The following is a 48,773-nucleotide window of genomic DNA, read 5'->3' on the forward strand; positions in this document are numbered from 1 at the left end:
CCTGCTTGGCGATTTCGTCCATCCATAATTGACGCGTCGAGTTCATGGCTTCCTTCATAAGTATATACCGCACCACGACCAGCATTAAAATAAGGCGACTGTTCCAGCACTTCAATAGCCGCTGTAACCGCATCTAAACTTTCACCACCAAGTTCAAGTACTTTGTAACCAGTTTCAACGGCTTCACTTAGTTTATCTCGGTAAAGTTGCTCTTGCTCTGGTGTAAACCGTGCTTTTTCGATTGTGCCAGCCCCACCATGAATCGCAATAGCAAAAGGAGCCTCCACGCTTAACGCATCATTACTTAACGTTAAACAGCTGCTGGCAGTAATTGCTAATAATAATTTTTTCATAGTGGACTCTCAGGGTTTATAGGCTATTTATACAATTTGAATTGTTCCGGCTAAAATTTCAACTAAAGTGAGTTTAATGACATAAAAAAAGCGCCCTAAGGCGCTTTTTAAATTTAACGTGTTTTTAATTAAGCTTGTTTAGCTTTTAAACGCGCTAAACGTGCTACTTGGTGTGTAGACGTTAGGAAAGAATAAATTGGTGCTAAATAACCGCGTTTACGAAGTTCTAGGAAGTCTGCATCGCTTAAGCTATTTAATTTTTTCTCATCGATAAGGTAAATACCGTTGATGTCTTTTTTCTCGCCTTTAATATCTACTGTTAGCGTTTGTGCTACTAGTAACTCTTTATCAGCAAGGAATTTAGTGAACGCGTCAGTCACTTGAGAAAACTCAATGAACGATACTAGCGCTTCTTTGCGACGTTTAAGGTAATCAGTTTCTTCGCCGTTTTCAAACAACGCGTTACCTTCTTCTTTACCTACAAGTGAACTGCCTTCATCAAGCACGATACCAAATTGATCTTGGTCAGGGTGTTTAACAAGACCTAATGGGTAACGAGTAGACGCCATTGGTGCAAATGCAGCTGTCCATTTACCATCTTCAACAAAAAGGTTTTCGCCTGGCTCAAGACCAAACATAGCAACGGCTTGATAAGTATCATTTTCGTTATTTTTAACGAATGACATTGGAAACTCGTTTGCTACACGTGCAAACTCATGTGCAACTACTGGCACTAAATGTTGAGTTTTCATAAATTCTACGTTGATGCCATTTTTAATTTTAATGTCGGCATGTTTTTCGTTGTGTAAAGGCTGTACTTGTTGCTCCGCCATGATACTGCTCCGTTTATTTTTAAATTATATAATTCATTGTTAATACCTTTAGGCTAATGCTTTTGAAACCAAAAAGGAAGGGAAACTTTTATGACAACCGTCATGAAAAAATAAAATTTAAATAAATCTGTACGTTGCCAAAAAACATACAAGTAATAAAATTAAAATGTGCTTAAAAATAATACGTTACATGGCTAATACCTATACAGACCCAGCGTTTTAATTAACAAAAGTTAACACTTAAAATCTTATTTCTTTATTTTTAGCGAGTGATATTTAAGCAAACAAAAAGGCAGCTAAAATTAGCTGCCTTTTCTAAATGTACATTAAACGTCTAACTTTTAAATTAAGGCGCCCAATACACCTCAATATTTATACTTGGGTGATTAAGTACAGCGCGTAATGGCATGTCGTTTACATTACCATCCGCTCTAGCTTGTTTGTAAACAGCGAGCTTTTCTTCACCGCTAATTAAAAGCTTAACGACTTTTGATTGTGCAATCGCATTTAAGGTCAGGCTCATTCGCTCTGTAATACTTCCTGTAACATCACTTTGTATTGCATTAATAGCGCATACAAGGTTCTCGGTCGTTAAACCGTTCTCTAAACCTTCAGCATTAGGAAAAAGCGACGCAGTGTGTCCATCAGGACCCATACCTAAAATAGTTACATCGAACGGGCGTTTTAATGCACCAAACGCATTTTCACATACATTGGTACCTTGCTCTGCTGTTTGTGCTTCATTTTTCATAGTAATGAAATTTGCAGCAGCACCATGGTTTTGAAGTAATGTGCTTTTTATAAAAGCTTCGTTACTTTTTTCGTGAGTTGGCTCTACCCAGCGCTCATCAACCATTGCAACATCAACATTTTGCCAATCTAAATCAAGCGTCGATAAATGCTTATATGCAGGTGCTGGCGACGAGCCGCCAGAGACCATTAATACAGCACGTCCATCATTTGCTATACCATCACGTAAAGATTGCTCAAGCGTGGCAGAAAGCTCTGCTGTTAGTTCGTCTTTACTGTTAAAAAACTTTTCAACTAGTGTCGCCATTACTTATGCCTTATCGCCAGTGTTAAACCAAACATGGTTATTTTCTGCCAATAGTTCATCAGCATCATCCGGTCCCCAACTACCAGCACGGTAAAGCGCAGGTTTACCCTTTTCTTGCCAACGGTCGATAATTGGATCAATCCATTTCCATGCTTGACGAACCTCGTCGCGATGAATAAATAGCGAAGGATTATTTGCAGCTGCATCTAGCATTAAGCGCTTGTATGCATCTGAATGAAAACCATTGCTATAAGCTTGTGAAAGCTCAATGTTCATTGTTACTGGCTCTAGCTGCATTTGAAGGTTATCAAGGCGCTTAGACATAAGCGTTAATTGAATTGTTTCCTCTGGTTGCAAGCGAATAACAAGACGGTTTGGTTCGATATTACCTACATCATCTTCGTATATATTGTGTGATACTTTTTTGTATTCAACCACAATTTCAGCACAGCGTTTAGCCATACGTTTACCTGTACGAAGGTAAAATGGAACACCTGCCCAACGCCAGTTATCAATGTGTGCACGAATAGCTACAAACGTTTCCGTTTTACTAGAACCTTCTTTTAGCTCTTCTAAGTAACCTGGTACAATTTTACCGTTTAAGTCACCCGGTACATATTGACCACGTACAATGTTTTCATCAACATCGCTGCCATCAATTGGGCGAAGTGCTTCTAATACTTTTAATTTTTCGTTGCGGATACTATTCGCATTAAGTTTATTAGGCGCTTCCATTGCCACTAAACATAATAACTGAAGTAAATGGTTTTGAACCATGTCGCGTAGTGCACCCGCTTTATCGTAAAAACCTGCACGGCTTTCTAGCCCTACTGTTTCTGACAAACTAATTTGGATGTTATCAATAGATTTAGCGTCCCACATGTTTTCAAATAATGAATTTGAAAATCGTAGTGCCATTAAGTTTTGTACTGTTTCTTTACCTAAGTAATGGTCAATACGGAATATTTGTTCTTCTTCAAAAAACTCCGCAATTTTAGAGTTAATTGCCTCAGCAGATTGGCCGCAATAGCCAATTGGCTTTTCAACAACAACACGAGATGTTGGTGTTACTAAGCCTTTTGTAGATAATATTTCACAGCAAGTGCCATATACAGCAGGTGGAAGTGATAAATAGAACACACGTGATTTAGTGCTTTCGTGTTCATCTAAAATACCTTTTAACACATCCCAATTGTCGTCAGCTTCCGTAACGTTGCTTACTACAGGTACTAAAAAGGTAGAGAATGCTTTCCAATCTTTAGCGTTAAATTCGCCTTTACTTAAAAATTCTTGTAATGCTTGGTGCGCTGTTTCTATGTACTCAGCTCGCTTATCTTCTTCGCGAACAGTTGGTAGTATACGTGAGCCTTCAGGTAAATTACCTTCTTGATATGCTCGATACATTGCTGGTAGTAATTTGCGTAACGCAAGATCACCACCGCCCCCAAAAATTATAATATCAAAAGGATTAAGCATAGTTACTCTCTACGTTTAGGATACCTATTACGACTGCACCGGCAGTATGGTATGCCTGTTTACTTATTGGATGATGTTAGCTTTTATAAGTATGTTTAAACAAAAGCCTACTGAATTGTTCTTTATTGATGATGTTTTTATTATTTGATCATCTGCGCTTGTTAAATGAGCCTTAGGGGCCCTGTATTTCCTCTCACAAAAATACAGACCCTAAGCACTCCAGCGCTACCCGTTCAAAGGTACTCGGTTTGCTTACTTTAGTTGCGTAAGCTAATTTATTACTGCGTACGGTGTTGTTTATAGTACGCCATTAAGCCGTTTGTAGAACTGTCGTGATTGTGTTTAACACTTTCATCTGTCAGTTCACTTTCAATTTTAGATGCCAACCCTTTACCTAGTTCAACACCCCATTGATCAAACGAACATATTTCTAAAATAATGCCTTGGCAAAATATTTTGTGCTCGTACAGTGCAATTAAGCGACCTACTGTTTTAGCATCTACAGTATCCAATAACATAGATGTTGTAGGACGATTGCCCTGATGAATTTTATGATTTAGCAGTTCATCAATTTGCGCTTGTGATTTACCTTTAGCGGTTAAATCAGCAGTTATTTGCGCTGCATCTACACCGGTCATCATCGCTTCTGTTTGTGCAAAGAAGTTAGATAATAAAATATCATGGTGCTTATCAACACTTACTTGTGGTTTAACCGATGCTATAAAATCAGCTGGCACAACTACATTACCTTGATGTAAACACTGGTAAAATGCATGTTGACCATTAATACCAGTCATACCCCAAATAATTGGAACTGTTGTGTACGGCACTGTTTCACCAGCAAAGTTTACGTGTTTACCGTTACTTTCCATTTCGCCTTGCTGTAAATAAGCAGGCAACATATGAAGTGCTTGGTCATACGGTAAAATAGCTTGTGCTGTGTAACCTAAAAAGCTGGTATTCCATACACTTAAAAGCGCCATAATTAACGGTACGTTTTGCTCCAAAGGCGCAGCTTTAAAGTGTTCATCAACTTCAAATGCCCCTTCTAAAATAGCTTCAAATGCTTCAAAACCTAAATACAAAGCAATCGGTAAGCCTATCGCACTCCAAAGAGAAAAGCGACCGCCAACCCAATCCCACATAGTAAATACGTTTTCGTCGCTAATGCCAAAAGCGGCTGTTTTTTCTAAATTAGTACTTACCGCAACAAAGTGCTTTGCAACAGCACTGTTATCATTTGCGGTTTCTAAAAACCAGTCAACGGCTGTTTTAGCGTTAGTCATGGTTTCAGATGTAGTGAATGTTTTAGAAGAAATAACAAACAATGTTGTTTCAGGGTCAATTGCTTTTAAAACAGACGCAATCTGCACGCCATCGGCGTTAGATACATAATGAATATTTAAGGTGTCGTCAGCTAATGCTTTTAATGCTTCAGTTGCCATTTGCGGACCAAGGTTTGATCCACCAACACCAATGCTAACCACATTTTTTACAGCTTTACCTGTGTAGCCTACCCATTTACCACTGCGTACTTTTTCAACAAATACTTTAATTTTTGCTAGTTCGTTATCTACCGCTTGCGTTACGTTTTCACCATCAACAACAAGTGGTGTATGTGCACGGTTACGAAGGGCTGTATGTAATACTGAACGCTCTTCGGTGATATTAATTTTTTCACCGCTAAACATTTTTTCACGCCACGTGGCAATGTCACACTCTTTGGCAAGTGAAATTAACTGAGCAAAAACATTTTTATCAATAAGCTGTTTTGAGTAGTCGAATAATACACCCGGAATTTGGGTCGAAAATTCAGAAAAACGCGAATCGTCTTGTGCAAATAATGTTTTAAGATGTGTTTTTTTCATCTTTGCTGCACTTTGCTCAAGCGCTTGCCAACTTGCTAATTGCGATCGGTTAGACATTTAATTATCCCCTAAGTTTTTCAACTAATTGATTTAATATTTCTTTTTTATAAAAGCAACACATTTGTAAGTGCTCATTTATACGTAAATAAAGCGTTCTTAGTATAACGAATAATGAAAAAAAAATGCTGTTTTTATAATTTCAGGTGCAGATGATAACGCACTTTTTTGCTTTTGACACCGGTATCATAAAATTTTTATAAATTAATTGACCCGCAATTTTAAAGGCACTGGCATAGTTTAATTGTTTAAAATGAAATATTAATGAATTTTAATATACCGTTAAATTCAAGTAATCGCTATTTGCTAATATAGAACAAATAAAAAGGTCAGCTATAAAGCTGACCTTCAATATTTTTTATAATTAATTAGTAGCTAAGCGCTAAACCACCATTGAGGTTATAAACAGTTTTGTAGCCAAGCTGCGATAAATTTGTAGCAGCAAGCTTTGAACGGTTGCCACTTCGACACAGTAATATATAACTATTATTTTTATTGAGCTGACCTTCTACAATAGCATTTGCCATTCGACTTAACGGAATATTTAGCGTTTTATCACTATTACTATTAAACAACTGAGCTACATTATTAGCACCGTGCTCGTAAGGTTCTCGTGTATCTATTAAAAATGCATTATAGTTATTTAACATCGTTTTTGCAGCATCAAAAGTGAGTTGCAACGTTGTCACACTCGGTATTGCATCAACATAGCCACATAACTGCGTACTACTAACTTGCTTTTGTGTATCGTAATGCTCTTTTTTTGCAGCAAACTCATCAACCGTTATATCACCCGAAAGTAGTTCATTGAGTAAGGGGGTTTGTTGCTGCTGCACATACCAGTTCATAGCAAAGCATTGTTGATAGTCGTGCCCGGAGCAAATTACGCTATTATTTGAAAGTTGTTCGTTTAGTAAAACTAAAGACTGCCCCATGCTATAAGCGCTTCCCCCTTCTAGTTTGGTATTGCCCAAACCGGCTGGTAAAACTAAGTCTCCGCAAAAGCAATAACGTGCCTGCCCACTTTTACTTTTTAATATGTAGGTTACGCTATCTTTGCTGTGACCTGGCGTTGCTATTTTTTCAAGTATATCGTTATCTAATTCAATGGATTTACTGTGCGTTGACCAACCTAATTCGTCAACGTCAGTCTCAATTAAACGCGATGCTAAAACACTTCTTAATATAGCGGCTGCTGGGTTACGGTCTTGGTGTGCGTGCGTATCTAAAATTGCAGCTATTGTTAAGTTTTGCGTATTTGCGATTTTTTCAAAGCGAGGGATCAGCTCACTTATTGGATCAATTATTACCGCTTGTTTATTATCGCTTACGTATAACCAACTACATGCCCCTAAATGTCTAAATTGTGTTAAGCCAAGTGCACACACTTCTTGTGTTGGTGTTGTGCTGTCTGACACTATTAAACAATTTGCTTGTAAAATAGGTTTTAGCACTCTAATACACCTGCATGCGTGTGCAATCTCTTGCTCAGTAGTTGCAGGTCCAAACGATAACCGAATCGCATTTTCGCTTTGCCACGTTGTTGCCCCCATTGCATCTAACACAAAACTTGTTGATGCACCTGTACTGCAAGCAGACCCACCACTAACACGAATTCCTGCTGCATCAAATAAATCAATCACCTCTTTGCTTGTTAAGTCATTAACTGCAAAGTTAAGTGTTGTAGGCACCGAATAAGCAAAATCATGATTAAATGTAATATCACCAAATGTATCGCTTAGCGCGTAATGTAATTGATCTCTGTAGATATTTAATACATCAGTTGATTTGAATGTTGAGTCGGTTTTATCAAGCAATAAACTGAATAACTTATTAAGCCCTGCAATACCTGGTAGGTTTTCGGTACCTGAGCGCATACCGTTTTCTTGCCCGCCACCCGCAATAAAAGCAGTATAAGCACTACCACTGCGAATATATAAAAGCCCTATTCCCTTTGGAGCATAGAGTTTGTGCCCTGAAAACGGTGCATAATCTATTGTTGTTTCGCTAAGTGCTAGCTGTTGCTTACCCAGCGCTTGAACGCAATCAACCATCCACGACACATCGCTATTGCGGCTTCTTATTGTGTGCTCTATTGCTTTTAAGTCTTGATATACACCGGTTTCGTTATTAACTGCCATAGTGCATATCATTAATGCATCATCAATATGTTGAGCAATAAACTCTAAATCTAAAATACCGTTACCATCAACAGGAATGGCAAGTACTTTGGCGTTAATTTCAAGCACACTATTCCAATGCTTTAACGTATTTGGTACCGCTTTGTGCTCTGTAGCACCATATAACAACACTGGATTTTTTTTATTATGTTTTTTAGCGTTAATCAGTGTAGAAACAACAGCGGTTTGAATACCTTCGGTCGCGCCAGATAAAAACAAAATATCGCCATCGGTCGCACCAATAACTGTACGTGCTTTTTGGCGGGTTTGTTCTAATAAATGTTTGGCTTGAATACCTGTAATGTGCGGGCTTGAGGGGTTACCAAAACATATTTGCATGGTATGAGAAACTACATCAGCGATACAAGGCAACACGGGAGTTGTTGCGTTTGCGTCAAGATAAACTTGTTTCGCTGGTTCATCTTGCAATAAAAACTCAGACATTAAAAAACGCACCTTATTACTAAAAAATATATCTTATTACCAATAGTACATAAATTTAAAGGTAATGAGTAATAATCAATTAGCACTAGAGGTGCGTTTACTATGCTTTTTTATACTAAAAGTCTGTTTACTTAATTATTCACTGAGCTCTTTAGCAATTTCTTCGTGGGTAGATGACCACGCTGTTATTAATGCTTTTACTAATGAAGCCAGCGGTATCGCAAAAAACACCCCCCAAAAACCCCATAAGCCACCAAAAAACAGCACCGCAACAATTATAAACACAGGGTTTAAATCGACTGCTTCTGAAAAGAGTAAAGGTACAAGCACGTTGCCATCAAGTGCTTGAATAATTCCGTAGATAATTAAAATAGTCCAAAATTGAGTTTCTAATCCAAATTGAAATAACGCCACTGCGGCTACCGGAATGGTTACAAGTGCAGCGCCAATAAACGGAATTAACACCGAAAACCCAACAAGTACGCCAAGTAATGCTGCATAGCGTAAATCTAAAACAGTAAACGCAATAAATGAAGTGCCACCTACAATCAAAATTTCAAACACTTTTCCGCGAATATAATTCATGATTTGCTGATTCATTTCGTTCCATACTTGTAAAATTAAACGTCGTTGCTGCGGAATAAGTGTAGCAACACTGCTTGTTAGCTCAAGTTTGTCTTTAAGCATAAAAAACACAAGTAGCGGCACTAATACTAGGTAAATTAGCCATGCAACTACATCTTTTAAAGACGTAAGCGAAAACGAAAGTACAGCTTGACCAAACTCAACTACTTTAGCTTCAACGTTTGCCACTATTACTTGTACTTGTTCGGCATTAATTAAACTCGGGTAATGCTCAGGAAGCGCAAGTAAAAATGACTTTCCTTGCTCAATCATATGCGGTGTTTCTTGCACCAAATTACTCGTTTGCTGCCAAAGCACCGGCCCTATTACTAAAATAAGCGTTAGCATAATGCCAATAAAAATTAGCATTACAATAATTGTGGATGTAAATCGTTTTAAACCAAAACGCTCTAAATGCAGCACAGGCCAATCAAGTAAGTAGGCTATTACCAATGCAACGAGTACAGGCACTATTAACGAGCCAAAAAAATACAGTAAGGCAACAGATGCCAGTAACAAAAATAATAGGGTAAACGAATGAGGATCTGAGAACTTCCTTTCGTACCACGTTTTTACATACTCAAACACGTAATAGCTCCACTAATAACAACCCCTGTTGTTTATTTAAATTATAATTATAATCATTTTTTTGCAAAAACCGCTCTATGTCGTCTGCGGCTTCACCCTTGTTCAAACTAAACGTAATGCTTTGCTGTAATGATAATGCTTTACGTAGTCCTAATTTAAACTGAATAAACTGTTGAGGACACTTATAAATTCGCAAATCTTGTTTCAACATACTCGCTTTACCAACGTGTTAAAATGAATAATAAGTCGTATCGCCACGGTCTAGTAATTTATAACACGTGAACAAAGGTAACTTTTTCTTAAAACAACCACTGCAATGGTTTATCCTTACACCATAGTTAGCAGTAAGGATAAGTTAATGCCCGGCACGCATAATAAAGCGCAACTGCCAAGTAATCCAACACTCAAAGAGATTAATTGGTTTAAAAAACAGATAAACTGGGGAGAGTTACCTCCTTTTTATCACCTTGTTGCCTCATCAATAAGCGAATCTGAAGGGATTTTAGAGCATGGGTTTGATAACGCTGTTAAAAATTTAATTGATAAGCGTAATTGGAATTTAGATTTACTAGAGGGTTATGAAGATAACCTTGGCGAAATTCATACTAAACATAAGCCACGTATAGCGCTGCACCAAGTGTTTACTGACAGAGGGTTTGAGCTTTGGGCCCAACCTTATGCTAAAGACGTAATTATTGATCAATACATTAAAGGTAACCGCTTTGTAGAGTTTAAAGTATGGGACCCACTTTCAATGAAAAATTTGATTAGAATAAACCAATTACATAAGTTTATTGGTTTTTACTTTGAAAGCGGCGACAAAGCAGATAAAGCCATTATTTTACACGCACATAAAGTAGTGCATAAAATTATCACTTTTTTGCAGCGTGAATTGAACGTTGTAAAGCTAGATGGAGTCACAATAAAAGAACTCTATCAATTGTGCGAAAAAGATAGCCGTGCAAGTAGCGACGAAATAGACATTGCCAAAATTGCTATTGGCGAAAAAATTAACAAGGAATAAAATGCAGCTAAAATCAGCCTTTATCACTTTATGCAGTGCCGCGCTTACGTTTAGTCTGTTAGTAAGCGAGCCTTTAAAGGCGCAAACTAACTTTACACTTCCTGATTTAGGAACTTCTGCATTACAAGCTCTTCCGCTCGAAAAAGAACAAGCGATTGGCGAAGTAATGATGATGCAAATACGTGGTTCATCACCGGTAATAAACGACCCTGTACTTGACGAATACTTAACGACTATTGGTCGTAAACTAGTCGCCAACGCGAACGATGTGCGTTTTCCATTTTCATTTTTTTGGATAAACAACTCTGAAATAAATGCATTTGCGTTTTACGGTGGTCATGTAGGTGTGCACACAGGGTTAATAGCTCAAGCAGATAACGAAAGTCAATTTGCCTCAGTACTTGGTCACGAAATTGCCCACGTTACTCAACGTCATTTAGCGCGCAGAATTCAACAACAACAAGATAACAGCGCCCTTACTATTGCAGGTATGATTGCCGGTATATTAGCCACTGTTGTTGCGCCAGATGCAGGTATTGCGATTATTTCAGCAAGCCAAACACAATCGGCTTTTAGTCAGCTAACGCATAGTCGCTCTGCTGAGCAAGAAGCTGACCGAATAGGTATGCAAACACTTAATAATGCAGGCTTTGATCCACGCGCTTCAAGCGAGTTTTTAACTAAACTAGCTGCACAAATACGTTATAAATATAAGCCACCTGCATTTTTGCTAACTCACCCATTACCAGAGAGTCGTGTATCAGACGTACGCTTACGTGCGCAACAATTTCCTGTTCGCCTTATGAATGCAAGCCTTGAGTTTAATTTAGCAAAAAGTAGAGTACTTGCGCGCTACGACAATAAACCGGAAGAAGCTGAAAACTTATTTAGAAAACTACTTCGCGAAAACACATATAATAACACCGCGTTAAAATACGGTTTAGCCATAAGCTTGCTTGATCAGAAAAAACTAGACGAAGCGGCTCCAATTTTAGATGAGCTTTTAAAAAGCGACCCTAAAAACCTATTTTATATAGATACACATACAGATTTACTTATAGCGCAAAAAAAACCTGATGAAGCCGTTAAGTATTTAGCTAATTTAAATCAATATCGTCCCAATAACCAAGTAATTACGCTTAATTATGCCAATGCTGCGCTTGAAGCTAAGCAGTATCAGCTTGCCGAAAATATTCTTAAGAGTTTCTTACTTGAAAAGCCCGATCACAACTTAGGTAAACAACTACTTGCTGATGCCTACAAAGAACAAGATAAATTAGCCGCCTACCACGAAGCTAACGCAGATGTATTATCGCAATATGGTGCATATTTAAAAGCGGCTGACGAAGTGCAAAAAGCACTTAATTTTGTAGATTCAACTGAGCTTGTTAAACAACAACGCTTAAAAGCACTGCTTACTCAGTACCGACGTTTACAAAAAGAGCTTGCAAGACTTTAAGTCTGCAAGCGCTTGCCCTAAAATAGAGGCAATTCACACTTTGGATACATTTTATGTCTGTTACTATTTACCACAACCCACGTTGCTCTAAGTCTCGCGAAACCCTAGCGTTACTTCAAAGTAATGATATAGAGCCAAGTATTGTAGAATATTTAAAAACACAGTTAACTAACGAGCAAATTTCAACGCTTATAAATCAGCTAGGCTTTACATCTGCACGAGAACTAATGCGTACAAAAGAAGACGACTACAAAGCACTTAGTTTAAAAGATGAAGCAAACGAAGACGCACTTATTAACGCTATGGTGCAAAACCCAAAACTGATTGAGCGCCCTATTGTGGTTAACAATGGTAAAGCAGCAATTGGTCGCCCGCCAGAAAACGTACTAAGCGTTTTATAATGAGTGTAACTATAGTAGTGCTTTATCACTCAAGCCATGGTTCAGTTGAAGCAATGGCGCACGAAATAGCTGAATCGATAGAACAGCAAGGTGCCACAGCACTGCTTCGCACTTTTGTAGCAAAAAATGCACACGACATTGTGATAAGTAAAGATGATTTAATAGATTGTGATGGACTTGCATTTGGCACCCCTACTCGCTTTGGTATGATGGCTTCTCAGGCAAAAATATTTTGGGAAACCACCAGCGATTTATGGTTAAAAGGTCAACTAATAGATAAACCTGCATGTGTATTTTCGTCATCAAGTAGTATGCATGGCGGCAATGAAGCAACCTTGCTCAACTTATCGCTACCGCTACTACATCACGGAATGATGTTACTTGGCGTGCCGTACGATGTCCCTGAACTACTTGGCACACAAACAGGCGGAACGCCCTACGGTGCGAGCCATGTTGCAGGCAGCAGTAATAGTTCGCAGTTAAGTAAAGACGAAATTAAAATATGTCAAAGTGTGGGCAAACGCCTCACTCAAATAGCGAGAAAACTTAAATGAATACAGCTGATATTCCAGCTAAAAAGCCGATAACAATTAAATTTCAACGCACAGCCCTCATTGGCTATATTGGGTTGTTTATTTTAATGCCACTGTGGATGTATATAGTGCCTCCTCAAGAAGGCCCGCTTGATGTGGTTTCTCTTTTTCTGCCAATTATACCGTTATTACTCCCGCTTAGAGGAATAATTAAAGACAACACATACACCTATGCATGGGCTAACTTTATTGTAATGCTGTATTTTATTCATGGGCTTACCATGCTTTGGGTAGCACCAGATGAGCTAATATGGGTATTGTTAGAACTAGTATTTGCATCGGCAATGTTTATTGGCTGTACATATTACGCAAGGCATCGCGGTCAAGAGCTTGGTTTAAAAATTCGTAAACTTAAAGAAGAACTTGCAGAAGAAAAAGCGGCAAATGAGCACAATAAATAACAATATATTTGTTTAATTTAAACATAAAAAAACGCGCTAAAATAAATTTCAGCGCGTTTTTTACTAATTTTTTAGCTTATTATCACATAAGTAACTTTAACTAAACCAAATCACTCAATGCCGCAAGCGTTACAATACTCGCCAAACCAAGCTGAGCAACTAAGCTTATTAAAGAAAATATTCTTAAAACAAACAGACCCCATGGATGTTTAATATGAGGATACAAAGCACAGCGCTTAAGGCTCATCGCAAAGAAAAAACATATAACGGTAAGCATCGTTAAACCAAGCGTTAATTCGCTTTTAACCGTGAGCGTATCATCAAAAAAGAAAAACAACTGCAAAGGGAAAAGTAACGTAACAATAGCATGTAACGCATGTACTTTTTTAATTCGAGCAAACTGCCCATCTGGCGACAATTCTTTAATTCCAAAATCGCGCTCTAAGCACTTCACTAAATTAGTAGCTTTAATACTAACCGCTAATCGGTAGCAACTTAAGCCTTCCTTGTTTCGAGTTCTAAAATCGTAACCGGCTTTAATTAACAACACCATTAACGATTCATTTTTAGAAAGCACCGCGTAATGTAGGGCTGTGTTACCTAAATTATCACTCACTTTTTTGTCTTGTTTTGTAAGAAGCGTTTCAACTACACTTACAAAACCTCGCTCGGCCGCCCACATAAATGCTGTTTTGTTGTTTTCATCAGCAAGAGTACCTGTAGCACCTTGCTCAATAAAACGCATTGCCATAGTTTGCTTAGCTGTTTTTTTACGTAAGTGCGTTAGTAGTGCTTTTTCAAGCAATACAACAGAGTCAACATCAGGGGAAACCTGCGTAAGTAACGTAAAGTAATCTTTTCCTGTCGCTACTTTTTCACTTGCAAGCTCAGATAGTTTTTCTAAGTCTGCAACTGATTCAGGAATAAAAGTACTTAGGCGATCTCTAAAATCGAGTTCTTTCCATAGCGCTAAAGTATCAACCGCAGAAAGCTTACTGCCATTATTTAAAGCATGTTCAATGAGCGTAAAATAACGTTTGCTAAAAAACAGGCTTAGTAAAGATTGAGGTGTAGCAATAGCATTTTGCGCAGCAACACTTGCATATTGCTCCAAGCGCTGGCAAAGCATTAATACTAAGCTTTCAGGGGTATATTCATTATCATAAAAATGGTTTTTAACCGCACTAATATACGCTTGCGCGTCTTCGTCATATTCAGAAATATGTTGAAAGAAACACTCTTCAAAAGGTTCTAACGGCGTTAACCACGCCAAATAATAAATAGGCGGTAAAACAGTGGTACATACACCATCATCTTCATCTGTAGAACGACAAGCAGGCCAGGCTTCCAAAGCATCTAAAATAAAGGCACCGTTTTGTTCTACAAGCCCTTTAATAAGTAATGGGTATTCCTTTGGCCAAATCAGTACATTTTCCATTAAAACAACACAACTCCAGTGTAGCTTGGGTAAGTGGTCAGTTATAGCAGTTTTTAGCTGACACCACGCTTAATCAAAGAGTGAATATTCTAGCACACCCTGATCCCCACGCTAGCCCTAAGTCGATGAATAAGCAAAAATATAAAAGCAGCCGAGTACATAAGTACTTGGCTGCTTTTTTGGTTGGAGCTGTGCTTAATCAGAGCCAGACAAATATGGGTTATTTATTCTTCAATTCTGTAATTACTTGCTCTAAACCAACATCCGAAATACGCTGAGTAATCTCTTTTTGTTTAGCACTTAGTAACGAAATACCTTCAGCAACAATATCGTATACTTTCCACTCATCATTTTTGCCTAAACGAAGCTTAAAACTTAAGTCGATTGTTGGTGCGTTTGGTTCAACAATTTGCGTATTAACTGTCGCGTATTCAGAGTCACTTTTTGCATTATTTTTTTCAAATACTACTTTTTGACCCGTGTACTTCATTAATGCACCAGCATAAGTGCCTGTTAAGTAATGATCTACTGCATCAATAAAGCGAACGGCTTGTTCACGCTCAATGCCTTTGATGTGCTTACCTAATAATTTAAACGACACAAACTTAACATCTATATGTGGCATTAAACGTTTTGATACGATTGCCGACATTGCCTCTTTGCTTGCATTACCTTTGGCATTTACTTGGGCAATGTCAGAAAATAATGTATTGGCTACTGATTCAAGCAATTGATCAGGAGATGTTTGTTCTTTAGCAAAAACCGAGCTGCTTAAAAATGCAGTAGCAAGTAGTAAAAGTTTAATGAGTTTCATAATATGTTTTGTCTGTGTGATTAATATGTCTGCAATTTACGCGATAAATACGTAACGAAAAAGACACAAATAAGCAATTTATTAATGCCAATTCAGCACCAATAAATTTATTAACGCAAATTCAAGTAGTTACTAGCCTCTATTAACACCCCATAAACAACCGGCATTTTGTCCTCATTGAATTTGCTAGTGGGTCGCCCTTACTATTTGTTTATCAACTTGAACAAAATAAAAGTAGTCACCTATGAAAACGTCACTCAAAACATTTTTTATATCTTTTATATTAATACTTTCGCTTTTTGGAAAATTTGCTTTTGCCCAATCAAACCATGGGTACGCGGTTGATATACTTAAGGGTGAAGGTAACGTAAACGGAATTAAATTAGCATATCAATATCATGCACCTAGTATGCAAAATCTGATTGGCGATGCCCGTTTTTATTTTGAAACCAGTGTAAATATGTGGGAGTACCGACACGGCGATCAAACACAGTCAAACCTAGTTTTAGCCATGTCGCCTGTATTACAATTTCCCGCGTTTAGCTTTAACAACACTCCGTTTTATGTTGAAGCAGGAATTGGCGTATCACTAATAGATGAAACCGAGTTTGCAGGTAAAAATATTAGTACACACTACCAATTTGAAGATCGAGTTGGTTTAGTTGCCGACTTTGGTGAAACAAACGTAGCCCTTAGAGTAATACACTATTCCAATGCGGGGTTTAAAGAACCAAATCCAGGTCTTAATTTTATGACATTGTCGGTAGCAAGGCGCTTTTAAAGCAACCTAAATCTTAGTTAAAATAATTACTAATATGCTGAATTACAATAATATTAAAATTTATCTTTCTCTGGTCAAAATTTATAGTAGTAGCAATGCAAATTTACGCGTTAATAGCTTACTTATTGCAAATAAATTAAACGCAGTTAGTATTCTATATAGCTGTTTTAAATAGATTTACTATCAAGGTTTTAAGCGGTATGAGTACTAACGTAATGTGGTTTTATTTATCAAATAGAATGATTTTGTATTTTATTGATATTTAAATACAAAGCCGTCAAACTTTAGCTTTGTTTAAACTTAAGAAAAACCCTTATGCAAACTTGGCATATAGTCACTATTGTAACCATTGTTTTTGCCATTATTATTGGCAACATTGCACTTATTAAATACTCTGCAAAAGTGGAATTTAAAAAGCACGAACCAAAACTCAAAAACACGGTACGCACAAAAAAGCCCTGATTAATCAGGGCTTTTTAATACCTGCTAAACCTAACCTACTAGCCAATGCGCCATAAGGGCAATAACCGGTAAAGTAATTAGCGTTCGCAGAATAAAAATAATAAATAACTCTAAAATATTTACTGGTATTTTACTGCCTAATAAAAGTGCGCCAACCTCAGACATATAAATAAGCTGAGTTACACTCATTGCTGCAATAATAAAGCGCGTTACATCACTTTCAATAGTAGTCGCCAATATTGACGGAATAAACATATCGGCAAAACCAACCATAATAGTTTGTGATGCTGCGGCTGCTTCTGGTACTTGCAATAACTCTAAAAATGGCACAAACGGCATACCCAAATACTGAAATATAGGCGTATGCTCAGCAATAATGAGTGCAAATGTACCTACAGCCATAACTACGGGTAATACACCAAATACCATATCAAGCGCGTTATGTACGCCCTCTTTTATAGTGCCTTTAACACCTGTTGAGTTATCTGCTTTAGCAAGCGCTACATCTAACGAATGACCAAATAAGCTTTTATGATCAGGAATTGACTCAGCATTTCTATCTGGCTCACTGCCATCTATTAGTAAATCTTTTTTAAAGCGCAGTGGCGGTAATCGCGGCACAATAATAGCGGCTACAATACCCGCTAAACATACCGTTGCATAAAATGGTGCAAATAGGTATTCAAGTTTAACTTGCCCTAACACCACTAAGCTAAACGTAATAGACACCGCTGAAAATGTAGTACCAATAATGGCTGCTTCGCGTTGTGTATAATGCTTTTGCTCATACTGCCTTGCAGTCATCAAAATACCTACGCTGCCATCACCTAACCACGATGCAGTACAATCAACCGCGCTTCTACCTGGTACACCAAATATAGGGCGCATCACTTTAGTCATTAACGTACCAGCAAGCTCTAACAGACCAAAATTAATTAATAGCGGTAATAATAAACCCGCTAAAATAAATACTGAAAACAACACAGGCAATAACTCATTTAATACGAGTGCACCAGTGCTGGTTGAGGTAATCATCTCGCTGCCCATGCTTAAGTACGTCATTAAAACAAATGCCATACCAAATAATCGCACCACTAACCATGCCCAGCTCACATCAAACAAATGCTTTAGCAAAGGCGACTGACTAATAGCAGCGGGCTTAAAGGCTTTAGTAACAATAGAAACAACACCAGTAATACAAATAATTACAGTAATAAAGGTTTGTATTGATTCAGCCATAACCCCTTGTACAATTTTTGCCATAACGGCAATAGGAATGGTCATTCCTGCAGAAATATCAATAACTATTTCTTTAAAGAAAATACTGCTGAGTGTTTCAGAGAGAGCTACTTTCATCTCTGCGGAGGTCGTTATGGGTGTCATAAATAAAAACACACCAATTAACGATGGAACTAAAAAAGTAAACCAAGTGCGCCACGTGTAGTGTGAGCGAGGAGGTAACTGTGACATATTGTTTAACCCATAAAAACCACAAAAAGAGCATAGCGCTCTTTTTGTAGTAAAATTTATTATTATTTAAATTTTAATGCCACGCTTAATGAGTGCAGCTTCTAATGCTTGTTGTAAACCATTCATAGTACCAGGCTCAAGCGTTTCGCCCTTTTCATCCATCCACGTTAAGCTTGTACCGCCTTCTTTAGTTTTACTAACTAAAATTTGGTACTGACCTTCATCAATAGGTAATTGTGCAACTTCATCGCCCCAAATAGAATCCCATACACTGGTTTCTGGTGCTTTGTAATCTGCCGTAATTAAGCCAGTTTCTTGGTTAATTTCAACTATAGTGAAAGATAAACGCTCTAAAAAGCCAGAAAAACGATCAAATACAGCATCGTAAGACTGCTCAGTAACCAATGCTGCATTGCCTTTATTATCAAAGCCCATTTCAAGTGAAATAATACCTTGGCGTTTACGCATATCAACTTCAAGTTGGCGATAACGATAATCAAACTCTGCAATTACTTCGTTAAGTGCACGCACTTCTAATTGCTGCTTTAATATATCAGTAAGAGTGTTGTCACCTTTAAAGTCAATCAACTCAACGCGTAAAGAAGCAGTACGTTGGTGTGATTTTTCTTCAATAGTAAATCTAAACTTTTCTAAATCGGCGTTTTCACTATCGCCCCAAAGCCAGCTTTCTTCTGTTTTAATAATTGAATACCAATCGGTTTCAATCACACCTAACAGCTTATCTTCTTTAATCGTTGTTGCGTTATTGTCGTTTAGAACCGATTGAATCGAATCCCATACAAAGTCATCTAAATCAACAATGCCATCGCTTTTATCAAAATAAACACGAGACAATGAATCTGTTTCTTCAACCCAACTGCCTTTAGCTACGGTAAGTACTTGAGCAGGCGGACGGTAATTAGTTGCGTCTGGTTTATTGTCGTACTGACCAACTTCCATTTTAAAAACGGGATCTTGAGCTGGTTGAGACAATGACGCTGGCGCTTTTACAGGCTCATGTGTGCGATAATTACGCTCATTATGTGCATCGTTAGTAAATACACTACACCCTGATAAACTTACCAATACACTTACTGCAAGTGCTTTTGGGATCCAATACTGCACAGATATTTCTCCTTAGCATACCCTTTAATTGTTTTAACAAGTATATGAGTGGGTTATGCCGATTTGGTTCAGTGTAAAATCGATATTAACTTTACATTTATTATTTGGCTGCCTAATTGCAATAAAGTTCAGCACTTCAACTTAGAAAAAAACTAAGCGCAAATAAACAAATTTTAGCTATGGTACTTTCCTGTGCCAGTAAAAACAAGAAACACCGCACTTTAAAAACGCTTAATTACCGTGTGCTGTAGTTTACAGACGGTTTTGTGTTAAACTTCGCCGCCAAACAGCCTCTCGCGTGTGTTTAGTGCTGTTGCCAATTTAGTTGTTAATAATCCAAGTAACTTAGGTATTTTAACCCATGACTGCATTTTCAAATCATCAAATTGTTTTAACTGCTATTGGCGAGGATAGGCCTGGTATTGTAAGCGAACTTACCCAATTAGTAAGTGACTGCCACTGCAATATAATAGATAGCCGCATTGCTATTTTAGGCTGCGAATTTACCTTTATAATGTTACTAAGCGGCGATATGTCGGCAATAAGCCGTATTGAACACGTTTTACCAACTAAAGCCATGGAACTTGGTCTGCTTACCATGATGAAGCGCACAGCAAGCCACACTCAAAGTGAGTTTTGTGCAGGATACACACTCGAATATACAGGCATAGACACCCCTGGTACACTTAGTAAAGTGACCCGTTACTTTGCCGACAACAGCATCAGCATTTGCTCGTTAAAATCAGACACATTCGATGAACAAGTCGATACTAAAATGCGCTGTGAAATAGAATTTAATATTCCGGTTGATGTAGATATAGATCAATTTAAAATTAGTTTTGAGAGCCTTTCTCACACGCTTAACGTAGATTATATTTTTAAACGAATTCGCTAAGGATGCTAAACATGAACATAATTAGTCCATTAAAAGCCGGTGATACCGCACCTGCTTTTAGTTTACAAAACCAAAACGACGAAACCGTTACATTAAGTGAGCTTTTAAAAGAGCAACAAGTGCTAGTGTACTTTTACCCTAAAGCGTCAACGCCTGGTTGTACTGTACAAGCCGAAAACCTACGCGACCAACAAGCCGAGCTTGCTAAATTTAACACCCGCGTTGTAGGTATTAGCCCAGATCCAATTAAGCGCCTTAAAAACTTTGAAACTAAAAAAGAGCTTAACTTTGACCTGTTATCTGATGAAGACCACGCCATTGCTGACGCATTTGGTATATGGGGTTACAAAAAATTTATGGGTAAAGAGTACGATGGTATTCACCGCCTCACGTTTTTAGTAGGTCAAGACGGCAAAATTAAACACCTATTTGATAAGTTTAAAACTAAAGATCACCATCAAGTAGTGTTGGACTATCTCGCAGCAGAGTAATCTCGCAGCAGAGTAAACTAGTGGCAGAATAAGTTAGCTACCCGCTATTAGACAAATACAGAAAAGCGTTGCTCAAGGGCAACGCTTTTTTTATGCTAGCGATTAAACCTTCGAGTAAGTAAGAGCATGATCGAGGGGTAAATAGGCAGTCAATAATTTTTGATGTATGAAGTCAAGATTTGACTCCTTTGGTTTTAGACCATATGACCCGCCTATGTATATCAAACAAGCAGAGTTATTTAGATTATTGTATTATATAAATGTAGGTAAAGATAAAAAGACCCCTGCTATGCGATTAGGCTTAGCAAAAAGTTCTGTTACTTATGAAAAAATTATATATTTTGATCGTTAATTGTTACCTTTTTGCTTTTCAAGTTGTAGGTTTCTCGATACTGTTGAATATCTTATGTTACCTATTTTACATAGCTTCTGTACGACTTTATCATTTACTTCAAACATATAAAGGTAATTAATTATCATCCCGCTAACTAAGGTTGAAGAAATAGAGTTTTGATCAATTTTATCTACAATTCTTTTAATTATTTCAGGACTAATAAACGTCCCCATATCTAGTTTGGTTGCTAAATGTATTAGGTGATATGAGTTGGTTGGATTGTCGTGAGTTAACTTTTCAATCACAGGCATTAACTTTACATTGCCAATAGAAGTTGCAATCTTATTTATAAAGCTAAATGAAATATTAGCCAACAGGCTAAACAATGCTTCTCTTGCTAATTTATCGAGGTCTTCTTTGCTAACGCTAACATTTTCAGAAAGGTTTTTTTCCATGTTATGCTTAATAAGCCCAATTGTTTCTTCTGGGTCTTCATTTATGATTTTAAATAAAGCGCCAACCCCTCTTAATGGCGAAGATATAGCCTCATCAATTAATCTAGTCTTATCTTCAACCTTTAGAGAACCATAATAATTTCTTGCTAATTGCCCTAGAAGCTCTAATGATTTGAATGTAAGATTTAACTCTTTTATTAAATGTTGAGCGCCTGAGTCTGAATGATTATAATCTTCAGAATCCTCATATTCACTTTCATCATCGCCATGAACAACATCCTTATTCTCTTCTACTTTAAGTCTGTATTCATGACTATCACTATCTTTAGGTTCATAAGTAAATTGAGGTAAGGTTTTCATTATATTATCTATAAACATTGAATCTAAGTCTAAATTTGCCTTCTCATAAGGTTCAAAGACGCTTTTAGCTTTATTGACAATTGCATCTAGAATTGTTCTATCTTTAGAGTGGTGAGTTAAAAACATAAGAATACTCATGTTTTTATTCTTTTCTAGCGACTCAATTAGTTCTTTAATAATTAATTGAGTCGGGCTTTCATTCAGTGAATCTGCAAGATACTTAGCAATAAAAAAATAATAAATATAAGGATATTTAAAAGAATAAAGTTCATTTTTAGGACAATAATCTAATATTTTTGCTTTAACTAGCTTATCTAATTTATTTTTGACATCAATTTTAAGACCATATGAATGGCAAAAAGAAGCATTAAAATCCCAAAGATTATCAAAATTATCTTGCTTGATATTTTTATCATAGTAATAAAATGACAACTCTTTCACATAGCTGAACATTTCATCTAACTCTTCTTTCTTTATACCCGAACTACCAAAGCTACTTGTTATTAAGTATTGGTAATAATAACCGTATGAACTTGTATTCATTTCAGATGCAGTTCCATTATCAATGGACTGCAACATGGTTAATAAGAAAAAGGGGCTGGAAGGTATGTAATTTTTTCCCAATATTTCATTTATAATCCTCCTTGATAGGTTATTCTTAGTAACCAACTCATCTTTTGAAGATTGGCATTCCTCATTAAGAGAATTCCATTTATTTATAAGTTCAAAGCGCAACTTAAATCCAAGTTTTAGAATTTCAACCTTTTCAAATCCAAGAAAAACATTGTCAGACTGAAGCCTGCTATCCCCTAGGTCATAAGAATCAGAAACGGCAACAATAATTCTGTCAAATTGATTAAAAACACTAATTGTATTTTTTGACAGTTCTTTTACAGGACCTTTAATTAAATCAAAATCATCTATAAATAAAACTTTTTCCTTATCCGAGTCACAAAAGTCTTGATAAGAAAAGTCAGAATATTGTTCAACAAGTGCCTTCTCAATAGCATTTGAATTTACTTTTTTTGATTTCTTTATCTCTATTCCATCAAATGAAATACATACTTTCCCTTCGTTAATAAAATCTAAATACATTTTTCTAATTAGCGTCGATTTACCACAACATTCATCACCCGTAATTATCACTTTTGAAAATCTATCTTCAATAAGTAAATCTTTAGATGATTTTCGTTTTAACTTTTTTTGGTCAGAATCAACATTGATATTTGGATAAATAAATACGTCATTTAATTGAATATTATCTTTGTTTATATGATTGAATCCAGTCCCAATGTCACTCAGATTATTATAGAACTCTACATTTAGATTAGCGCCATTTAAAGATTTAGTACTTGGTGAAATAACTTGCGATTTAGTTATTGTGTCTTTTGGGACGAAGTTATCGCACTCCCATAAGTGCCTTTGAATTAATACTTCATCATCTTCTATAATGAAGGATATAAATCCGTTATCAGGAACTTCAGGGTCATCAAACGATATAGACTCTATCATCAAAGATGTATTATTTTCACTAGTGACTTTAAATGAGTCAGCAATATGCTCATGCCCTGTAATGATGATATCGAAATTATCACGGGAATAATTCCTAATAACCTTTTGGTTGTTTGGTTCAAGCCAACTTAAAGGATGATGGAAAAATAATATGTTTGTTTTTGAATCACTAGGTTCAATTAAGCACCTTTCAGGAAAGACAAGTTGCCCTCCAACTTCCTTGATCTCGGAACACCAAGCAGTGTTTAAAGCTTGCAATTGAAATTCATCATAGTTATATGATTTTGATAGCTTTGATGAGCTTATAGGAGGAGAGAAAGTTAACTCTCCCTCAAAATCAAAGTATGAATTTTGACCGCTTGTCACAACATCTAGTAAATCATCTTCAATTTCATTCTTTGAAATTGAATTCAAAATAGTAGTTCGGGATGATGTTGTATAAGTAGAAAAATCGTGATCATGATTCCCTGCACACATGACTAATTTAGAGCTTTTAGCTAATTTAGTAAATACAGGCTTAATAATATTATATTCACTAGGTGATCCACTAAATGCAATATCTCCAGATATGATAATGAATGACTTACTACAATTATTTTTTCTTCTTAACGTTTCAATATAAGTGTCAAGAGACTGTAACTTATTTAAAATCACATCCGAATTTGCATCTTTAGTATGAATATCACTAAGATTAATGAAAAGAGTTTTATTCTTCATGGTTACTTCCTTAAGTCCATTTATTTATAATTATTATTTTGTTAGTGTAACAGGGTAGTTAAATTAGGTGTTAACTCACTTATTTATAGCTTATTACTTCCGCAAATTACAAAGACCAAAGGGTCAAATCTTGACTTCACACATCATAATTAACGCCTGCTTTTACTAATTTTCAGCTATTTGATCATGCAAAGTATCGAGATAAATTATAGAGCCTTTTATCGTTGGGTTTCCTGAGCGCTGTGCCCATTAACAACTAGTTCTCAATGAGTTTTCTGAAAGACCAAAGAAAGACCAAAGGGTCAAATCTTGACTTCACACATCATAATTAACGCCTGCTTTTACTAATTTTCAGCTATTTGATCATGCAAAGTATCGAGATAAAAGACCAAAGAAGACCAAAGGGTCAAATTTTGACCTCACACATCATGATTAATTAACGTCTGCTTTTACTAATTTCCAGCTATTTGATCATGCAAAGTATCGAGATAAATTATAGAGCCTTTTATCGTGGGGTTTCCTGAGCGCTGTGCCTATTAACAACTAGTTCTCAATGAGTTTTCTGTACAGCTGCGTACACCATGTGCTGTTGGACATGTTGTATATTTCACTTCCTTAGTGCAAGCATCGCCAACAAATATTGGAAAGTCAAAGCTACCACCAACTGTACCAGTGTCACCACCTCCACTACTGGGTGTTATTACAACTGTTGCACCATCAATATTTTCAATGTTTTCTAGTAAACAATTAGAAACTAATCCATCCGTCAGATCCACATTGGTTCCGCTCATAAACGTACCTATTGGTATACCATCCACCAATGAAGCTCCTCGAGATAAATCAAGGCTTAAGCGTAAATTGCGCTCCCCTCTAATTTCAACCGTTCCCTGATATGTAACTTCAAAAGTCAAAGCATTATCAGGATCTTCGCCGTATACTTTCGTAGAGAACGCCTTTATTTTGTCATGATTTAACGATAGAGATAAGCCTACACCGTCTCTCCCTACTTGAATACCGCCACCAGTAAAGTCCGTATCCACAAAGAAGTTATTCCAGCTCGCATCACCTATCTCTTTCGTAATTTGTTGTCTAATTTCACTCTCTATAGTTCTTTGAGCTAAAGAACTTGTAAGATAAACAGAAGGGTGATTTAAACATCCCCCACTTGCAACAGTAGCTTCAGGCGAGAAGGCATTACTATTCTGGTCTTTCAAGTTATAAGGTTGGGTGCTGGATGGTTCTGAACGAGGCGTTACGATATTTCCAGCATTTCTAGTAGCTCTTCGAAATTGGCTGTCAATTTCATAAAACTCTTCTAATGCTTCTCGTTCTATACTGTTCATAGATGTGTTTGTAGCAGTTACTCTGGCAGCAGAGCTGTATTGCGTTTGCTGAGTAGCAGAAACAATAAATTTATATGCCGTTTGAGTTAGTGCATTAGTAATGATGATTTCTTTAGATGTATCATTACATTGGTAGGTACCTACACCAAATTCTGTATTGTTATTATTAAGGTCGTTGATCTGGCAGTTTAGTTTTTTATCATACGCCTTTGCTAATCTTACCGCGTCGTCGTAATCGCATGTATCACAAGCTTTGGTTTCGGTATAAGCCGCAACGGCATTGCCGCTGAGCAAAAAAAGGCTAGCTGTTAACGCCAGCTTACACAATGTTTTTACATTCATTTTCTTAAATTTACATTTTTATTGATAATGAAACTTAAGATTAACAAACCCTGTGCAATATGCAAACATAACAGGGCAAGAGCATAAAGACCAAAAGAGTCAAATTTTGACCTCACACATCATGATTAATTAACGCCTGCTTTTACTAATTTTCAGCTATTTGATCATACAAAGTATCGAGATAAATTACAGATCATTTTATCGTTGGGTTTCGCTACGCTCTGCCCAACCTACGCGTTTGTCTTAAATTTTTACGCAGACGAAAATAGCGTTGCCTGAGCGCTCTGCCCATGGGGTTATTTTGTCGTAGTCATGTTCAAATATGTGGATTTCGAAGTACGGCTTTAGGGCTTCTTTAAGCTCAGTATAACTAAAAGCAACCATTGGGTGCTCATCGTGCCATACGAGTGTTTTGTCTGCGGTGGTTTTTTCTATGCTGAGTTTTAATAACTGTTTGCTGCCAGTGCCACTGTAATGCCAACCAGAGCGAAATGTGAATACGCTATTTTCGCTTGTTGCTGTGTGCTCTACAAATGAATCGCTGTCGATTTTGTTTTTATCAACTGTATTAATGCAAAATATTCCACCCGTTTTTAATGCACTGTGTACGCTGGCAAGGCATTCTTTTAACTTATTAATGCCGTCGCAGTAATGGATTGAATACAAAAAGCAGGTAATTAAATCCAAGTGCTCGGTTACCTTAAATTCACTCATGTTTTGCAATGAAAATTGCGCTTCTGGGCAACGCATTTTTGCTTTATCTAGCATTGGCTGGNCTTTGGTAACCATAATCAATAAAATGACGTACATGCGGGCCGGTGCCACACGCTAAATCGAGGTGGGTGTTTCCGCCATTACCAAAAATTTGGTGCAACCTATGAATAGAATTACTTTGGGCTTGATAATCTATATCTGCGCACATTAAGTCGTAGTAATCAGAGAGGTCGGTGTAAAGCGCATTTGCGGACATATAAGCCTAGTAGTTTGTAGTAGCGTATTTTGAGTCGCGCATAATAAACTAGTTATGGCTATTAACGAAGAAGATATGAACTTTAGGATAGATGTAATTTAGGGCTATAAAATTTAGGGTTGCTGAATGGCGCTTTGCTTAGCTTATACAATCCACCCATTTAAATATCATAGAACGTTGTTGTAAAACGGTGTGAAATTGAAGATTTGTTGGGTTTCGCTACGCTCTACCCAACCTACATAATATAACTTTAAGCTGCTCTTTAACTAATTCCTAAATACTTATGTACTTGTATTGATAGGCGCCAGTTTTTAGCAATACAGGTGTCGATTGCTAATTTAGTTGCTGATACTTTTTGGCTAATTGGCTGTAAGTAAACAAGCTTTGGATTAACGCCTGTTTTAGCAAATAACTCTTCAAGCTCTTCTACGTGCTTTTGCATAGCAACTGGGTGTTTAATCTCGTTTGCACGCTTCATTGCGCTGGTAAGTACTTCATAACCGCCGCGCATATTGATTTTTGGCGATACTGTTACCCATGTTTGCTCTGGGGCGAGTATTTCAAACGTGCCACTGGTTTCTATTTGCGTATTAAAACCGTTTTCGTGTAATAAATTACATACTGGGTTTAAATCGAACATACAAGGCTCGCCGCCAGTAATTACTACATGCTTTGCGGTATAACCGCGCGATTTAAACAATGCTAAAACTTGCTCTGCACTTGCATTAGCCCAATGATCTGAGTCAGCCTTTTTTTCTACGGTTTCGTCGAGCGATACTTTATATACGTTATCAACATTCCACGTTTGCTTGGTGTCGCACCAAGAACATCCTACAGGGCAGCCTTGTAGTCGTAAAAATATTGAGGGTGTGCCAGTAAAACTTGCTTCACCTTGAATGGTTTCAAACACTTCATTAATTTTGTACAAAAGAGATCTCACTTACTACCTAGCAGCAAAATTGCTACTATAAAAACCCAAAAAGCGCTGTGCAAAAATTGTTATTTAAGCTGCGGGCGTGTAGTATATCGCGCCCTGATATAAACCTCTATTAAAACTAAGAGCAAAACAGATATGACGCAAAAAGTAGTTGTTATTTATTCCGGCGGTATGGACTCATTTACTGTATTAAATAAAGCCCTGCAACAAGGCCATGATGTATATGCCCTATCATTTGACTATGGTCAGCGTCATGTAAAAGAGCTTAAAGTGGCAGCAAGTGTGTGCGAAAAACTAAACGTGCCGCACAAAATTGTAGATATTTCGGCAATTAATCAGCTTATTGGCGGCTCGTCACTTACCGATGATATTGACGTGCCTGAAGGCCATTACGAAGAAGAAAGTATGAAAAGTACGATTGTACCTAATCGTAATATGATTTTACTCTCGCTTGCGGTAGGTTACGCGGTATCACTTAAAGCAGGCCAAGTTTATTACGGTGCTCATTCTGGTGATCATGCTATATACCCTGATTGTCGCCCTGAATTTGTGCAAAAAATGGATGATGTTTGCCGTATTGCAAACTACGACGCAGTAGAAATTTTTAGCCCGTACTTAAACAATACTAAAATTGGTATTTTAACCGACGGTATGGAAATGGGTTTAGACTACAGCCAAACATGGACTTGCTACAATGGTCGTGAAAAAGCCTGTGGTAAATGTGGTGCTTGCCAAGAACGTCTTGAAGCATTTGCATTAAACAATATTACAGACCCGTTAGAATACGAATAGGCGCTATTTAGGTAATATTACCAACACTATTTGTATAAAATATAAAGGCTATCGTTGATAGCCTTTTTTATGCACGCTCTTCTGGCATCTAAATAAACATTTTTTATTTAATTTTTCCTGTCCTAACTTAATCAGCTTAATTGCATGTTTTCTATCATGCTCAAATTTACTGTTTTCAAAAACATATTGTGAATGCTCAAGAACGGCAAACCAATTTTCTTGTGCTTTATATAAATAAGTCAATTTTTCATGAATACTGTTTTTATTACATGTAATTCTATCTAGGCAATTTGTATATTGCTTGCACTTAAAAATCATCAATAGCAGATAACTTGCTAAAACTTGAATCATCACAGGTCCAATAGTCTTTTTTGCCATTTTTTTGTATGGTTACTGATCTTTCCTCTGTAACCATATCAAACTCTTCACTATAGTAATCGCTTACTACGACTCCACCATTAGCTTGTGTAAAAGTCATACTATGCTCTGTTACCAAAAAACGGTGATAACTCGACTTAGTTACATCATTAAGTCGGATAGAGTTGGTGAGGTTGGTTCCTTCAACATTAAACGTCTCCAACTTAAATGTTCCATTCATTTTACTAACAACAATTTCAATTGGCTTAGGTGCATCTGCTTGGCATTTAAATATAACCCCTAACTCACTTTGAGTTGCATTACACGGTGCAATAAAAAATAAGAGAAAGCTCAAAAAAACCAAAAAAAAGTTATTTTTTATCATATTTGAATCAGCTTAAATAAGAGGAGTTATAAATTAGTGACGTTTTTTATCGCACTTAAAATAGATAGTTTATTATTGTCGTTAAATTGCGCACGTATACATATTTTATTAATTATAAAAGTAAGCGTGTTATTTATTGCTGAATGTTCATCGTCAGCACTTAAAGGCTCTTCAACAACGTTATATTCTTTGTATTTATTTTTAACGTCATCAGGGGTCGAACTTTTATTTAAAGAAATAACATCAAGTGCACACGGTGTAATATCGGCATCATCATCGCCATCAAAATGAAAAAACAGGCACTCGGCCATTCTTTCTTCAAAAGTAACAGACATGCCTTTTTCTGGCATCACTACAGAGGCTTTATTAAACTTATGATTGTAACGATACTCAGGGTTTTCGTTAAACAAATCACGGCATAACCCCATCGCATTATTACTAAAATTAGAGCCAAGTACTTGCTCAATCACGTCAAAATCAATCATTATAAATATTCCTTTAAATTATTGGTTTTAATATAAGCATAATAAGTAAACATAAAGCACTCACGGTTTAAATGAATGCTTTATGCCGGTGTATATTTGCAATACTAAGTAATTAAAACTGCTTAATTAACGTATAAGGTGCATCGGCGGTTAGTCGTGTTAGCACATAGCCATAAGAAGAGGAGTAACTACCACGTTCAACTGCATTTGCCATATGCAGAACTATGTCCTCAATACCATCTTGGTTATAATCGCCCTTCGCCATTATTGTTAATCTTTGAATACCGCCACTGTTATCGTAATAAATAGCTTGGTCATCATTTACAGGTTCTACTTTTTTAATGTGGCTCATTTCTTCCCAGCTACTTGCTTTTGCTAAGCGGCGCTCGTCATCATTCGAAATAATTAAAGACAACTCAGGCGGCATTTTTTTTGGCAATACTGCACTGTGTTTAAATGAACCTAAAAAGCTTTCTTTTTAAGACTTTAACGTCCCCATATCAGCCCACGTGGTACATATTTTATTGGTAGCTATTAACGCGACCTGATCTTTATAATTTGCTGATTTATAGCCCTCTTGCAATGCCTTAGATAAAACCTTACAACTATCAACTTTAATAGCTGGCTTACTATCTAAAACAACTTCATAGGAATAAAACCAGTTTTTACTAAATAAAGCATTAACCTGCTTCGGCGTTTCTAAAACTTCCGGTTCCATAAAATATCCGTTAGTTTTATTCTCTAAACTGTATGTTGGAGCTATTTTATTTTCTTTTATATTTGCACATGCAGTGCTCGATACAACAGTTAAAGTGAGTAATACTGTATTTTTAATCATTTTTCGCTTAAAAGTAAATTGCGGACATAAGTATTACGCTCAGCCGATACATTTCTTTTAGTTAACCCAATAGTTGCTTTATAAAGTAACGTACCTTGCATGAAACTAAATCACACACCCAACTTAACTAAACAAAAAATTAAGATGGGGGTTGATGTTATGCTGTTATAGCTCAAACCTGTCTAAGGCTTAATAAATACGCCAGATAAACTAAAATCATAAAGTGTGACCGAGTTAGTCGGCTTTTCTTCAACTAACTCATTATTCTCAACGTTAATTAATCCATCAATTATATTGATACTGCTTACATTACTACTTAAAGTAAAATTAGGTAGTTCATACAGCTCCGAACCTATAAGTTGATACCCTTTCAATACTTGTAGTTTATTACCAGCGTAATACTTAATTAACGCATAGTCATTGTCATTTTTTTCTATCAAGGTTATGTCTGGTGTATGCCCCTTTAAACGTGCCGTAATAAAAGGAACACCTTCATTAAAAGCTAAAACATAGGTATCTTGAGTAGGCAAACAAATACCCGACTTATCTTTATGAAGCAGTTTAACTTTATCAAATTTGATTGACTGCATACGCTCAGTTTTATCATTAACTTTAATCGGTTCAATTACTTTTATGCTCAAACAATCAGAAGCTATAGATACATGGCTTGTGATTAATAAGAAAACACAAGTAAAAATTTTATTCATATTCATACGTCAACTCCATATGTTTGCCAATTATGTAAATACTCTTGGACTGTACCTGTTCCTAGAGGTGTATTGTAATATTTTTTCCAATATTTGACCTGGGCATTAACATCACTTGTTCTCGGTAAAGCTGCTGGGCTCTTAAATATACACGACGCTTTGTTGCGATTACCATGGTCTACACTAACTGGAATTTAGTTTTTAACTTCAGAAAGTACAAAAATTAGGATGGGTGTTACTGCAATTTCCCCCTATAATTAAAGAAAAGATAAATAAGACTTTATTGCTTTACTTTCGATTCCTTTGGCGAACCTTCGCCATTTCTTTTTCAACCGCTGCTCGGGCATCTTTTATATCCTTAAGAAAATCATATTGATATTTAATAAGACCTTGGTACTTTTCTCCTTTAATTAAATAAAACGAGAGCAACATAAAAGCTATATTGATAACTGTAGCAATGTGATAACCATTACCTTCTAAAATTATAAAAGACGGCAAGCAAATCACAGCTAAAAATAAAGCATAATATTTTAATATTTTTGCGCAAAAATAAGAGCCTTGGCTTACTTTGAAGTTTATAAGACAAAATGCTATACCAACAGAAAACAAAATGCCTAGCAGCCACTCAGGATTTGTATCAAAATACTGTGTTAACAATGTCATTCCTGAATAAACCGTACCCAAAAGTAAAAGAACTGTTACTAATAGAAATCTACGTAAAAGCTTCCATGGAGGAAATAATAAAAATACCTCATCATTCTTAGACACTACTTACTTAACTCCTCATATATGCCAATTGCAAGTGAGTTCACAGTTCCTGATAGCGCACTACCACCTAAGCTAAAAAATGTTCAAATAGTATCTTTTTAGTTTCAGTCTCAATGCTTGAATGAAAGTTAAGATAGAAATCACTGTGATTTTTTTAAGTACAACATGTTAGTAGTAAATCATCACCCACTATTTAAAGTGGGTAATGATTTGGACGCTCCCCAAAACGGCGTCAATGCGCCAAACTGGTATTAACTCACACTCAGTTAAAGGGAACGTCCACCATGAAAATTAGCACATTATCAATTGATTTGGCAAAAATGTATTCCAAGTCGCTGGCTTTAATCCTAATCATAAAAGAGAGTGCAATAAACGCTTAAACAGACCTAAACTCAACACCTTCTTAGCTAATACCCCACCGTGCCGCGTCGTTATGGAAGCCTGTTATTCTTCCCACTACTGGGGGAGAGTATTTACCTCTTACGGTCATACCGTTGACCTTATTCCTGCACAACACGTTACCCCCTTTGTACGCGGTAATAAAAACGACAGTAACGATGCGCTTGCTATTTATGAAGCCAGCTTACACCCTAATATTAAATTCGTTCCTATTAAAACCGAAGCCCAGTAAGGAATACTCATGCTCCATAAAATACGCGAACGGCTGCTACAAAATCGCATTGCTGCAACCAATCAATTACGCGAGAAAAAACATTTTAATTGTGTCGTGGTCGCCACCGCACACAGACTGGCTCGATTGATGTGGACATTGCTGACCAAGCAAACCCTCTACTCACCTCTGTTTGTGCAAAATACACAGGAGAATACTTAATTATGCGTATTTTACACACCAATCACACCCGAGTTTACGACTTAAGACAGCCCGTCGAAGACATAGGTTTTAAAACCCGAGTGGGTGTTTGGGCACTTAAGTCGTAACATACGCTTATCCTGTATGTACTTCACTTATAATGAAACAAAAAGCGCACGCTAGCCAAAGTTAACCAAATAAAGACTCGATATTTAATCTCGTTTGGGTGAATATTTTTTAGGTCCTCTGGTACGAAGCTCATTAGGAGCATGCCGCATTATAACCATGACGACATAGCTCGAATATATGTCAGTACCTTTGTTTTTAAGCAAGCTTGTGACGCATCATTACTGTGAAATGGGATGCATTTTAATAGAATAAAAGCATCAACTTAGATGTTTATACATCGGCTCGTCTTGACTTCAAGGGAGCGTCCATATATGTCTTTGTTATTTGTTCTGTATAAATATAAAAGTAGGTCTCTTTGTTGGTTGTTTTTCTTATTCACCTGCTAATATACGATTCACCCAGCCAGATTCATCATCTCCAAGCCTATTAAATATATCCCTTGTTATTATATTCCCCTGATAAGAGTTGGCTTTTTCCAATAATAATAATTGGAATTTAATCTCTTCATCTTCAGCTTCTTTCTGATTATTGCGGTCGACACAATTGGCTGTTTCAATTACAGCTGTCAAAGATTCAATTACACACTTTTCTTGCATCGTTGGTGTTAAGATAAGTTCGAACACCGAAATAATTGAAAGTAATATATGGTATTCTGAATCTGGATTTTCTCTGTACTCTTGAATTAAATCAAGTAGCTTATCGTAAGCCTGTTGATATTCAGATTTTAACGTTCCAGTACACGCGAATAACCATGCTAACTCCAGTGCATGGTATAAATCATCTGATGGCTCTTCAATGTACTCCCAAGCGATATATGCTCTCATTGCACATTCAGTAGACAGAGCAACAGCTAATTTATGGGATAATTTAGGTGCTATCTGATGTAACGTATCCAAATATGTATTTCTCATTAGCTATTCTCCTTTAAATATTTATCTTGATCTTTCTTATTCATGAATTGATATTTTCTTAGTACTTTTTCTATATCACCACTTTTGATTAAAACCTCTCTGCATTTATCACAACAATCCTTTGTCGGACTCAAACCTGCAAACTCTTCATCTGGTTTTAAGCTGTTTACTGCACGTTGCTCTGCATGATGTCGTGTTTCACCAAGTTCATATTTTGGACCGCCTTTAGCTTTAATATATTTTTTGTATTCTTTATCTAAACTAGACAGCTATCTAAACTAGACAGCCACTCTGATTATACTGCTGCACTCGCGAGTTTTTCGTTGATTTTTCTATGGGTGCGTCCATTTGGATCTATTTTCCCGTCTGGGCGTACCATATTTACCACTTTGCTTTGAAATAACTTAATAGCCGCTACTGTTTTAGAGTTTTCAGGGCGTGAGCCTAAACGACCGTCTACGGTAAGTTTTCTGGTGGGTACTATGAGGGAAAGAAGTGAATTTAAAGCGGTTTGTACTGCTTTTACATCGTCTGGCTTATTTACGCCGCCAATACCTACTGATTGGATTAATTTCATTGCTGGCATCGAAGAGTCCCTTTCTTTAGTGTCAACCAAACTGGACAGCCACTTTAATTGAACAAACAAAACTGTGCCACTAAATTTGCTTTTCAGGTTCAGAATTAATCTTTTATTACTGGGTCGCTTTCATTTCATCTATTAAATAAGTCATTAGCCCTATTAAACCTGAATTATGCGCATGAGAATATCTGCATAATTGCAGTTTTAATTTTACTGAATGGTTTTTAATTTATGCGAGTAGCTTTTCGCAGTTGCTAATATTTGATCGCCGCTTTCTGTTTAAGTTTTCACAGTAACTTGCTTGTGAAGTTGGTCTACCTACTGCGCCATGAAATACGCGCGTAAATTGGGTTGTAAGCTTTAACCAGTTTTCGGGGGATATATTCACTCTTTCTAGCAAAGGCAAGTGTGTACTTTCAATATACCCTCGCTTGTCTTCTCGTATACAACGGCCTGTTAATTCAACAAGTTCAAGGTACGATTTAAGCTCAAACGGTAGCCCTTTGGGCATTATTTGGCGTGGCATGCCTGCAAAGCGAAGAAGTTTTTTTGGTTGTTTTCCATCCTTTGCGTGTGTTAAACGTTCTTGAACACTGGTATGGTCTGACTCTTCTGGGGTGTTAGCCATTTTCGCTCTAATTGGGTTTAAATCGACATACGCCATACAGGCGGCAAGTGCGGCTTCATCTAATAATGCTTGAGACGTAAAGCGCCCCTCCCAGAATCGTCCTGTGCAGTTATCTTCTTTGTTCGCTCTGCGCGCAATGTTTTCATTTAATAACCGCATAAACCAACTGATACTTGATAAGCGCTCTCGGTATTGTTTTACTGTTTGATTAAAAAAGATAAGTTCAGCTTTACTTAGCTTTTCACCCTGTATGTACTTTTGCGTCAGTACGGTGCCTTTACAGAGTTTATGCCAGCGAATAATAATCGCTTTATCATTTAGCCTACTTGCTTTTTTATCATCAATATACAGTACTAAATGGGTGTGGTTACTCATTACTGCGTAAGCGCATACATCAATACAAAATACCGTTGCTAATTCAAGTAGCTTATCTTTAACCCAGCCTCGTCGATGTTCGTAAGACTTACCTGTAAAGTGGTCTTCACCACACAGAAAGGCACGACGAACACATCGTGAAATACAGTGGTAGTATTTTGTATCAACCAAACTTATTTGACGCTTTCTTGCAATTGCCATAAGACAACCTGCTTGTTTTTTGCACTAAATAAAGCGTAGTAGTGCAAAAGTTTGAGTGGATGTCTAGTTTATTTCTTTTGCAAGTCTAAATAATAAGAACACTTGGTTTTTGAATAAAAAGATCAAGAAAACACAGCTGCCTGCTTGACCGGGATTTTCTAATGGGTGACCCCATTGGCTTTTATTCGGGACCCTCTAATTCTAATGCCATAATTAAATCATAAAAACTATCAGCTAATTTTGAGAAAATATTGGGAACTACCCCACTTTTAGGGTCAAAAGCTTCACAGGCATCTTCTTCGCATTCATAGTCATCAAATTCACCAGAATCCATGTAATGATCTCTTTCCATAAAGTATATTTCGCCAATAGAACCAGAAATCATACTCATAAATACATTACTACCATCCCCAGTAGCCTCTATTAATATCGATTTAGGTGGTAATAAACTACCCCATTCATCACACGACTCAATCATACCTTCTATAGTCAAAGAACAATCTAAAGCTATAGACTTTCTACCTCCTTTAGGTTTAGGCAATTTAATAACATAACACCTATCAAGTGAGTCAGGAGGAACCGTCTTATAACCACCGACTTTTAGTAAGAACTGTTTAAAATCATCAGGCAAGGGAGCTTCGACTAAATATTCTAGTTTAGGTATGTATTTAGTTTGTTCTGTACTCCCTGAGGAAGTTTCAGATATCTTACTTAATTTATTCCACATATCGTTTAATTTATCCATTATTCCTCCAATAACTATTATCTATTAGCATTACTTACCCCACCAACATGTGGGAACTTTCTATGTACTTTGTAGTCAAGCATTTGCATTTTTTTCATATCTTGATGATGTGGTGTATATATTGGTTTATCTGAGGCATCCTTAATTTGCGGATTATTTTTAGTGCGGCTATAAGAACCATCCTTTTTTAGCACTGGGACCACTAAACTAGACAGCCACTCTAATTAAAAAGTATAACTGTGCCATAAAATCTACTTTTTAGGTTAATAATTTACCTTTCCTGCTGGATTACTTTCATTTAACCCATTGAATAAGCCATTAGCACTCTTAAACCTAAATTACACACATGAGAATAACTGCATGATACAGTTGTGATTTATTACTAAATAGTTTTACTGAGTAGTTTAAGCTTTATGCGAGTAGCTTTTCGCAGTTACTGATATTTGCCCGCCGTTTGCGGTTTAAATTTTCACAGTAACGTGCTTGTGAGGATGGTCGGCCTACTGCACCATGAAATACACGTGTAAATTGCGTGGTGAGTTTTAACCAGTTTTCTGGGGAGATATTCACTCTGTCCAGTAAAGGTAAGTGTGTACTTTCGATATACCCTCGCTTGTCTTCTCGTATACAACGGCCTGTTAATTCAACAAGTTCTAGGTATGATTTAAGCTCAAACGGGAGTCCCTTTGACATTATTTGGCGTGGCATGCCTGCAAAGCGAAGTAGTTTTTTTGGTTGTTTTCCATCCTTTGCGTGTGTTAAACGTTCTTGGACACTGGTATGGTCTGACTCTTCTGGCGTTTTGGCCATCTTGGCTCTAATGGGGTTTAAATCGACATACGCCATGCAGGCCGAAAGGGCTGCTTCATCTAATAATGCTTGAGACGTAAATCGTCCCTCCCAGAATCGTCCTGTGCAGTTATCTTCTTTGTTCACTCTGCGCGCAATGTTTTCATTTAATAACCGCATAAACCAACTGATACTTGATAAGCGCTCGCGGTATTGGTTTACTGTTTGGTTAAAAAAGACAAGTTCAGCTTTACTTAGCTTTTCGCCCTGTATGTATTTTTGTGTAAGAGCGGTGCCTTTACAAAGCTTATGCCAACGAATAACAATCGCTTTATCATGTAGTCTGTTTGCTTTTTTATCATCAACATACAGTACTAAATGAGTGTGGTTGCTCATAACAGCATAAGCGCATACATCAATACAAAATATCTTAGCTAATTCAAGTAGTTTGTCTTCAACCCAGCCTCTGCGATGCTCGTAAGATTGACCAGTAAAATGGTCTTCGCCACATAAAAAAGCACGGCGAACGCAACGTGAAATACAGTGGTAGTATTTTGTATCAACCAAACTTATTTGACGCTTTCTTGCAATTGCCATAAGACACCCTGCTTGTTTTTTGCACTAAATAAAGCGTAGTACTTTGAGCGTAATAGTGCAAAAGTTTGAGTGGATGTCTAGTTTATTTTTTTTGTTATTTTTGATTTGTGTATTTCTAACTTGTTTGGTTATTTTATTGGTTTACGAGTTTTTAAGATAGTCTGGCTTACGCCTTGCTCTTCAAATTTTTTGAATAATGCCGCTGTCCCATATTGTTTTTCAAAATCGATTTCTTTTTGATAAAGCGGGAAAAGTCTGTAGATGTATACAAGGGTATCGTTACAGTTAATTTGCTCTTCAGTCAGTAAAGCAATACCTTGATATGGCGTGCATTCAACTTCTCGGGAAATAATTATGACCCGTTGCGTTAAGTCTATCTCTACTTGGCTTATTACGGCTAGCCAATCAAATAACCATGGGTATAATTGAGTAAGCACTTCTTCTGCCGTATCAAAGCCTTGTTTTGTTACTTCAAACATTATCTCAAACGGGGTTTCTGCATTTTTACTGATGTTGTCAGAATAAACCGTAAATTTACCTTTGGCTTGTTTGGAATACAAAACACACGGTGACGCTTTACATTGTACGTCAGTCAGCTCGCCATAATGAGTGCTTAACTTATCTTTAAACGTTTCTGTTATTGCTGATACATAATTAAGTTCGTTTAAATCTTCTTCTATATTTTTATAACCTTGACCACGACCATAACGAATAAGCTCTTCTTTACTTTCGTTATTTGCACCATTTTCTATCAGTAGCTTTAATAGCTCTTTGCTTTGACTATAAACAGCACATGATAAAGGCGAACTTGAACCATTGTGGTTAACATTTGCTCCTAACTCGATGAGCTTCTTTGCAGCTGAAAATTCATCTGTAATAATTGAAAGGCATAATGATGTCCGATTAGAATCATCTGTACTTTCAATATCAAAAAATTTTGTAAACATCTCCAAAACATTCAGATTATCTTCTTGAGAAGCCTCATGCAGCCAGTTCTCTCCACTTGGACTTTTACTTTCTAGTAGAAAAGTGTGCTTGATTAATAAATTTTCTAAAACTTCCGCTTCATCATTCAGCATTAGTTTAACGGCTTGCTCCATTAACTGTGAATTATTCAATATTTATTTCCTCTCGTGTGTTTAGCAGCTTTCTCACCTAACTTACGCAGTGCTTTAATAACTTTATTCTTGCTTTTATACTTTTTATGGGCATAAGCTAGCTCTTCATAAACCATCTTAGCCATTTCTTCTGTATGTAATCCTTCGATGTTTGGCGCCCAGACTAAATTTTCAGGACCTTTAAGCCAATCAATTTCATACTCCTCTAAAATAGCTTTGCTTTTAAGCACCCACTCTTTTTGCTTACCACTCCCTTCTTTGAAAACGATATGGTGAGCATGAGCATTTTCCATTTCTTCAGGGCTTGGTTTTGCAACCTCATGTTCTTTTTCTAAGATTTTCCCCCAATGGATGTTGGCTACTTTTTCATTGTTATCAATATGCTGCTGAGCAAAGTCTTCTATACTGACGGTTTGCGATATCCTTGTACCTGATGGCAACTCTCTTGTTATTATAATTTTATTTTCTTCAGGGAGAAGTTTTTCAAAACTATATTCATGGGTTTTTCGATTTACCCCCCCTTCTATTACATAATTAATCGTAGATATATCTTTATTATTAATAGGAGTGCATGCTATTGCAATTTTATAAATAGCCTCAACGGTTTCTTCATCAAAACCATTACCTACCAAGGTGCCCAACATGTTTTTTAATGTTTTTTCACCATTTTTACACAGCAACCCCATCGGATCTACCCAGTTAACCGGGTTCGGCGCATATTGATAGTGGTTTGTCCCACCCACTAACCCTATCGGATCTTGATTTATAAACCGTTGTTGCTTGGGGCTGTAGTAGCGGTAGCGGTTGTAATGTAAGCCGCTTTCCTCGTCTAAATACTGTCCTTGAAAACGAATTGGCTGAGTAAAGGTATTATTTACAGTTGATTCAGCTTCTAGTTTTGGCTCTTCATAACCATATGCATCAGCTTGGTTTTCCCACACCACTTGTGCGCTGCTGTTTGTTACAAAACGTGGGGTATTAAGTTGGTCTAGGTGATAGTAATACACCTCGCCTTTTTTAATCAGTGCTACTGGATGAAATTGATTTGGTAAGTTTATATACCACGTATATTCACCGTGTTGACATTCGCCGATTAACTGGTCGTTATCCCAAATGTAGTCAATTTTACCGTGCTCGGTGTGTTTTGCTATACGGCGGCCCAGTGGGTCGTAATCGTATTGGGTGAGCGTGCCATTATTGTTAAAACAGCTTAATTGGTTAAATGCGTTGTACTCACGAAGGGTTTTAATACCTTTGCCAGTTTCGCGTATTTGATTACCAAACTCATCGTAGTCAAAATCGCTGTCGCCAAACTAGGTTAAGCAGTCGGCGTCGGTCGTACTGCTTTTAATGGTGCCAAGTGCGTTAGAATTACTTGATGCAATGCCAGCTTTATTGCTATTTGCTCAAAAAGGCTATCGTTGATAGCCTTTTTTATTTATTTTATTTTTTGCTGTAAACTTATAACCAGCGCCTAACTTTTGCTTTATAGGTAATATACTCTTTGCCAAATAATTTAGTTAAAGCACGCTCTTCTGGCATTATTTGAAAAAACGTTAAGTACGCAATAAACCCTGCAACGCAAAGCAGTGCCCACAACGAGCTTAGCCAAATGCCCCACCCTACTAAAATAAAGGCAAGCCCAACATACATAGGATTACGAGAGAGCCGATAGATCCCGCTCGTAATTAGCTTTGATGCTTGCTCTGGTTTACTTGGGTTAACTGTTGTTTTAGCAAGTTTAAAACTCAATACACCCGCAATACATAACACGCTCCCTATTGCTAAAAAGCTCAAAGCTAAATAGGTAATAAACGCTGTAAAATCAATAATACTGTAGTGCGCGATAAGTGCCATTATGCCAGCAAAAAACAGCACAACAATAACGGGTGGAATTTTATTATTTAACATAGCAACTCACTGTATTAGTTATAAAATATTTATTTAATTTATTACATAATGTTTAGCCGAACATTAAACAATATTACAAGTGTATAAATGATGAACGCTGTAAACTATAAATCAATTTGAACGTTAAAAATAACAGCTTCTGCCAACCCACAATCAAGAGCTTAAACTGACCATACAAATTAAGTTACAATTGTCAGCTTTATCAAAAGTGCTTAAAGGTTATACTTTAAATATAAACGAATAAATAAAATGAGGAATGTGATTATGTCTGGAACTACGATGATTGTTTTAATAGTGCTAATTTCGGTTGGCTCAGGTGTGGTTTACGATATGTATAAAAAGCATCTTGAGTTTAAACATAAAATGCAAAACAATAACAGTGATGCTAATAAAGAGTTAGCTGAGACTAAAGCACAAGTACTTGCATTAAAAGAGCGTGTACAAACGCTTGAAGCTATAGTTACCGATTCAAGCTTTAACGTGAAACAAGAAATAAATAAGCTTTAGTTGTATGTTTTAATAAGTTTGCACTAGGTGCAAACTTATAAGTAACCTGGGTACAAATGTGCGTTTTCTGGTTGCTCTATACCATGAGCAGCTAAAAAACCGCCAATAGCTTGTCCGCACCCTTCTGGCGCTCGCCCACTGTCTATTTCAAAATTTAACTGGTTAGCGTGCTGCTTCCCTAATGAGCAAAGCCCTATTGCACTTGGAGAGCGCATGGCAACGCTTAAAGCACCTATTTGCTCAGCCGCTACGTGTTTACTAAACCGAGCAAAGCCTTGGTACTTAAACTGCTCATTAACGTATTCATTGCTTGCATTGACTAGTGCTGCAATTAAAGCATGTAAAAAGCTGTTAGCAGTTTGATCACTGGTTAAAAATGCAATCGTTTTTTGGTTAAACTCGCTTAACTGGCTGTCTTGGCATAAAAGCTCAACCGTATATAAATACTGCTCAGCCGTGATCATATTCTGGCTTTTTAAAACAATTTCTTTACCCGCAAAAACAATACGTTTAACAACATCTGCAATGGTTTGCATGTCATTACAGTCGCTGTTAATTAGCTCAGGGTTTTGAGCCATTAGCGGCAAATCGTGGTGATTATTAAATGGCGTGCTTACATGATTTGCGTGCTTATATTGAAAAAGCTCTCTCACTTCGTGCTCACGGGCCACTTTAAGTGCTAAAAATGCAGTTTGAATAAGTTCCGAGGTAGGCAAGTTTTCTTCAACAATCCAACGTCTGCCAAACAACAATTTTTTTGCTTTTATATCGCTCTGAGAAACACCTTTTTGATAGTTGTCAGGGCTTAGTACTGCAACTTGCAGATAAATTTCGTCACCCTTTTGTGCAGCAAGCACTCTAAAGTGTGTCGAAAATTCAATGCTATCGAGCACTTCGTTTACGCTATTTAAAGTGTGTTTATAACGTAAAAAATGTTGAGGCACCACCCAGCTATTATTTGCCAATTGCACAACAGGCGCATAAGAAATTGGCTGCTCGTAGCTATGTTGCCATTTTTGCTCATTACTGAGTAAAGACTGTAAGTAACTATTATTATCTGACATAAATTAACCAAATAAACTTGCTTAAGCAAGATATTAACTTTAATCATATTACGTCTTCACTGTCGTAATTAGATCACACCAACGCCTTTATTTTAGGCTTTTTTAACTATCGGCTAATCCTTGATAGTCTGTTATAACTTTTTGATAATAAACTTCATCTTTATTGAGCATTTTATTATAGTGATTTAGTAATTGCTGTTTGTAGGTTATGTGTTCTTTATTTGTGAAATCCCACATGTGTAAACCTGTGCAACTTACTTTTGTGTTGCTATTAAAGCTGACTTCTATAATTTCGTAAAAACGTTTATTTTCGCAAACCAGTTGCTCGCTTATCAAACCTAAACCCAGCATATTAAGCCCTACTCTTACGTCATAAGTATGGTGTACTGGGCACAAAATAAAGCGCGTGTTTTGTACGCTTTCAATGCTGTTATTTGCGATTATTTGTTGCACGAGTTTTAATAATAACTCACCGCCTACACCAGCAATAACAACGGTCTGCTTTATATTTTTGCCAAGTAAAATACGACCAACATCTTTGCACATTACTTGCCACTGCTCGCTGCTTGAATGAGAATTTTGCTGGGCGCTAACACGCATAAGTAAGGATTCTAAATCCGCCATTAGAGTGGGCACTATATCTACAAAAATAACTTTTTTAGCGGCATTTCGTTTTAACAACGCTAAACCTAAATAACCATGGTCACAGCAGCAATCCCATACAATATCGGTTGGTTGTGCTATTAACGAATCAATAGCTGATAAACGTTTACTGAGCTTCATTTAATCAGTTGTTTGTGACGTTTTATAGACCAGCGCTTTTAAGCTTCTATCGCTGTCTATTTCTATAAAGCGTGCTGTTGGTGCCAAGCGCTCAACAAACTCAATGGCACCTTGTGTATGCTCTGTAATAAGTGCTTTAAATGCATCTTCGCTAAGCTCTGGGCTATTTGCACAAAGCAGTAGCTTTGTTGTATCGCTTAATAGCTCTGGCAATCTGCGCAGCACTTTTTGATAGTCTTTAGTTAAAATAAAGCTCCCTTTTTGAAAGCTTGGCGGATCAACAATAATTAAGTCAAACGGAGCTGCTTTTTTTAATTTACCAAACGACTTTAAAATATCGTGTGGTAAAAAGCTTACGCCTCTTTCAAAACCATTAAGCTGATGGTTTTTTTTGCCTACTTTAAGTACACCTTTGCTCATATCCATGTTCATTACATGATCAGCACCACCTTGCATTGCTGCAAGCGAAAACCCACACGTATACGAAAATAAATTAAGTATTTTACCGTGCTTGCTGTTAGCCATAACAAACTCACGGCCGCTGCGCATATCCGGAAATATTCCAGTATTTTGGCGGTTCTGTAAATCAACCAAAAAGCGAATACCGTTTTCGTTTACAACATGCTGAACAGGTAACTGACCATACACTAATTGGTTTTGGCTCTGCACACCGGCGCGTTGCTGGTACACAAGCGATGTAATAAGTTCGGGATGATGTGCTTGCGCCCACTTCCATACAACACTTGTTAATTCGCTAAGTGTTAGCTCGTCAATTTCATCATAAGACACTAAAAATAAACTCGGCGGGTAAAAGTCTACGTTAATATGGCTTAATGCCTCAACCGTATGTCCACGCCCATGAAAAACACGGCAAAGTTCATTATTTAAAATCGGCGCATCAGCTAGCGCTGTAATAATTGGAGTAAAATCAGATGTCATTTTTAATTAATCAACTGTTGTTGTAGTTCATGTATTTCATCGCGAACAGAAGCCGCTTTTTCAAATTCTAAATCGCTCGCATACGCATGCATTTTGCTATCGAGTTGCTTAATTTGAACTGTGATTTCTTTTGCACTGAGTACTTTTTTAGACTCTTTACGAATAAGTCTCAGGTTATCTTTTGGTGCAGCCTCTTCGCCTACATCCATCACATCGAGGATTTTTTTGGCTAATGAATGCGGTTCAATACCATGTTTAATATTATATGCATGCTGAATTTCGCGTCTGCGTGCTGTTTCATCCATGGCTTTAGCCATCGATTTTGTGACTCTATCACCATATAAAATAGCACGACCATCTAAGTGACGAGCGGCGCGACCAATGGTTTGAATAATTGAGCGTGCAGAGCGTAAAAAGCCTTCTTTGTCTGCATCAAGTATTGCTACAAGCGCCACTTCTGGCATATCTAAGCCTTCTCGAAGTAAGTTAATGCCCACTAACACATCAAACACTCCAGCACGTAAATCACGAATAATCTCAACTCGTTCAACCGTATCAATGTCTGAATGTAAGTAACGTACCTTTACATTATGCTCACTTAAGTAGTCTGTTAAATCCTCAGACATACGTTTGGTTAATGTAGTTACAAGTACGCGTTCGCCTTTCTCTACACTTTTGTAAATTTCAGATAGTAGGTCATCAACTTGATCAGCCACTGGGCGCACTTCAATAAGGGGATCGAGTAGCCCTGTTGGTCGAATAACTTGCTCCGCTATTGCGCCTACGCAACGCTCTAACTCAAAATCACCTGGCGTTGCAGATACATAAATTGTTTGTGGTGCTATGGCTTCAAACTCTTCAAAGCGTAGCGGTCTATTATCCATAGCTGAGGGCATTCTAAAGCCATACTCAACAAGGTTTTCTTTACGGCTTCTGTCGCCTTTGTACATAGAACCGATTTGCGAAACGGTCACGTGCGATTCATCAATAATCATCAATGCATCATCTGGTAAATAATCAAGTAATGTTGGCGGCGGATCGCCAGGCGTACGTCCCGATAAATAACGACTATAGTTTTCTATACCTGAGCAGTAACCTAACTCTCGCATCATCTCAATGTCGTATTGTGTACGTTGCGTTACCCGTTGCTCTTCTACTAATTTATTTGCACTCAGTAATTGCGCTCTTCGATCTTTAAGCTCTTCTTTTATATTATCGATAGCACCCAGAATTTTTTCTCGTGGAGTTACATAATGCGTTTTTGGGTAGATAGTGGTGCGTATAATATGTCTTTCGACTGCACCTGTTAGCGGATCAAAAATACTCAAACGCTCTATTTCATCGTCAAACATTTCTACGCGTATAGCGAAAGTGCTTGATTCTGCGGGAAATATATCAACCACTTCGCCACGTACGCGGTATGTGCCACGGCTAAAATCTATATCGTTGCGGGTGTATTGAATTTCGGCTAAACGGCGCAGCATGTCGCGTTGATCTACTTTTTCGCCCACTTTTAAAAGCAGCATCATTTTCATGTATGATTTAGGGTCACCCAAACCATAAATAGCCGATACCGACGCCACAATAATGGTATCGCGACGCTCAAGCAGTGCTTTGGTTGCACTTAAACGCATTTGCTCTATGTGCTCGTTTATTGATGCATCTTTTTCTATAAACGTGTCGCTAGAAACAACATAGGCTTCTGGCTGGTAGTAATCATAATAAGATACAAAATATTCAACCGCATTTTTAGGGAAGAACTCTTTCATCTCGCCGTATAACTGCGCTGCTAAGGTTTTGTTGTGTGCCATTATTATTGTCGGACGATTTAAGTCGTTAATAATATTAGCCATGGTAAAGGTTTTACCTGTACCTGTTGCGCCTAACAATGTTTGGTGCGCTAAACCTGCTTCTAGACCTTCACATAACTGCTTAATAGCTGTTGGTTGATCTCCCGCAGGTTTAAAATGTGATTTTAGTTGAAAATGATCGCTCAATTATTGCACTCCTTTAATGATTGACTGCTCAAAGCCTCAAGCTCTTTTATAAACCACTTGTATGCCACCATTGCGGTAAATAAATTCCCGATTGCTGCACCAATAAATAATCCGATTAACCCAGCGAGTTCGTTACCTATATATGCAAATGGCAGATAAAAAATGAATAAGCGCACAGCACTTAAAAACAATGCGTTCATTGGTTTGTGTAAAGCATTAAACGAAGAATTAGATAATATGATCACACCTTGTAAGCCATAACTAAGCGGAATGGTATAAATAAAGAGTTTTATAACGTCAATAACCATTTGCTCTTTACCAAACAATTGGCTGATCACACCTGATAAAGCAATGAGTAAAACATAAATAGCGAATTGCCAAATCATTACAAATTTTAATGTACCAATATACGCTTCTTTTACTCTGCACAATTTACCTGCACCAAAGTTTTGACTCACAAAGGGTGGAAGTGTCATCGACAAAGCAAGTACCAATATACTTGCTATAGATTCTATTCTGCTGCCAACTCCAAATGCCGCTACAGCCTCCGGACCGTGATGTGCAACCATAGCGGTCATTACTGCCATTGCTACTGGTGTAAGCATATTAGCGCCCGCTGCAGGTAAACCAATTTTTAATATTTTACGAATAGCGCCAATAACTGTTTGCTTGCCTGCTTTTAAGCTTAATAAACGTTTTTTTACTATTAGCAAATATAAAATAATTACAACAGCCACCGACCACGCTATAACACTTGCAATAGCCGCACCTTGAATACCTAAAGCAGGTATTGGACCAAAACCAAAAATAAGCATTGGATCGAGTATGGCGTTAATAAGCCCTGCCCCGCCCATTACAATACTCGGTGTTGTGGTATCGCCACTGGCACGTAATACCGAATTACCTATCATGGGGGTAATTAAAAACACACTTCCGATAAACCACACATTCATGTATTCGTGTATTAATGGCAGTACTTGTTGCCCTGCACCTAATAACGTAAATATGGGATCAATTAATAAATAACCAACAAAAGATAAAATAAGCACTAAAACAAAAGCGACCAATATAGATACGCTTGCGTCAAAACGTGCTTCATCAATTTTATTACTGCCAAGTGCCTTACCTATTACAGCCGATGTACCAATACCCAAACCAATCGCTAAACTAATAACGGTAAAGGTAACTGGAAATGTAAAACTCACTGCTGCTAATGGCTCAGTTCCTAATAAACTTATAAAAAATGTATCAACAATATTGAACATCATTAAAGTGACCATTCCAAAAATCATTGGAATGGTCATTTTTTTTAATGTTGAAGGGATAGGATCATTTAGTAAATCTGGGCGGGTCTGAGATTTTGAAATTGCGCGCATGGAATAAATTAGCCTCTTTTACTGAGCGAATCATTTTAAAGCATCAAGGCAATTCAAGCCACGGATTTATCAACAGATTTGAAGTAAACAGCAAACTAAAGATTCGAAAAAATAGTAAAAGCCTCTTTTTACGTATTTTTGTTAAAATAACGGCTTAGTGCTCTAAAAAACAATTAAAATACATTTTTGTAACTTTTATTACAAACAACCACCAGTTGCTGATGCTTTTTTACACAAAGCAATACTTTGATTTATCGTAACGAAAAATTTTGCTCATCGAGTTGCATGGAATAAAGGTGAAACACTAACTCATTGTTTTATATTGAAATAAAAATAGTGATTTAAAAGCTTGAAATCGGTGCAGCGCCCTACAGCTCTAGTGCGCCTGATGTTCTTAAGGTTTCATAAACAGAGTTATCCACAGAAACCGTGGATAACTCATTCAAAGCCGCATTTATAAAGGCTTCTAGAGAGGTCTCATTTTTAGTTAATTCTTATTAAACTTAGATAATCAATTAATGTCATTTTTACAATCTCAAAGTAAAAGTCTATTAGTTGGATCAATCCGCCTTACTAACTCAATTGTTTAACTGAGTTCGCTAACCAATAAAATGCTGCAAGTTATTGATTGCGCTATTTTTGAACAACTTCAATATTGTTTGCATAATAAATCGTAAATTAAATTTATTACCGCTAAATAGTGACTAATATTTTTGAATTACCCAAAGTCGATTTTAAATGTTTTTATATTTTAAAGGTAAAAAAGCGAAAACCAAAAAGAAGTGAAAGCTAGTTTTTGTCTTTTACGTGTAATTTTTGCTAACAAAGCAGTTTAATATTGTGTTTTATTTGCTCAACGCACAAAAGTAATTTACTCAAAAAGCAATTTACGTCGCATTTTCTTCCATTAAAATTTCTAAAAAAAATCAAAATAAAGCCATAAATCACACAGATCGAACATAAAAACGCCGAATAGACTTCTTTTTTTAGTTTATGATCTTTTATGTGTTGACAGTTTGCAGTGAGGTCATTAATATTTCGCCCCGTTGAAAGGCAAGCGCTTCCCCCTTAGCTCAGTTGGTTAGAGCGACGGACTGTTAATCCGCAGGTCCCCCGTTCGAGTCGGGGAGGGGGAGCCAAGTTTTTCAACCATAAACGATTCCCCCTTAGCTCAGT

Annotated in this window: 46 protein-coding genes, 1 tRNA gene and 3 pseudogenes; 13 read left to right on the plus strand and 37 right to left on the minus strand. The window is 37.0% G+C overall.

The window, feature by feature from the left end:
- The 8 genes from L647_RS0122075 to L647_RS0122110 form a co-directional block, all read right to left on the minus strand.
- A partial coding sequence (locus L647_RS0122075; RefSeq protein WP_024612934.1) for an isoaspartyl peptidase/L-asparaginase occupies window positions 1–353 on the minus strand: 353 nt, incomplete at its 3' end.
- A gap of 128 nt (window positions 354–481) precedes the next feature.
- Window positions 482–1,186, minus strand: coding sequence for a SapC family protein (locus tag L647_RS0122080; RefSeq protein ID WP_024612935.1), 705 nt, complete (start codon window positions 1,184–1,186; stop codon window positions 482–484).
- A gap of 346 nt (window positions 1,187–1,532) precedes the next feature.
- Window positions 1,533–2,243, minus strand: a complete 711-nt coding sequence (gene pgl / locus L647_RS0122085; RefSeq protein WP_024612936.1) for a 6-phosphogluconolactonase — start codon at window positions 2,241–2,243, stop codon at window positions 1,533–1,535.
- A gap of 3 nt (window positions 2,244–2,246) precedes the next feature.
- Window positions 2,247–3,719 carry a glucose-6-phosphate dehydrogenase gene (gene zwf, locus L647_RS0122090; protein WP_024612937.1) on the minus strand — a complete coding sequence of 491 codons (1,473 nt, stop codon included), beginning with the start codon at window positions 3,717–3,719 and terminating at the stop codon, window positions 2,247–2,249.
- 278 nt (window positions 3,720–3,997) lie between these two features.
- Window positions 3,998–5,644: a glucose-6-phosphate isomerase gene (gene pgi / locus L647_RS0122095; protein ID WP_024612938.1), complete on the minus strand. Its 1,647-nt coding sequence runs from the start codon at window positions 5,642–5,644 to the stop codon at window positions 3,998–4,000.
- A 368-nt stretch (window positions 5,645–6,012) separates the two neighbouring features.
- On the minus strand, window positions 6,013–8,268 hold the full coding sequence (locus L647_RS0122100; RefSeq protein WP_024612939.1) for an aminotransferase class V-fold PLP-dependent enzyme: 2,256 nt from the start codon (window positions 8,266–8,268) through the stop codon (window positions 6,013–6,015).
- Between the two features lie 135 nt (window positions 8,269–8,403).
- The gene (locus tag L647_RS0122105; protein ID WP_024612940.1) at window positions 8,404–9,480 is read right to left on the minus strand and encodes an AI-2E family transporter; all 1,077 of its coding nucleotides are present in this window, start codon (window positions 9,478–9,480) and stop codon (window positions 8,404–8,406) included.
- Window positions 9,473–9,691 carry a hypothetical protein gene (locus L647_RS0122110; RefSeq protein ID WP_024612941.1) on the minus strand — a complete coding sequence of 73 codons (219 nt, stop codon included), beginning with the start codon at window positions 9,689–9,691 and terminating at the stop codon, window positions 9,473–9,475. The genes L647_RS0122105 and L647_RS0122110 overlap by 8 nt, the downstream gene beginning before the upstream one ends.
- 147 nt (window positions 9,692–9,838) lie before the next feature.
- On the opposite strand from L647_RS0122110, the gene L647_RS0122115 reads away from it, so the two are divergent.
- Genes L647_RS0122115 through L647_RS0122135 form a run of 5 tightly spaced genes read left to right on the plus strand, consistent with a single transcriptional unit; the run spans window position 9,839 to window position 13,358 of the window.
- On the plus strand, window positions 9,839–10,504 hold the full coding sequence (locus tag L647_RS0122115; protein ID WP_024612942.1) for a hypothetical protein: 666 nt from the start codon (window positions 9,839–9,841) through the stop codon (window positions 10,502–10,504).
- Window position 10,505: 1 nt separating this feature from the next.
- On the plus strand, window positions 10,506–11,963 hold the full coding sequence (locus L647_RS0122120) for a M48 family metalloprotease (RefSeq protein WP_024612943.1): 1,458 nt from the start codon (window positions 10,506–10,508) through the stop codon (window positions 11,961–11,963).
- A gap of 53 nt (window positions 11,964–12,016) precedes the next feature.
- Window positions 12,017–12,364: an arsenate reductase (glutaredoxin) gene (gene arsC / locus L647_RS0122125; protein ID WP_024612944.1), complete on the plus strand. Its 348-nt coding sequence runs from the start codon at window positions 12,017–12,019 to the stop codon at window positions 12,362–12,364.
- Entirely contained in the window at window positions 12,364–12,918 is a 555-nt protein-coding gene (gene wrbA, locus L647_RS0122130) for an NAD(P)H:quinone oxidoreductase (protein ID WP_024612945.1), read from the plus strand. The genes arsC and wrbA overlap by 1 nt, the downstream gene beginning before the upstream one ends.
- Window positions 12,915–13,358, plus strand: coding sequence for a DUF2069 domain-containing protein (locus L647_RS0122135; RefSeq protein WP_024612946.1), 444 nt, complete (start codon window positions 12,915–12,917; stop codon window positions 13,356–13,358). The genes wrbA and L647_RS0122135 overlap by 4 nt, the downstream gene beginning before the upstream one ends.
- Window positions 13,359–13,458: 100 nt before the next feature.
- Here the strand turns inward: L647_RS0122135 and L647_RS0122140 are convergent, their stop codons facing one another.
- Both L647_RS0122140 and L647_RS0122145 read right to left on the minus strand, forming a co-directional pair.
- Window positions 13,459–14,796, minus strand: a complete 1,338-nt coding sequence (locus L647_RS0122140) for an ankyrin repeat domain-containing protein (RefSeq protein WP_024612947.1) — start codon at window positions 14,794–14,796, stop codon at window positions 13,459–13,461.
- A gap of 220 nt (window positions 14,797–15,016) precedes the next feature.
- A complete protein-coding gene (locus tag L647_RS0122145; RefSeq protein WP_024612948.1) occupies window positions 15,017–15,610 on the minus strand; it encodes an ABC transporter substrate-binding protein in 594 nt (197 codons plus the stop codon).
- 244 nt (window positions 15,611–15,854) lie between these two features.
- Here L647_RS0122145 and L647_RS0122150 point away from each other — a divergent pair, with 244 nt between their 5' ends.
- A complete protein-coding gene (locus L647_RS0122150; RefSeq protein ID WP_024612949.1) occupies window positions 15,855–16,391 on the plus strand; it encodes an acyloxyacyl hydrolase in 537 nt (178 codons plus the stop codon).
- 315 nt (window positions 16,392–16,706) lie between these two features.
- On the plus strand, window positions 16,707–16,853 hold the full coding sequence (locus L647_RS1000000125520; protein WP_076917075.1) for a DUF2897 family protein: 147 nt from the start codon (window positions 16,707–16,709) through the stop codon (window positions 16,851–16,853).
- 30 nt (window positions 16,854–16,883) lie between these two features.
- On the opposite strand, the gene L647_RS0122160 is transcribed toward L647_RS1000000125520, so the two are convergent.
- Together L647_RS0122160 and bamC are read right to left on the minus strand one after the other, a co-directional pair.
- On the minus strand, window positions 16,884–18,323 hold the full coding sequence (locus L647_RS0122160; RefSeq protein WP_024612950.1) for a YjiH family protein: 1,440 nt from the start codon (window positions 18,321–18,323) through the stop codon (window positions 16,884–16,886).
- A gap of 66 nt (window positions 18,324–18,389) precedes the next feature.
- Window positions 18,390–19,448: an outer membrane protein assembly factor BamC gene (gene bamC / locus L647_RS0122165; protein WP_024612951.1), complete on the minus strand. Its 1,059-nt coding sequence runs from the start codon at window positions 19,446–19,448 to the stop codon at window positions 18,390–18,392.
- A 361-nt stretch (window positions 19,449–19,809) separates the two neighbouring features.
- Between bamC and L647_RS0122170 the strand changes: the two genes are divergently transcribed.
- Window positions 19,810–20,343 (plus strand): ACT domain-containing protein, encoded by a 534-nt coding sequence (locus L647_RS0122170; protein ID WP_024612952.1) that lies wholly within the window; start codon window positions 19,810–19,812, stop codon window positions 20,341–20,343.
- Between the two features lie 11 nt (window positions 20,344–20,354).
- Window positions 20,355–20,834 (plus strand): thioredoxin-dependent thiol peroxidase, encoded by a 480-nt coding sequence (gene bcp / locus L647_RS0122175; RefSeq protein WP_024612953.1) that lies wholly within the window; start codon window positions 20,355–20,357, stop codon window positions 20,832–20,834.
- 348 nt (window positions 20,835–21,182) lie between these two features.
- Here bcp and L647_RS0122185 read toward each other — a convergent pair whose 3' ends face one another.
- The 4 genes and pseudogenes from L647_RS0122185 to queE all read right to left on the minus strand — a co-directional run bounded on the left by L647_RS0122185 (window position 21,183) and on the right by queE (window position 27,795).
- Complete coding sequence (locus L647_RS0122185) at window positions 21,183–24,212, minus strand: metallophosphoesterase (RefSeq protein ID WP_024612955.1); 3,030 nt, start codon at window positions 24,210–24,212, stop codon at window positions 21,183–21,185.
- 536 nt (window positions 24,213–24,748) lie between these two features.
- Window positions 24,749–25,897 (minus strand): hypothetical protein, encoded by a 1,149-nt coding sequence (locus L647_RS0122190; protein ID WP_024612956.1) that lies wholly within the window; start codon window positions 25,895–25,897, stop codon window positions 24,749–24,751.
- A gap of 243 nt (window positions 25,898–26,140) precedes the next feature.
- A pseudogene (locus L647_RS01000000124840) lies at window positions 26,141–26,867 on the minus strand (class I SAM-dependent methyltransferase).
- A gap of 262 nt (window positions 26,868–27,129) precedes the next feature.
- Window positions 27,130–27,795 (minus strand): 7-carboxy-7-deazaguanine synthase QueE, encoded by a 666-nt coding sequence (gene queE / locus L647_RS0122200; protein ID WP_024612957.1) that lies wholly within the window; start codon window positions 27,793–27,795, stop codon window positions 27,130–27,132.
- 144 nt (window positions 27,796–27,939) lie between these two features.
- Here queE and queC point away from each other — a divergent pair, with 144 nt between their 5' ends.
- Entirely contained in the window at window positions 27,940–28,596 is a 657-nt protein-coding gene (gene queC, locus L647_RS0122205) for a 7-cyano-7-deazaguanine synthase QueC (RefSeq protein ID WP_024612958.1), read from the plus strand.
- A 307-nt stretch (window positions 28,597–28,903) separates the two neighbouring features.
- On the opposite strand, the gene L647_RS0122215 is transcribed toward queC, so the two are convergent.
- The 6 genes from L647_RS0122215 to L647_RS0122245 all read right to left on the minus strand — a co-directional run bounded on the left by L647_RS0122215 (window position 28,904) and on the right by L647_RS0122245 (window position 32,136).
- Window positions 28,904–29,338: a hypothetical protein gene (locus L647_RS0122215; protein ID WP_024612960.1), complete on the minus strand. Its 435-nt coding sequence runs from the start codon at window positions 29,336–29,338 to the stop codon at window positions 28,904–28,906.
- Between the two features lie 26 nt (window positions 29,339–29,364).
- Window positions 29,365–29,823, minus strand: a complete 459-nt coding sequence (locus L647_RS0122220; protein ID WP_024612961.1) for a hypothetical protein — start codon at window positions 29,821–29,823, stop codon at window positions 29,365–29,367.
- A 112-nt stretch (window positions 29,824–29,935) separates the two neighbouring features.
- Window positions 29,936–30,262 carry a hypothetical protein gene (locus tag L647_RS0122225; protein WP_216712746.1) on the minus strand — a complete coding sequence of 109 codons (327 nt, stop codon included), beginning with the start codon at window positions 30,260–30,262 and terminating at the stop codon, window positions 29,936–29,938.
- Window positions 30,263–30,301: 39 nt separating this feature from the next.
- Entirely contained in the window at window positions 30,302–30,661 is a 360-nt protein-coding gene (locus L647_RS0122230; protein WP_024612963.1) for a hypothetical protein, read from the minus strand.
- A gap of 182 nt (window positions 30,662–30,843) precedes the next feature.
- The gene (locus tag L647_RS0122240; RefSeq protein WP_024612964.1) at window positions 30,844–31,374 is read right to left on the minus strand and encodes a hypothetical protein; all 531 of its coding nucleotides are present in this window, start codon (window positions 31,372–31,374) and stop codon (window positions 30,844–30,846) included.
- Window positions 31,375–31,656: 282 nt separating this feature from the next.
- Window positions 31,657–32,136 carry a hypothetical protein gene (locus L647_RS0122245; protein ID WP_024612965.1) on the minus strand — a complete coding sequence of 160 codons (480 nt, stop codon included), beginning with the start codon at window positions 32,134–32,136 and terminating at the stop codon, window positions 31,657–31,659.
- Between the two features lie 284 nt (window positions 32,137–32,420).
- Here L647_RS0122245 and L647_RS1000000125680 point away from each other — a divergent pair.
- Window positions 32,421–32,839, plus strand: a pseudogene (locus tag L647_RS1000000125680) (transposase); the annotation flags it as partial.
- Window positions 32,840–33,447: 608 nt separating this feature from the next.
- Here L647_RS1000000125680 and L647_RS0122255 read toward each other — a convergent pair.
- The 10 genes and pseudogenes from L647_RS0122255 to L647_RS0122295 all read right to left on the minus strand — a co-directional run bounded on the left by L647_RS0122255 (window position 33,448) and on the right by L647_RS0122295 (window position 40,931).
- Window positions 33,448–33,987 (minus strand): hypothetical protein, encoded by a 540-nt coding sequence (locus tag L647_RS0122255; RefSeq protein ID WP_024612968.1) that lies wholly within the window; start codon window positions 33,985–33,987, stop codon window positions 33,448–33,450.
- Window positions 33,988–34,282: 295 nt separating this feature from the next.
- Complete coding sequence (locus L647_RS0122260; RefSeq protein WP_024612969.1) at window positions 34,283–34,573, minus strand: peptidoglycan-binding domain-containing protein; 291 nt, start codon at window positions 34,571–34,573, stop codon at window positions 34,283–34,285.
- A 223-nt stretch (window positions 34,574–34,796) separates the two neighbouring features.
- Window positions 34,797–35,771: a transposase gene (locus tag L647_RS0122265; RefSeq protein WP_024612970.1), complete on the minus strand. Its 975-nt coding sequence runs from the start codon at window positions 35,769–35,771 to the stop codon at window positions 34,797–34,799.
- A gap of 181 nt (window positions 35,772–35,952) precedes the next feature.
- Window positions 35,953–36,516, minus strand: a complete 564-nt coding sequence (locus tag L647_RS0122270; RefSeq protein WP_024612971.1) for an SMI1/KNR4 family protein — start codon at window positions 36,514–36,516, stop codon at window positions 35,953–35,955.
- Window positions 36,517–36,533: 17 nt separating this feature from the next.
- Complete coding sequence (locus tag L647_RS0122275; protein WP_024612972.1) at window positions 36,534–36,719, minus strand: HNH endonuclease; 186 nt, start codon at window positions 36,717–36,719, stop codon at window positions 36,534–36,536.
- 208 nt (window positions 36,720–36,927) lie between these two features.
- Entirely contained in the window at window positions 36,928–37,902 is a 975-nt protein-coding gene (locus L647_RS0122280; RefSeq protein WP_024612973.1) for a transposase, read from the minus strand.
- Window positions 37,903–38,030: 128 nt separating this feature from the next.
- Complete coding sequence (locus L647_RS0122285; protein WP_024612974.1) at window positions 38,031–39,020, minus strand: ankyrin repeat domain-containing protein; 990 nt, start codon at window positions 39,018–39,020, stop codon at window positions 38,031–38,033.
- Complete coding sequence (locus tag L647_RS1000000126740) at window positions 39,017–40,027, minus strand: RHS repeat-associated core domain-containing protein (RefSeq protein ID WP_024612975.1); 1,011 nt, start codon at window positions 40,025–40,027, stop codon at window positions 39,017–39,019. The genes L647_RS0122285 and L647_RS1000000126740 overlap by 4 nt, the downstream gene beginning before the upstream one ends.
- Before the next feature lie 132 nt (window positions 40,028–40,159).
- Window positions 40,160–40,291 (minus strand): annotated as a pseudogene (locus L647_RS1000000126745) (hypothetical protein); the annotation flags it as partial.
- 190 nt (window positions 40,292–40,481) lie between these two features.
- The gene (locus L647_RS0122295) at window positions 40,482–40,931 is read right to left on the minus strand and encodes an isoprenylcysteine carboxylmethyltransferase family protein (RefSeq protein ID WP_024612976.1); all 450 of its coding nucleotides are present in this window, start codon (window positions 40,929–40,931) and stop codon (window positions 40,482–40,484) included.
- Window positions 40,932–41,195: 264 nt separating this feature from the next.
- Between L647_RS0122295 and L647_RS0122300 the strand changes: the two genes are divergently transcribed.
- The gene (locus tag L647_RS0122300; RefSeq protein ID WP_024612977.1) at window positions 41,196–41,438 is read left to right on the plus strand and encodes a hypothetical protein; all 243 of its coding nucleotides are present in this window, start codon (window positions 41,196–41,198) and stop codon (window positions 41,436–41,438) included.
- Between the two features lie 35 nt (window positions 41,439–41,473).
- Here L647_RS0122300 and L647_RS0122305 read toward each other — a convergent pair whose 3' ends face one another.
- From L647_RS0122305 to L647_RS0122325, 5 genes are all read right to left on the minus strand, one after another.
- The gene (locus L647_RS0122305) at window positions 41,474–42,502 is read right to left on the minus strand and encodes a hypothetical protein (RefSeq protein WP_024612978.1); all 1,029 of its coding nucleotides are present in this window, start codon (window positions 42,500–42,502) and stop codon (window positions 41,474–41,476) included.
- A gap of 102 nt (window positions 42,503–42,604) precedes the next feature.
- Window positions 42,605–43,285, minus strand: a complete 681-nt coding sequence (locus L647_RS0122310) for a tRNA (adenine(22)-N(1))-methyltransferase TrmK (RefSeq protein ID WP_024612979.1) — start codon at window positions 43,283–43,285, stop codon at window positions 42,605–42,607.
- Window positions 43,286–44,224 (minus strand): class I SAM-dependent methyltransferase, encoded by a 939-nt coding sequence (locus tag L647_RS0122315; RefSeq protein WP_024612980.1) that lies wholly within the window; start codon window positions 44,222–44,224, stop codon window positions 43,286–43,288.
- Window positions 44,225–44,226: 2 nt separating this feature from the next.
- The gene (uvrB, locus tag L647_RS0122320) at window positions 44,227–46,221 is read right to left on the minus strand and encodes an excinuclease ABC subunit UvrB (RefSeq protein ID WP_024612981.1); all 1,995 of its coding nucleotides are present in this window, start codon (window positions 46,219–46,221) and stop codon (window positions 44,227–44,229) included.
- On the minus strand, window positions 46,218–47,597 hold the full coding sequence (locus L647_RS0122325) for an MATE family efflux transporter (RefSeq protein WP_024612982.1): 1,380 nt from the start codon (window positions 47,595–47,597) through the stop codon (window positions 46,218–46,220). The genes uvrB and L647_RS0122325 overlap by 4 nt, the downstream gene beginning before the upstream one ends.
- A 1,062-nt stretch (window positions 47,598–48,659) precedes the next feature.
- Between L647_RS0122325 and L647_RS0122330 the strand changes: the two genes are divergently transcribed.
- A tRNA-Asn gene (locus L647_RS0122330) sits at window positions 48,660–48,736 on the plus strand.
- The last annotated feature ends 37 nt before the right edge of the window (window positions 48,737–48,773 follow it).

Source organism: Pseudoalteromonas sp. TB64, from assembly GCF_000498095.1.
Taxonomy (GTDB): domain Bacteria; phylum Pseudomonadota; class Gammaproteobacteria; order Enterobacterales; family Alteromonadaceae; genus Pseudoalteromonas.

What these genes read in the sequence shown, in the direction of transcription:
- L647_RS0122080 (WP_024612935.1), bottom strand. Translation starts at nt 1,186, where the DNA reads ATGGCGGAGCAACAAGTACAGCCTTTACACAACGAAAAACATGCCGAC.
- pgl (WP_024612936.1), bottom strand. Translation starts at nt 2,243, where the DNA reads ATGGCGACACTAGTTGAAAAGTTTTTTAACAGTAAAGACGAACTAACA.
- zwf (WP_024612937.1), bottom strand. Translation starts at nt 3,719, where the DNA reads ATGCTTAATCCTTTTGATATTATAATTTTTGGGGGCGGTGGTGATCTT.
- pgi (WP_024612938.1), bottom strand. Translation starts at nt 5,644, where the DNA reads ATGTCTAACCGATCGCAATTAGCAAGTTGGCAAGCGCTTGAGCAAAGT.
- L647_RS0122100 (WP_024612939.1), bottom strand. Translation starts at nt 8,268, where the DNA reads ATGTCTGAGTTTTTATTGCAAGATGAACCAGCGAAACAAGTTTATCTT.
- L647_RS0122110 (WP_024612941.1), bottom strand. Translation starts at nt 9,691, where the DNA reads ATGTTGAAACAAGATTTGCGAATTTATAAGTGTCCTCAACAGTTTATT.
- L647_RS0122115 (WP_024612942.1), top strand. Translation starts at nt 9,839, where the DNA reads ATGCCCGGCACGCATAATAAAGCGCAACTGCCAAGTAATCCAACACTC.
- L647_RS0122120 (WP_024612943.1), top strand. Translation starts at nt 10,506, where the DNA reads ATGCAGCTAAAATCAGCCTTTATCACTTTATGCAGTGCCGCGCTTACG.
- arsC (WP_024612944.1), top strand. Translation starts at nt 12,017, where the DNA reads ATGTCTGTTACTATTTACCACAACCCACGTTGCTCTAAGTCTCGCGAA.
- wrbA (WP_024612945.1), top strand. Translation starts at nt 12,364, where the DNA reads ATGAGTGTAACTATAGTAGTGCTTTATCACTCAAGCCATGGTTCAGTT.
- L647_RS0122135 (WP_024612946.1), top strand. Translation starts at nt 12,915, where the DNA reads ATGAATACAGCTGATATTCCAGCTAAAAAGCCGATAACAATTAAATTT.
- L647_RS0122140 (WP_024612947.1), bottom strand. Translation starts at nt 14,796, where the DNA reads ATGGAAAATGTACTGATTTGGCCAAAGGAATACCCATTACTTATTAAA.
- L647_RS0122145 (WP_024612948.1), bottom strand. Translation starts at nt 15,610, where the DNA reads ATGAAACTCATTAAACTTTTACTACTTGCTACTGCATTTTTAAGCAGC.
- L647_RS0122150 (WP_024612949.1), top strand. Translation starts at nt 15,855, where the DNA reads ATGAAAACGTCACTCAAAACATTTTTTATATCTTTTATATTAATACTT.
- L647_RS1000000125520 (WP_076917075.1), top strand. Translation starts at nt 16,707, where the DNA reads ATGCAAACTTGGCATATAGTCACTATTGTAACCATTGTTTTTGCCATT.
- L647_RS0122160 (WP_024612950.1), bottom strand. Translation starts at nt 18,323, where the DNA reads ATGTCACAGTTACCTCCTCGCTCACACTACACGTGGCGCACTTGGTTT.
- L647_RS0122170 (WP_024612952.1), top strand. Translation starts at nt 19,810, where the DNA reads ATGACTGCATTTTCAAATCATCAAATTGTTTTAACTGCTATTGGCGAG.
- bcp (WP_024612953.1), top strand. Translation starts at nt 20,355, where the DNA reads ATGAACATAATTAGTCCATTAAAAGCCGGTGATACCGCACCTGCTTTT.
- L647_RS0122185 (WP_024612955.1), bottom strand. Translation starts at nt 24,212, where the DNA reads ATGAAGAATAAAACTCTTTTCATTAATCTTAGTGATATTCATACTAAA.
- L647_RS0122190 (WP_024612956.1), bottom strand. Translation starts at nt 25,897, where the DNA reads ATGAATGTAAAAACATTGTGTAAGCTGGCGTTAACAGCTAGCCTTTTT.
- queC (WP_024612958.1), top strand. Translation starts at nt 27,940, where the DNA reads ATGACGCAAAAAGTAGTTGTTATTTATTCCGGCGGTATGGACTCATTT.
- L647_RS0122215 (WP_024612960.1), bottom strand. Translation starts at nt 29,338, where the DNA reads ATGATAAAAAATAACTTTTTTTTGGTTTTTTTGAGCTTTCTCTTATTT.
- L647_RS0122220 (WP_024612961.1), bottom strand. Translation starts at nt 29,823, where the DNA reads ATGATTGATTTTGACGTGATTGAGCAAGTACTTGGCTCTAATTTTAGT.
- L647_RS0122230 (WP_024612963.1), bottom strand. Translation starts at nt 30,661, where the DNA reads ATGATTAAAAATACAGTATTACTCACTTTAACTGTTGTATCGAGCACT.
- L647_RS0122240 (WP_024612964.1), bottom strand. Translation starts at nt 31,374, where the DNA reads ATGAATATGAATAAAATTTTTACTTGTGTTTTCTTATTAATCACAAGC.
- L647_RS0122255 (WP_024612968.1), bottom strand. Translation starts at nt 33,987, where the DNA reads ATGAGAAATACATATTTGGATACGTTACATCAGATAGCACCTAAATTA.
- L647_RS0122260 (WP_024612969.1), bottom strand. Translation starts at nt 34,573, where the DNA reads ATGCCAGCAATGAAATTAATCCAATCAGTAGGTATTGGCGGCGTAAAT.
- L647_RS0122265 (WP_024612970.1), bottom strand. Translation starts at nt 35,771, where the DNA reads ATGGCAATTGCAAGAAAGCGTCAAATAAGTTTGGTTGATACAAAATAC.
- L647_RS0122270 (WP_024612971.1), bottom strand. Translation starts at nt 36,516, where the DNA reads ATGGATAAATTAAACGATATGTGGAATAAATTAAGTAAGATATCTGAA.
- L647_RS0122280 (WP_024612973.1), bottom strand. Translation starts at nt 37,902, where the DNA reads ATGGCAATTGCAAGAAAGCGTCAAATAAGTTTGGTTGATACAAAATAC.
- L647_RS0122295 (WP_024612976.1), bottom strand. Translation starts at nt 40,931, where the DNA reads ATGTTAAATAATAAAATTCCACCCGTTATTGTTGTGCTGTTTTTTGCT.
- L647_RS0122300 (WP_024612977.1), top strand. Translation starts at nt 41,196, where the DNA reads ATGTCTGGAACTACGATGATTGTTTTAATAGTGCTAATTTCGGTTGGC.
- L647_RS0122305 (WP_024612978.1), bottom strand. Translation starts at nt 42,502, where the DNA reads ATGTCAGATAATAATAGTTACTTACAGTCTTTACTCAGTAATGAGCAA.
- L647_RS0122310 (WP_024612979.1), bottom strand. Translation starts at nt 43,285, where the DNA reads ATGAAGCTCAGTAAACGTTTATCAGCTATTGATTCGTTAATAGCACAA.
- L647_RS0122315 (WP_024612980.1), bottom strand. Translation starts at nt 44,224, where the DNA reads ATGACATCTGATTTTACTCCAATTATTACAGCGCTAGCTGATGCGCCG.
- L647_RS0122325 (WP_024612982.1), bottom strand. Translation starts at nt 47,597, where the DNA reads ATGCGCGCAATTTCAAAATCTCAGACCCGCCCAGATTTACTAAATGAT.